Origin of the sequence: Azospirillum himalayense (assembly GCF_042657465.1) — a bacterium.
In the GTDB taxonomy this organism is placed as follows: domain Bacteria; phylum Pseudomonadota; class Alphaproteobacteria; order Azospirillales; family Azospirillaceae; genus Azospirillum; species Azospirillum himalayense.
This window is the reverse complement of record NZ_JBHSLC010000036.1, coordinates 92,283-147,117: the sequence shown is the minus strand read 5'-3', so window position 1 is coordinate 147,117 and position 54,835 is coordinate 92,283. Positions and strand designations below refer to the sequence as shown.

The following is a 54,835-nucleotide window of genomic DNA, read 5'->3' as shown; positions in this document are numbered from 1 at the left end:
AGCGCGCAATCGACCGAGCCGGTGCGCAGCGTCAGGCCGGGCAAATCCTCGACGGCGCTCAGCGACGCGGCCGACGTGCCACCCTCGCAGCGCTTCTTCATCGCGTCGACGTAGCCGGCTGACAGCTCCTCCAGCTTGGAGCCCTCTTCGACCATCCGCTCGCGGATGCCGCCGACGATCGGGCCGATGCGCCAAGCCATGTCGGCGGGGCGCTCGCCCTTCGGCACATTCTCCAGCGACACGCGCTTGACGTCGCGCACGCCGGCCGCCTTCAGCAGGTCGGCCAGCCCTTCCGGCAGCTCGTCGGGGCGGGTCGCGACCTTCTTGGTGCGGGTGTCGATGGGCGGAACGGCGCCGGCCTTGTCCACGCAGGTCTTCAGATCGGTGAGCACCTTCTTGGTGCCCTTCAACGCGAAGGCCATGCGGTCGGCGTCGGAGGCGAAGACCACCTCCTTGCCGTTCATCAGGGCGGTGTAGAGTTCCTCATCCTTGCCGTTGGGGATGACCAGCATGTCCGGCTTGGGCGCCAGCGCGCGGCGTTCGCGCGTCAGCTTGCCGTCCACCACGACCTTGACCTTCCACTGCTCGCCGTTCGGCAACTCGGCGCCTGGGATGCCCATGCCGAGATTGACCTCGCCCTTGACGTTGCGCGCGATCATCAGGACATGGCCGGTGTCGAAGCGGCCCTCGATGGCGCAATAGGCGAACTTGCCGTCCCGGTCGCGCGACGGGCCGCCTTCCCAGCCGTCCTCAAGCTCGGCCGGCCCGGTCTTCTCGGTCGGGTCGGCGGCGGCCGGAGCCGACGGCGCAACGGTGCGGGGCGCCGGCGCGGGTCCGGAGGACGGCGCCGGGTAATACATGGTCGGCGGGTTCACAGGGACCAGTTCCGCCACCTGCGTCCCATCGGCGTGGGCAACGGCGGCGCCCAGCAGAAGAAGGGAGGAGAGTGCAGCAGCGACGGCTTTGTCCAGCATGGCAGAGGTAATCCTTACGGGCAGGGCGACGCCGGAAGCTAGCCCCGCCATCCGGGATCGGCAAGCGCAAGACGAGAAAGTCACGACAAAGATCCCGGCCTGTTGCCGCAATGCCGAATTGCGTCCGGCGCCGCCCTCGGCAACCGGTTCCCCGGCCCGTCAGCCGCCCAGAAAGGCGTCGCGCAGCGCGTCGCCGGGAAGGGTTTCCACCGGTCCGTCATGAACCGCCCGGCCAAGGCGCAGCAATACGACGCGCCCGGCGGCGGACAGGGCGCGGGCGGCGCTCTGCTCGGCGACCAGAACCGCCGTTCCGGTTCCAGCGATGGCGCGGACGGCGGCGAAGACCTCTCCCGCCAGCTTGGGCGACAGGCCGAGCGAGGGCTCGTCGAGCAGCAGGACCCGCGGTCGGCCCATCAGCGCGCGGCCCACCGCCAGCATCTGCTGCTGCCCGCCGGACAGGCGCCAAGCCCGCTCCTCGGCCTTGCCCTCCAGCGCCGGGAACAGGGCGAAGACGCGCTCCAGGTCGCGGACGCGCTCGGCCCGGCCCAGCCAGCTCGCCACCTCCAGATTGTCGCGCACGCTCATGCCGGGGAAGACGCGCCGACCCTCCGGCACATAGCCCAGGCCGCGGCGCACTCGCCGTTCCGGAGCGAGGGCGCCGATCTCCTCGCCCGCCAGTCGGATACGCCCACCCATCGCCGGGACGAGGCCGAGGATGGCCTTGAGCAGCGTCGACTTGCCCGCCCCGTTGGCGCCAAGCAGGGCCACCGCCTCGCCTGCCGCCACGGACAGCGACAGGCCGTCCACGGCGACCGCCCCGCCATAGCCAGCGGTCAGCCCCTCGACCTGCAGCAGGGGAGTCCCCGTCATACCCCCTCCCCCAGGTAGGCGGCGACCACGGCGGGATCGCTGCGCACCCCCTCCGGCGGGCCGGCGTAGAGCGGGCGCCCCTGATCCAGGCACAGCACATGGCCGGCGAGCGGCAGCAGGAAGCCCATGTCGTGCTCCACCACCAGCAGCGCGGTGCCGGTGGTGACGATGGCGCGCAGGTGACCGGCCAGTTCCGCCTTCTCCCCGTCGGTCAGCCCCGCCGCCGGTTCGTCGAGCAGCAGGACGGCGGGCTGGCGGGCCAGCGCGCGGGCCAGTTCCACCCGGCGGCGCAGCGCCGCGGGCAGTCCGGCGCAGGGCTTGGCGGCGAGGTCCGCCGCGCCCAGCCGCTCCAGCGCCCACAAGGCGTGGGCCTCGGCTTCGGCGATCGAGCCGTCGCGCTCCAGCCGCGCCGCGGCCACGGCGGCCAGGACGCTGGCGCCCTCGGGCAGGCTGACCGCCTGGAAGGTGCGGGCGATCCCGGCGCGGGCGATGCGGTCGGGCCGCTGTCCCGCCAAATCCACATTGCCCATCAGCACCCGCCCGCCATCCGGACTCTCAAGGCCGGAGATCAGGTTGACCAGCGTTGTCTTGCCGGAACCGTTGGGGCCGATCAGCCCGGTGATGGTCCCGGCCTCCAGCATCAGCGACACGCCGTCCACCGCCCGCACCCCGCCGAAGCTTTTGGTCAGCCCCTCCACCCGCAACAGCGGCCCCGTCGGGATGGCCGTCTCCGGCGGAGCTTCGGGCTTCGGCTCCGGCGCCGGGCGGGTCGGGAACAGCCGGTCGAGCAGGCCGGTCAGCCCATGCGGCGCCAGCACGATGGTGGCGAGCAGCGCCACGCCGTAGACGATCAGATAGCTGCGCTCCAGGAAGCGGAACCACTCCGGCAGGTGGAGCAGCAGCACCGCACCCAGGATCGCCCCGGCCACCCGCCCCCGCCCGCCGACCACAGCGATGGTCAGGACGGAGACCATCACGGGGAACTCCAGCACCTCCGGCGAGACGACGCGCTGGGTGTGCACGGCCAAGGCGCCCGCCGCCCCGGCATAGACAGCGCTCAGCGCGAAAGCGGCCAGCCGCAGCCCGCCGACGTCCAGACCCAGCGTTCCCGCCGCCAGCGGGTCGTCGCGCACCAGCGTCAGCGCCCGCCCCCAGCGCCCGCGCGCCAGCCTCCAGGCCACCAGCCCGCCCAGCGCCACGAAGCCCCAGACCACCGCCGCCAGCGGCAGGCCGCGCGGCACCGCCCAGCCGAACAGGACGATGCCCGGCACCCCCGGCAATCCGTTGGCGCCGCCGGTCAGGCCGGGGCTGTTGACCGCCAGCAAATGGACGACCTGCGCGATGCCCAGCGTCGCCAGCGCGAAGTAATGGGATTCCAGCCGCAGCACCGGCAGCCCGACCAGCAGGGCCAGCAGCAGCGGCACCAGAAGCGACACCGGGAAGGTCGCGGCAAAGCCCCACCCCCACTGGCTGCCCAGGATGCCGGTCGCGTAGGCCCCGATCCCGAAGAAGGCGCCGTGAGCCAGCGACAGCGCCCCGCCCAGCCCGAACACGATCTGGAACCCGATGGCGGCCAGCGCGTACACCCCCGCCACGGTCAGCACGCGCAGCCCGTAAGGCGACGCGTACAGCAGCGCGTACGCCACCAGCACCGCAAGCATCATTCCTTCCCCCGCCCAGCGGGGGAGGGTCAGGGTGGGGGCCAGCGCCCGCAACTTGCGCACGCCCTTACGCACGGCGCCGCGCCGCCTCACCGAACAGCCCCTGAGGGCGGGCGAGCAGGATGACCAGCAGCGTCGCGTAGAGCAGCCCCAGCGCCACCGGATAGGACAGCACCGACGACACCCCCACCTCGAACAGCGCGATCAGCAGCGCGCCGGCCACCGCTCCGGGGACGGAGCCCCAGCCACCGATGGTCACGGCGATGTAGGCCTTGAGGATCAGGTCGCCGCCCGCCGTCGGCGTGACGAAGTAGCGGTTGGCGAGCAGCAGCCCCGCCGCTCCGGCGAAGGCGGTGCCCAGCGCGAAGGTGATCAGGATCATCGCCGCCACCGGCACGCCGCAGGCCCGCGCCATCTCCGGGTCCTGCGCCGTGGCGCGCAGGCGGCGGCCGAGCTGGGTCCGCCCGAACAGCCACTGCTGCCCGGCGATCAGCAGCGCCGCTACGGCGATGATCGCCAGCGACTGCTCCGCCACCACCAGCCCGCCGAGGTCCAGCGTCCCCCCGCTCAGCAGCGGCGGGGCCGCCCGCGGCTCCGGCCCGAACAGGACGGAGGCGCCGTTCTGCAGGATGATGCCCGCCGCGATGGTGCTGATGAAGACCGCCACCGGCGGGCGGCGGCGCAGCGGCAGATAGGCCGCCGCCGCCAGCAGCAGCCCCAGCCCGGCCATCAGCACCAGCACCACCGGCAGCAGAAGCAGTCCGGGCAGCGGCAGATACCCCGGCAGATAGGGCGCCAGCGCCACGCCGAGCAGCCCGCCGGCCATCACGAGATCGCCCTGCGCGAAATTCACCGCCGCGGTGGCGTTCAGCACCAGCACGAAGCCCAGCGCGACGAGCGCGTAGGCGGCGCCCAGGGCCAGGCCGTTGACGAGAAGTTGCAGGGTGATCAAGGCTTGCTCACTTCACCGCCCCGGTCACCACGCCTGTGACGTTGTCGTACCGCTTGGCGATCGCCGGCACACGCGAGGCACCGTCGTAGCAGACGATCACGGCGGAATGCGCCATGTTGCCCTTGCCGTCCGACTTGTAGGTCATGGCGAGGCCCCGGTGGGTCCCGATGGACAGGGCCTTCCGCACCGCTTCCGCGCTGTCCGCACCGCCCTGCACCGCCGCAAGCACCATGCGGATGCCGTCATACTGGCCGAGCGCGAAGGCATCCGGCTCCGCGTTGAAGGCGGCGCGGTAGGCGGCGGTGAAGGCCTCCACCTCCGGGCTGCCGCCGGAGACCGGCGAGGCCGCCGTCTCGGCGCAGACGCCCTTCAGCTCGGCCGGCTCCAGAAGCGCCGCCGTGCTCGGCTGGTGCATGGCGGAGCCGGCGACGATCGGCACCGCCACCCCGTTGGCCGCCGCCTGCCGGATGAACAGGGCGGTCGGGCCGGAATGCAGATGCAGCACCAGCACGTCGGGCTTGGCGGCCAGCGCCTTGGTCAGGACCGGCAGCAGATCCTTGGCGGCGGGGTCCACCCCCTCCTCGAACACCGGCTCGACGCCGAGCTTTTTGAAGGCCTGCTCCAGATGGGCCTTGCCGCTCTGCCCGTAGGCCGTCGTCTGGTAGATTACCGCCGGGCGCTTCTTGCCCAACTCCTCCGTCACGTAGCGGGCGTGGGCCTCCTTGGTCACGGCGTCGCCGGGAAAGAAGCGGAAGACCCAGGGGTTGCCCTGCTCGGTGATGCTCGCCGTGCCCGACACGGTGATCAGCGGGATGCCGTAATCCTGGGCCAGCGGCAGCATCGCCAGCATCTGCGTGCCCAGCATGCTGGCCGCCACCGCGGTGACCTTGCCGCCCGCCGCCCGCTCCAGCGCCGTGACCGCGGCCTCCGGCGAGGTGCCGGTGTCGATCACCTCCGACCGCACCGCCACACCCGCGGGCGCGTCCTTCAGCGCCAGGACGGCGCCGTTGCGCTGGCTCGTCCCCTCCAGCGACAGGAAGCCGGTCAGCGGCACCAGCACGGGGACCGAGGCCTCGCCCGCCAGCGCCGCACCGGACAGGAGGGACGCCGAAAAGGCCGCCGTAAAAGCCGTTGCCGAGAGGATGGAAAGGAAGCGCCGCATGGATGTGTCTCCTCCTGCCCGGCGAAGAACCGCGCGAGGACGAGGAGGCCAGGGGTGTAGCGGCGGCACAGCCTCGAACGCTTGGCTCCCTTCGCTGGCATGACCCAGATCAGGTTCGATGGGTGTGGTCTCAGCCCGCCTTGCGGCAGGCACCCCAGCCGTTCGTGTGCACAGTGTGAGCCCGGCGCGCGGCTGTCAAGCGGCGGCCCGGCGCCTTTTCACAATTTCGCAACGCAACAGACACCGGGGAGTCGCGCTTCCCGTGGTTCCTTCCGCCGCTCCCGGCCCGCGCTGGACCGTCGCCCCAACCGGAAAGTCGTCACGAAGCATGCGGGCCACCCCGTCGCACAGCACCGTCGTCCTGCACCCCTTCGCCACGGCGCAGGGCGGATGCGGGCTGCGCGCTGTCCTGTCGGGGCGGATCGACCACGCAGCCCTGCCCGGCCTGACGCCCCTGCTCCGCCGCGCCGCGGACGCGCAGGCCCTGACCCTGCGCGTCGATCTGGGACGGGTGGAGTTCCTCGATTCCTGCGGCATCGGCATTCTGCTGGCGCTCCGCAACGCGGTGCTCGACCGCGGCGGCGCCATTGCCTTCGAGAATCACCCGCCGCGAATCCGGCGCGTGCTGGAGCGCAGCCGGATCATCGCCTTGACGGACTCCCCGCTCGTCATCGACGGCGGGGTGGCGCTTCCCGCCGCCGCCTGACCCGTCAGCCGCCGCGGCGCAGCGTTTCCCGATACAGGATATAGAGCCCGCTGGCGATGATGATCCCCGCCCCGGCCAACACGGTGGGGGTCGGCACGTCGCCGAAGACCAGGAAGCCGAGCAGGGTCGCCCAGATCATCCCCGTATACTCGAAGGGCGCCACCACCGCGGCGCGGCCCAGGCGGAAGGCCTGGGTCATCAGCACCTGCGCCGCGCCGCCCAGCGTGCCGACCAGAAGCATCAGCCCGAGGTCGAACCCGCCCGGCTGCACCCAGTCGGGGATCGCCGCCACGCCGCTCACCACCGTGGTGGTCAGCAGCAGATAGACGACGATGGCCGTGTTGCTCTCCGTCCGCGACAGGCCGCGCACCGCGATCATCGCCAGCGCGTAGAAGAAGGCCGCGGCCACACCGACGAGGATCGGCAGAAGCGGCGCGTCGGCCTCCGGGCGTGCCATCACCACCACGCCGCCGAACCCGACCAGCACCGCCGCCCAGCGCCGCCATCCCACCGGCTCGCCAAGCAGCGGCATGGACAGCGCCGTAATGAACAGCGGCCCGGCGAAGCTCAGCACATAGACCTCGGCCAGCGGCAGGTGCTTGAAGGCGTAGAAGAAGCAGCCCATCGACAGCAACCCGGCCAGCGAACGGAAGACGTGGGCGATCGGGCGCCGCGTGCGCATCCCGCCCCAGCCGCCGCGCGCCACCGAGATGCCGCCGACCAGCACCACCGCCACCACCGACCGCGCGAACATGAGCTGCGCCACCGGATAGCCGCCGCTCAGATATTTGATGAGCGTGTCCATGCCCGCGAACAGGAAGATGGCCAGCAGGAAGCAGCCGATGGCGCGGCGGGTGTCGTCGCTGGCGGTGGCAGCGGGAAGAGCGGCGGCTTGGGTCATGTTTGCACAGTATATGAGCAACCTGAACCCTGCCCAATGCCGCAACCGCAGGTCTGGCCCGCGCAGTTGCGCCCGCGGGACGCCGGCGTTTCACGCTTCGTGAATCGACGTTCGGGCGTTTGGCGAAGCGAAGCCGGCCTTTCGCGGATCGGCGCTGGCCCCGGCCGATGCGTTGGACAGTCTGGCGGGCGTCACCACCGCAAGGGTCCGCCATGCTCCCGTCAAAGCCTATGCTCCAATCGATCCGCATCCTCGTCGGCGTCTCGCCCTGGATCGCCTTCGGCGTCCTCCAGCCGGCGGGCCATCCGGCGTCCGCGCTGGCGGCCCTGCTGCTCAGCCTGACGCTCTGCGCCCATGACCGGCGGCGGGGTTCGCTGAAGGCGCCGGAACTGGTGGCGGTCGCTTTCTTCGCCGCGCTGCTGCTCACCGGGCCGCTGGAGCACATGGGTCTGGTCATCCATCTCGCCCTGGCCGGCATGGCTTTCGCCTCGCTCGCGCTGGGCCGTCCCTTCACCCTGCCCTATGCCCGCGAGACGACACCGCCCGGTCTGTGGCACCTGCCGCAGTTCGTCGCCGTCAACAAGGCGGTCACCGCGCTGTGGGGCGTGGTCTTCCTGGCCGGCGCCGCCGGCTTCGCCGTCGCGGCGGAGGTCGGCGTCTTCACCTCCGCCCTCGCCACGCTGGCCGGCCTGCTGGGGAGCCGCCGATTGCCGGACTGGCTGGTCAACCGGGCCGTCGCCCGCCGGCTGGCCGAGCGGGAGCCTCACCCCTGGCCCGCGCCCGCCGTCCTCGGACAAAAGAATGGTGTCGTCGTTGTCGGCGCCGGCATCGGCGGGCTGACCGCGGCGGCCCTGCTGGCGGAGGCCGGGGTTCGCGTCACCGTTCTGGAGGCGCACGACCGCCCTGGCGGCTATTGCTCCTCCTGGGACCGCAAGGTCCGGCTGCGCGACGGGACGACGGGCCGCTTCATCTTCGACGCCGGCGTGCACGACGTCAGCGGCACCCGTGCGGACGGTCCGGTCGGGCATCTGCTGCGCACGGTCGGCGTGGCGGAGCGGGTGCGTTGGCAGCCGGTGAGCCGCGGCATCGTCCGAAGCGGTGTCCTTGAGCCGCTGCCCAACGACGCCGCGGCGCTGGCCGCCCTGATCGCGCGGGAGCATCCCGGCAGCGCCGCCGGGGCCGCCGCCTTCCTGGAGGAGATGCGCGGGGTTTACCGCGACCTCTACCGCGGCTGCGCCGAGACCGGCCTCCCCCACATCCCGCGCGACGTCGCGGCGATGCGCGCCTATCCGCTGGAGTGCCCACAGGCCTTCCGTTGGCAGGACCGCAGCTTTCTGGAGATGCTGGAGCATTATGTGCCCAACGCCGGAGCCCGCGCCTTGTTGTCCAGCCTGACCGGCTACCTGTCGGATCGGCCGGAGCGGCTGGGCGCCACCCAGATGGCGCCGATCTTCGGCTATGTCTTCAACGGCGGCGCCTATCCGGAGGGTGGATCGCAGCGGCTGGCCGATGCGCTGGTCGAGGCGATCCGCGCCAAAGGCGGCGAGGTGCGGCTGCGCACCCCCGTCCGCCGCATCCTGGTCGAGGACGGCCGGGCCGCGGGGGTCGAAACCATGGACGGGGAGCGCATCGCCGCCGCCGCGGTGATTTCCAACGCCGACGCCCGGCGGACCCTGCTGGAGTTGGTGGGGGAGGTGCATCTGCCCGCCGGGAGCGCGGACCAATATTGCGCGCTGCGCCCCTCGACCTCCGCCTTCCTGGTCACGCTGGCGCTGGACATCCGTCCCGACCTGCCGGCCATGACCTTTCTGAAGGATGCCGGGATGGCGCTGGCCCTGCCCTCCGCTCATGACGCCGCCCTGGCGCCGCCGGGCTGCGCCTCGCTGACGCTGATGCGGCTCGACCCGGCGGGCGGCACCTGGGACCGCTCCGCCCCCGACTACCGCGCGCGGAAGACGCTGGAGGGCGACGCGATGATCGCCGCGGCCGCCACGATGATCCCGGATCTGGAGCGCCATATCCTGCACCGGCAGGACGCCAGCGCCGCCACCTTCGCCCGCTACGTCCACACGACGGAGGGGGCGATCTACGGCACCGATCCGGCGCTTCCCGCCAAATCGCCGGTGCCCGGCCTGCTGCTGGCCGGCGGCGGGGTCTTTCCCGGCCCGGGGGTAGAGGCCTGTGTCATCTCGGGCCGCCTCGCCGCGGAGGCGCTGGTCGGGTCGGCGCGGGCGCGGCGGTCCGAGGACGAGCGCCGCGCCGCCTGACGCCGGCCTTTAAAGCCGAATGCGGTCGGCGATCAGCGGCCCGGCCGGCGGAGCGCTGTCGGCCACGGTGAAAGCGCGGCGGAGCAGCGCCGCCGCGTCCTCCGCCTGCGCCGCGTTGCGGGCGTGGACCACGGCGAGCGGGCGCTCCGCCGGCCCCACCGAAGCGCCCAGCCCGGCAAGGTCCGCCAGCCCGACCGCGAAATCGATGGGATCGGTCGTCTTGGTCCGCCCACCGCCCAGGGCCACCACGGCGATGCCGACCGCCCGCACGTCGATGGCCGCCACCACGCCCGCCCGCTCGGCGAAGACCGGCTGGACGACGGGGGCGGCGTCCAGATAGCGGTCCGGCGCGTCCAGCAGGTCCGCCGGGCCGCCCAGCGCGTGGACCATCCGGGCGAAGCGCTCGGCGGCCTGCCCGCTCGCCATCGCCTCGTCGAAGCGGGTGCGCCCTTCGGCCGCGTCGGGGACCAGCCCGGCCAGAACCAGCAGTTCGGCGGCCTGGGCCGCGGTAACCTCGTAGAGCCGGGAGTCGGGCTTGCCGCCGCGCAGGATGTCGATGCACTCCCGCATCTCCAACGCGTTGCCGGCGGTCAGGCCCAGCACCTCGTTCATGTCGGTCAGCAGCGCGACGGTGGGCAGCCCGGCGCCCTCGGCCACGGTGACGAGGCTGTCGGCCAGTTCCCGCGCCTTGGCGATGTCGGGCAGGAAGGCGCCGGAGCCGAACTTCACGTCCATCACCAGCGCGTCCAGACCCGCCGCCAGCTTCTTCGACAGGATCGAGGAGGTCAGCAGGTCGATGGTCTCCACCGTCGCCGTCACGTCGCGGATGGCGTAGAGGCGGCGGTCGGCGGGGGCGATATCGTCGGTGGCGCCGATCACCGCGCAGCCGACCTCCTTCACCACCCGCTCCAGCGTCGCCCGGTCGGGCTTGGCGCGGTAGCCGGGGATGCTCTCGAACTTGTCGAGCGTGCCGCCGGTGTGGCCCAGCCCGCGCCCCGACACCATCGGCACGAAGCCGCCACAGGCGGCCAGCGCCGGGGCGAGGATCAGGCTGACCTTGTCGCCGACGCCGCCGGTCGAATGCTTGTCGACCACCGGACCGGGCAGGTCGAGATGGTCCCAGCGCATCACCGTGCCGGAATCCCGCATGGCCAGCGTCAGGGCCACCCGCTCCTCCAGCGTCATGCCGCGGAAGAAGACGGCCATGGCGAAGGCCGCCGCCTGCCCTTCGGTGACGGAGCCGTCGGTGATGCCGCGCACGAAGGCGCCGATCTCCGCCGCGTCCAGGCGTGCGCCGTCGCGCTTCTTGCGAATCAGTTCCTGGGGAAGCATCCGTGCGTCCGTTTCGTGGTCTGGTCTGTCGCGCGGATCAATAGCCGGCGGTGGCCGGCTGGGCAACCGCCCCACCGCCCTTGCCGTCACCCTTGCCGTCTTTGGCGTCCTTGTCCTTGCCCTCGCCCTTTCCCTCACCCTTGCCGCCGCCATGGCCGGCGGTGGCGAGCAGCGAGTCCAGCAGCGCCGACGCGCCGAAGCGGAAGGTGTCCGGCTTGGCCCAGCCCTTGCCCTGGATCGCGGTGGCGAGCGCCAGGAAGGCCGCCGCCCCATCGGCGTCGCGGATGCCGCCCGCCGCCTTGAAGCCCACCGGCTTGCCCGACTCGTGGATGACGTGCAGCAGCAGCGCAGCCGCCTCCAGCGTCGCGGCCGGCTGCACCTTGCCGGTGGAGGTCTTCAGGAAATCCGCCCCGGCGGCGATGGAGTCGCGGGCGGCCCAGGCCAGCAGCTCCGGATCGGGGAAGCAGCCGGACTCCAGGATCACCTTCATCGTCACGTCGGTCCCGCAGGCCTCGCGGCAGGCGCGGATCACGTTCATCGGCTGGGTGCGGGCGCCGTCGATGAAGGCGCGGTAGGGCAGCACCACGTCGATCTCGTTCGCGCCGTCCTTGATAGCCGCCTTGGTCTCCGCCGCCACCGTCGCCGCGTCGGCCTCGCCCGAGGGGAAGTTGACGACGGTGGCGATCTTTACGCCGCTGCCCTTCAGCGCCTTGCGCGCGGTCTTGACGAAGCGCGGCCAGACGCACACCGCGGCGACCTTGCCGGCGGGGGTGACGGCGCGCTTGCACAGCGCCTCCACCGTCTGGTCGGTATCGTCGTCGTTCAGGCTGGTCAGGTCGAGCAGGCCGATGGCCCGGCCGGCCCCCTTGGCGTCGGCCTTGACGGCGGTCGCGGTGTCGAGCGCCCGTTGCAGATCGGCGGGAAGTTTCATGACCGGCGTCCTTCGTCTATGTTCAGCCCGTCGAGAAAGCCGGTCAGCAGCCGCTCCAGGTCGGAGGCGGCGGCCGAGGCGGCGCGCAGGGTCTGGTCATGGTCCACCGGCCCGTCGCCGAGTCCCACCCCCAGGTTGGTGATGACCGCGCAGCCCACGACCCGCAGGCCGCAATGCCGCGCGACGATGCATTCGGGCACCGTGGACATGCCGACCGCGTCCGCCCCCAGCACCTTCAACATCCGGACCTCGGCCGGCGTCTCGAAGGAGGGGCCGGGATAGGCGGCGTACACGCCCTCGACCAGATCGATGTTCAGCTCCAGCGCCCGGCGCCGCATCAGCGCGCGCAGGGCGGGGTCCCAGGCGTCGGTCATGCTGGGGAAGCGCGGGCCGAAGCTGTCCTCGTTGGGGCCGGTCAGCGGGTTGGCGCCCAGCATGTTGATGTGGTCGGAAATCGCCATCAGCCGCCCCGGCCCGACCTCCACCCGCAGCGAGCCGGCGGCGCAGGTCAGCACCAGCGTGTCGCAGCCGGCCAGCTTCAGCGCGCGGACCGCCGTCTTCAGCGCATCGAAGCCGTTGCCCTCATAGGCGTGGACGCGCCCCTGCATGCAGGCGACGGGCTGGCCGCCGAGATGGCCCAGCACCAACCGACCCATGTGTCCCTCCACGCTGGGCAGCGGGAAGCCGGGCAGGTCACCGTAGGGCATGACGGTCGCCCCCTCGATCCGGTCGGCGACCCCGCCCAGGCCGGAGCCGAGCACGATCCCCACCCGCGGGCGGAAGCCGGGGACCCGGTGCAGGATTTCCGCGGCGGCGCGTGCGGCGGTCATGGCGGTCAGTTCCCCTCAGAAGCCGAGATTGTCAGGGCCGAAGGAGTGCGGCAGCAACTCGTCCAACCGAAACGTTTGCCGAAGCCCTTCCGGTCCACAGACATGAATCGGCGTGTCGGGTTTGGCGAACTCGCGCAGCCGCTGGCGGCAGCCGCCGCAGGGCGTGCACAGCCGGCCGTCGCCGGTCTGGCCGCCCATCACGACGATCGCCCGAACGCTGCGGTCCCCGGCCAGGATCATCGCCCCGATGGCCGAGGCCTCGGCGCACTGACCCTGCGGATAGGCCGCGTTCTCCACATTCGCTCCGGCGTGGATGCGCCCGGATTCGCCCAAAATGGCCGCACCGACCGAAAAATGAGAATAGGGCGCGTAGGCCTGCGCCATCGCGTCGCGGGCAGCAGCAATCAGGGAGTCGGCGATCAGGGAATCCTGCGGGTCGCTCATCACCGTTCCTTCACGTAGGGGACGCCGCTGGCCCTGGGCGCCACCGCCCTGCCGACGAAACCGGCGAGCAGGAGCACGGTCAGCACATAGGGCAGCATCTGGATGAACTGCACCGGGATCACCCCCACCACCGGCAGCGGCACGCCCTGCAGGCGGACCTGCACCGCGTCGGTGAAGGCGAACAGCAGGCAGGCGAACAGCGTCGGCCAGGGCCGCCATTTCCCGAAGATCAGCGCGGCCAGCGCCAGATAGCCCTTGCCCGCCGTCATGTCGCGCACGAAGCCGGCGCCGTGGGCGGTGGACAGATAGGCGCCGGCGATCCCCGTCAGCACCCCGGTGATGATCACCGCCTGATAGCGCAGCCGCGTGACCGACAGGCCCGCCGTGTCCACCGCCGACGGGTTCTCCCCCACCGCGCGCAGCCGCAGCCCGAAGCGCGAGCGGGTGAACACCCAGTGGGTCGCCACCACCAGAAGAACGGTCAGCCAGATCAGCACGTTGGCGTCGTCGATCAGTTCCCGGTAGACGGGGCCGAGGACCGGGATGGCAGACAGCGCCTCCACCCCCGGCAGACGGACCTGCGGCAGCCGCGCCTCCCCCGGCAGCAGCGGGGTCTGGCCGCCCTGGCGGAACCAGGCGTAGGCCAGTGTCGGCGCCAGCCCGGCGACCAGGATGTTGATCGCCATGCCCGACACCACCTGGTTGCCCTTGTGGGTGATGCAGGCGAAGCCGTGGACCAGCGCCAGCGCCACCGAGGCCGCGACGGCGGCGCCCAGCCCCAACCAGGGGTTTCCGGTGGACGACGCGACGGCAGCGGCGAAGAAGGCGCCGGCCAGCATCTTGCCCTCCAGCCCGATGTCCACCACCCCGGCCCGCTCGCTGTAGAGCGCCGCGAAGGCCGCCAGCACCAGCGGAGTCGCCACGCGGATGGTGGCGTCGGCCAGCAGCAGGACGACGAGCAGGGCGTCATCCATGCGCTGTTCCCCCGTCATGGCCCCCGCCGCGCCCCTCGCTACGACGGCGGAACAGCGCCTCGACCCGCGGCTTGAACAGGTTCTCCAGCGCCCCGGCGAACAGGATGACGAGTCCCTGGATGACCATCACCAGCTCCCGGTTCACGGTGGGGTATTCGAAGGACACCTGCCCGCCCCCCTGCACCAGAACGCCGAACAGCAGCGCCGCCAGGATGATCCCCACCGGATGGTTGCGCCCCATCAACGCCACGGCGATGCCGACGAAGCCCACCCCGCCAGTGAAGTTCAGCAGGATGCGGTGCTGCACCCCCATGATCTCGTTCACCCCGACGAAGCCGGCAAGCGCCCCGGAGATCGCCATGGCGAGGATGATGTTCCGCGCCGGGGAGATGCCGGCATAGACCGCCGCCCGCTCGTTCCGCCCGACCGTGCGGATCTCGTAGCCCCAGCGAGTCCGCCACAGGAACAGGTAAAACAGCGTGCAGCAGGCCAGCGCCCACAGGAAGGACAGGTTCAACGGCGAGGCCGGGATGGCGACGCCGATCCAGCCGAGCGCCCGGTCCATGGTCGGCAGCCAGACGCCGGGATCGAACTCCCGCGTTTCCGGCGACTGCGATCCGGGGCGGATCAGCACGTCGACCAGCAGGTAGGTCATGATCGCGGCGGCGATGAAGTTGAACATGATCGTCGTGATGACGATGTGGCTGCCGCGCTTTGCCTGGAGCCAGCCGGGAACCGCCGCCCAGGCCGCCCCGAACAGCGCCGACAGGGCCACCGCCCCCAGCGCCGCCACCGGCCAGGGCCAGCCGGTCAGCGCCAGCCCGACCAGCCCGGCCCCCAGCCCGCCGAGATAGGCCTGCCCTTCCCCGCCGATGTTGAACAGCCCGCAATGGAAGGCGATGGCGACCGCCAGCCCGGTGAAGATGTAGCTGGTCGTGTAGTAGAGGGTGTAGCCGATCGCCTCGGGATAACCGACCGCCTCGGTCACCAGCAGCGCCAGCACGTCCAGCGGGTTCTCGCCGATCACCAGGATGACCAGCCCGGACAGGACGAGGGCGGCCAGCAGGTTCAGCAGCGGCAGAAGCGCGTAGCCGACCCAGCCGGGCACCTCGCCCGGCCGGCCGAAGCCCCGGCCCGTCACCCCTTGCGCCGCGTCCTGCGCCATCCCGGCTCCATCCGTGGTCACGCCCGTTCACAAGCCGGACGGCTCGAACGTCCCTGCCCACTGGAAAGTGCCCCGCGCACGGGACCAGCGCAAGCGGGAGCGTTCGGGGTCAACCTTACGCTGCCTCCGCCACCCCGGCCATCATCAGGCCGAGACGCCGCTCGTCCGCCTCGTCCGGGGCGACCTCGCCGACCAGACGGCCGTCGAACATGACCAGGATGCGGTCGGCCAGGGCGCGGATCTCGTCCAGTTCCACCGACACCAGCAGAATCGCCTTGCCTTGGTCGCGCAGCGCCACCAGACGGCGATGGATGAACTCGATGGCGCCGATGTCCACGCCGCGGGTGGGCTGGCCGACCAGCAGCAGGTCGGGATTCCGCTCCATCTCGCGGGCCAGCACGATCTTCTGCTGGTTGCCGCCGGAGAAGTTGGCGGCGGGCAGGCGCGGGTCGCGCGGGCGCACGTCGTAGGCGTCCATCTCCGCCGCACAGCGGTCGAACAAAGCGCGGCGGTCCATCAGGAGCCGCCCGTTGAAGGCCGGATCGCCCTGATGGCCAAGAATCGCGCATTCCTGCGCCTCGAAGCTCGTTACGAGGCCAACGCGCTGCCGATCCTCCGGCACATGGCCGACCCCGAGCGCGCGCAGCCCCCGCGCGGTGAAACGGTCAAGCTGGTTCGCCAGTTCCTCCCCGCGCAGGCGGACGGAGCCCCCCGCCGGCGGGCGCATGCCGGCCAGCGCCTCCAGCAGTTCGGACTGGCCGTTGCCCGACACGCCGGCGATGCCGACGATCTCCCCGGCGCGCACGGTCAGGCCGACGCCCTTCACCCGCTCCACCCCGGCGCCGTCGCGCACGCGCAGGCCGGAGACCTCCAGCACCGCCGGGCCGGGCGTGGCCGGTGCCTTCTCCACCCGCAGCAGCACCTTGCGCCCGACCATCAGCTCGGCCAGTTCCTCGCGGCTGGTCCGGGCGGTGGCGACGTTCGCCACCACCTGCCCGCGGCGCATGACCGTCACGTTGTCGGTCAGCTCCATGATCTCGCGCAGCTTGTGGGTGATGATGACGACCGTCTTCCCCTGCTCGCGCAGCGCGCGGAGGATGCGGAAGAGGTGGTCGGTCTCCTGCGGGGTGAGGACGCCCGTGGGCTCGTCGAGGATCAGGATGTCGGCGCCGCGGTAGAGCGCCTTCAGGATCTCCACCCGCTGCTGCGCCCCCACCGGCAGTTCGCCGACCGGGCGGTCGAGGTCCACCTCCAGACCGTAGTCGCGGGCGAGCCGGGTCAGCTCCGCCCGCGCCCGCGCCATCCCGGCGGCCAGGGTGACGCCGCCCTCCGCGCCGAGCAGCACGTTCTCCAGCACCGTGAAGGGATCGACGAGCATGAAATGCTGGTGGACCATGCCGATCCCGGCGGCCAGGGCGTCGCGCGGGCTGCGCACCGCCACCGGGCGGCCATCCACCAGGATCGTCCCGCCGTCGGCGGGCAGATAGCCGTAGACGATGCTCATGATCGTCGACTTGCCGGCGCCGTTCTCACCGATCACGCCGTGGATGGTGCCCTTCGGCACGGCCAGCGACACGTCGCGGTTGGCGTGGTTGGCGCCGAACCACTTGTCGACGCCGCGGGTTTCCAGGGCGGGAGGGTGTTGGGGCATGGGGACTTTCAAAATTGGAAGGTCCGTGCCCCCACCCTTCCCACGGCTTCGCCGCGGGCCCCTCCCTCCCCCGCTTCGCAGGAGAGGGAGCTTAATCCCCTCCCCTGCGTCAGCGGGGGAGGGTCAGGGAGGGGGCAATGCTCGGCGACACAGAAGCTCAGCTCACGGCTGATACGGCGTCACCGCCAGCTCGCCCGCGATGATCTTGCGCTTGGCGTCCTCGATGGCCTTTTCCATCTCCGCCGTGACGAGCTTGCGGTTGTTCTCGTCGAGCGCGTAGCCGACGCCCTCCTCCTTCAGCCCGACGACGCGGTGGCCCGCCGTCCAGCTGCCGTCCTTGGCCGACTTCATGCAATCGTAGACGGTCACGTCCACCCGCTTGACCATCGAGGTCAGGATCTTGCCCGGGTGGATCCAGTTCTGGTTGCTGTCGACCCCGACGCCCAGCTTCCCCGCGTCCGCCGCGGCCTGGAGCACACCCAGCCCGGTCGCCCCGGCCGCCGCGAAGACCACGTCGGCGCCGCGTCCGAACTGGCTCTTGGCCAGCTCCGCCCCGCGGGTGGGGTCGTTCCAGGCGGCGGGGGTGGTGCCGGTCATGTTGGTAAAGACCTCCCCGTCCGCCTTCACATGTTTCACGCCCTGCTCGTAGCCGGTCAGGAAGTTGCGGATCAGCGGGATGTCCATGCCCCCGATGAAGCCGACCTTGCCGCTCTGCGAGGCCAGCGCCGCCAACATGCCGACGAGGAAGGAGCCCTCATGCTCCTTGAAGGTCACCGACTGGACGTTGGGCAGGTCCAGCTTGTCGTCAATCAGGCAGAATTTCGTGTTGGGATACTCCCGCGACACCTTGTCCACGGCGGCGGACTGGGAGAAGCCGACCGCCGTGATGACGGTGGCGCCGCGCCGCGCCATGTTCCGCAGCGCCTGCTCGCGCTGGCTCTCGCTGGTGACCTCGAACTCGCGGTAGACGATGCCGGTCTCCTTCTTGAAGCGCTCCGCCCCGTTGTAGGCCGCCTCGTTGAAGGACTTGTCGAACTTGCCGCCCTGGTCGAACACCACCGCCGGCATGAACTCGTCCGCCGCCAGGGCGGAACCCGCGGCGGGAACGGTCGCCGCCGTCAGCGACAGGGCCAGGATGGTCAGAATGCGCGTCATCGTCATCGTTCGCTTCCCCGTTCCGGTTTGCCCGCTTGCCGGGTCGTGGCGGCCAGGATAACCGCTCCTCCCGCCCGGTGACAGGGGGCGCATGGCGTGGGGAATTCCGCCGCAGGCCACGGCCCGTGTGGGACCTCCTCCCGCGACGCCGGTTGACGGAAAGGCGGTGGCCCGCTATCACGCCCGCCATTGCCCGGAGGAGGGGCCCGGAGGAGGGAATCGCAGATTGGACGAGGTGATCGGCGTGCATGGTCTGGTGGTGCTGCTGCAGGGCCTCATCCTAGGAATCGCCATCGCCGCCCCCGTCGGTCCCATCGGGCTGCTCTGCATCCGCCGCACGCTGCAGCACGGGCCGCTGATGGGATTCTTCACCGGCTTCGGCGCGGCCGTGGCCGACACCATCTACGGCGCCATCGCCGCCTTCGGCGTGTCCGCCGCGCTGGATTTCCTTCAAGGGCATGAGATCGCCTTCCAGCTCGTCGGCGGCATCTTCCTGATCGTCGTCGCCATCCGCACCTTCCGCCAGAAGCCGGAGGACGAGGAGCGCGAGGCCGCCAGCGCGCCCGACACCCCGTCCTTCCTCGGCGGCTTCATGACCGGTCTGTCGCTGACCCTGACCAACCCGGCGACGATCATGGCCTTCATCGCCATCTTCGCCGGCTTCGGTCTGGGTGGCAATCTGGGTCGGGTGGACGCCTCCACGCTGGTGGCCGGCGTCTTCATCGGCGCATCCTTGTGGTGGTTCACCCTGTCCATGGGCGTCGCCGCCGTGCGCCACCGCATCTCCGACCGCGGGCTGACCCGGCTGAACCATTGCACGGGGGTGGCACTGGCGGCCTTCGGCCTCTGGGCGCTCGGCATGGCCTTCACCGGCATGGCCGGCTGGGCCATGGGGTAATCTCTTAAGGGCTGAGCGGGGCCCCCGCCACCGGCGGGTCGCCGTCCGGCCCACGCGACGACTTCTGGGCGCGGCGGATGCCGTGGAAATGGCTGACCAGCCGGTACAGGTACAGCCCGACCAGCACCACCAGCAGCCCCACGGTGAAATAGCCCACCAGACTGTGCGCGAAGGGCCAGCGGGACAGCATGTAGCCGGTCCAGGCGAGCAGCAGGGTCCACAGGATCGACCCGACCCCGGAATAGAGGCAGTAGAGCGGGATCGACATCCGGCAGGCCCCCGCCGGGATCGAGATCAGCGTCCGCACCCCCGGCACCGGCTGGGTCAGGAAGACGGCGATCCCGCCATGCTTTCCAAACCACTCCGTGCTTCGTCGGACCTTCCTGGGGTGGATCGTCAGCCAGTGGCCGTAGCGTTTTAGAAAGGCTTCCAGCCGGTCGCGGCCCATCAGCCGGCTGGGCAGAAACCAGACCAGCTGCCCGGCCAGCGAGCCCAACCCACCGGCCAAGGCAACGCCGAACAGATTGTACTCGCCCTGCGCCGCCGCGATGCCGGCCAATGGAATGACCGATTCCGCGGGAACCGGCGGGATGACCCGCGCCAGGACCAGCAGCAGGAAGATGCCCACGTAATTCATCGTGTGCATCACATCGACCAGCCAATTGGTCAGTCCGCCAGCCATTTCTGCCCACCCAGATTTTAATCCGTCAAAAAACAAGCCGGCGGGCCATCGGTTCCTGAACGATATCGCGGCGCAAAACCGCATGTCACATTCAGACAATAAATGTTTAGATATAAAATAGGTAAGAGACTTACACACCTCTGTATGCAGTCGAGCGTCTCCGTTCGATACCTGCCATGGCGCATCCAATCCGCCATGTCAAAAAAGAGAGAACCGCCATGCTTCTAAGCAACCTCAAGATATCCACGAAAATCTTGTCCATCATCATCTTGCTGGGAGCCATCTGCGCGGGCATCACGGCGACGTCGGTCTCCGGATTGGACGCGCTGAGCCGCGCCACCGACGAGATCAAGGCTTCCGGCGATGACATGAGGGTCGGCGCGCGGCTGAATCGCTTGGTGGCTGAACTGCTCCGCGACGAATACCGCCTTGCCGCCAACCCAGGCGACCTGCCGGAGGTCCTGCCCTCCATCACGACGAGCCGCGAAACGCTGTCCACGAACCTCACGAGGGTCAAGGAAACCGCCGACCCCGAGCAGAAGCGCTTGCTGGCAGACTTCGAAACGGCGTTGTCGCTCTACAAGACCCAATTGGAACAGACTCTGGCCGTCGCCCGTCAGATCAACGCGAAGGGCGCCGTCGGATTCCATAAGGACATTCTCTCTTCGGTCGAGAACAGCGCCGTCGCCGCGCGGAAGCTCCAGGATCTGAGCGTCAAGTACACCGCCTACACCGACGACAAGGCGGCACGGCTGTCCGACGACGCCTCCCGACTGGCGGAGCGGCGGGCCGTCCAGCTCATCGCGGCGGCCGCGGTCGGCATTCTCGTCGGGCTGCTGCTGGGCTGGCTCATGTCGCAGTTCGGCATCGTCCGCCCGGTGACCGCCATCGTCGCCTGCCTGCGCGGGCTGGCCGACGGCAAGCTGGACACCGAGGTGTACGGCACCGACCGCAAGGATGAAGTCGGCGCGATCGCCGCCACCGCGGACGTGTTCAAGCGCAACCTCCTCCACAGCCGCGCGATGGAGCGCGAGGCCAAGGAGGCGGAGGCCCGGTCCCAGGCGGAGAAGCGCGCGTCGATGCTCGCGCTGGCCGGCCGCTTCGAATCGCAGGTGGGCGTCATCGTCAACGACGTCGGCGGTGCCGCGACGGAGCTTCAGGCCACGGCCGCGCAGCTCGCCTCCGCGGTCGAGGAGGTCGGCGCCCAATGCAACGCCGTGGCCGGCGCGTCGGAGGAGGCCAGCGCCAACGTGCAGACTGTCGCCGCGGCGTCGGAAGAGATGTCCGCCTCCATCCATGAACTGGCCGAGCGCGTGACCCGCGCCGCCGCCCGCTCCAAGGCCGCGGCAGAGGGGGCCAATCTGGCCCAGGCCCAGCTCGATTCCCTGTCCGCCGCCATCGAGCAGGTCGACCAGATCGTCGCTTCCATCAACGCCGTCGCCGCCCAGACCAATTTGCTGGCGCTGAACGCGACCATCGAGGCCGCCCGCGCCGGAGAGGCCGGCAAGGGCTTCGCGGTGGTGGCGAGCGAAGTGAAGAATCTCGCCAACCAGACCCACGCGATGACCGAGCAGATCGGCAACCAGATCGCCGCGGTGAAGAACGCCTCCGACCGGACGGTGGACGCCATGCGCGCCATCATCACCCAGGTCGAGGACATCGACCGCTCCACCGCGGAGATGGCCGCTTCCGTCGAGCAGCAGAGCGCGGCAACCGGCGAGATCAGCCGCAACGCCCAGCAGGCCGCCAACGGCACCGCGGAAGTGTCCAGCAACGTCGCCGGCATCCAGCAGGCGGAGTCGGAAACCAGCGCCGCCACGCACAGCGTGAAGGACGCGGCCGACCAACTGGCAGAACGCGCATCGAGCCTGAAGCGCGAGGTGGATCAGTTCCTATCCGAGGTGCGCGCGGCCTGATCAGCCGCGCGTCTCCAAAGCCCCTAGCCCCGGGTGCCGCCCGGCGGCGGGGGCGGCGGGGCGCTTTCCGCCACGGCGGCGCGGCCCGGATCGCGCTTCTGGCACTCCAGCAGGATGTCGCGCGCGATCGGCGCCGCCGCGGTGGACCCGCCGCCGCCATGCTCCACGAACACCGCGCAAGCGTAGCGCGGGGAACTGACCGGCGCGTAGGAGATGAACAGCGCGTGGTCGCGCTCCCGCCAGGGCAGATCCTCGTTCTTCTTCACCCCGGTGCTGCGCTCCGCCATGGTGATCCGGCGGACCTGGGCGGAGCCGGTCTTGCCGGCCATCTCATAGCCGGGTTCGGTGATGCGCGACTTGTAGGCGGTGCCGTTCGGCGCGTTCGTCACCTCGTAGAGGCCGCGCAGGACGAGGTCGAGATTTTCCTTCTTCACCCCGATCGGCGGCCAGCTCGTCTGCTCGCCCGACAGCGCCTTGATCTGCTTGGTCAGGTGGGGCTTCACCGCGAAGCCGCCGTTGGCCAGCCGCGCCGTCATGGCGACGAGTTGCATGGGCGTGGACAGCACGTAGCCCTGCCCGATCGCCGCGATCAGCGTCTCGCCCTGCGCCCAGGGCTTTCCCAGGGCGCCCTTCTTCCAGTCGATGGATGGGATCAGGCCGGGCCGCTCGTGCGGCAGGTCCAGCCCGGTCAGCTGCCCCATGTCGAAGCGGTTGGCCATCTCGGCGATGCGGTCGATGCCGATGCGCCGCGACACGTCGTAGAACCAGACGTCGCAGGAATGGCGCAGCGCGCCGACCACATCCACCGTGCCATGCCCGCCCTTCTTCCAGCAATGGAAGCGGTGGTCGCCGAGGTCCATGTGGCCCGGGCAGAAGACCGAGTGGTTGCGGCTGATCAATCCGGACTCCAGCGCCGCCAGGGCCACCACCGGCTTGAAGGTCGAGCCCGGCGGGTATTGCCCGGCCACCGCCTTGTTGTTCAGCGGGGTCGCCTGGTTGGACAGCAGCTCCTCCCACAGCTCGGCGCTGATGCCCATGGTGAACTGGTTGGGGTCGTAGCTGGGGTGGGAGCACAGGGCGTAGATGCCGCCGGTGTGCACGTCCATCACCACACAGGAGGCGCTGACCTCCTGCGCCAGCCGCTGCTGCACGAATTTCTGCAGACCGATGTCGATGGTCAGCTGGACCTCGCGACCCGGCTGCCCTTCGTCGCGCGACAGCTCGCGGATGACGCGCCCGACCGCGTTGACCTCGAGCTGGCTGGTGCCGGCGGTGCCCCGCAGCGCCTTCTCGTGATACTTCTCCATCCCGGCCTTGCCGATGCGGAAGCCGGGCAGCGACAGCACGGGGTCGCCGTTCAGCTCCGCCTCCGACACGGCACCGACATAGCCCAAGATGTGGGCGGTCGCCTCCGCCTCCGGGTAGTGGCGGATCTCGCCAACCTCGATGGCAACGCCGGGCAGGTCCGGCGTGTTCATCTCGATCGTGGCGACCTGTTCCCAGGTCAGGTTCTCACGCACGGTGACCGGCACGAAGCGGCGCTTGCGGTGCAGCTCGCGCATCACGCGGCGACGGTCGCCGTCGGTCAGCGGGACGATCTTGGAAATCTTGTCCAGCGTGTCCTGGATGTTGCGCGTCCGCTCCGACACCACGACGACGCGGTAGTTCTGCTGGTTCACGGCCAGCGGCGCGCCGAACCGGTCGACGATGGTGCCGCGCGACGGGGCGACCAGCCGCAGGCTGATGCGGTTTTCCTCTGCCAGCATGGTGAAGCGCGCGGATTCCACCACCTGCAGGTAATAGAGCCGCCCGACCAGAGCGGACAGACCGGCGAGCTTCAACCCACCCAGCACGGCGGCGCGGCGGGTCAGCAGGCGGTAGCGGTCGGTGTCGCGGTCCATCGCAGTCAAAGGCTCACATCCCCTGCCAGATCATCCCTGCCGGCTATCCCTGTCCGTCACCCCGGCCCATCATCCCTGAAGAAACGCGCGGTGCACGCGGATCAGCATCCAGGCGATGGCCGGAAAGAAGGCCATGGTCAGCAGCGCCTGGAACAGCGCCGGCCGGAACGGCAGCACCGTCGCCAGCAGCGCCGAAAAGGCCAGCCACTGGATGCAGGCCACGCCCATCATGACCAGCCCGAAGCCGAACCACATCAGGGCAAAGGTGCTGGACACCAGCACGCGCCGCTGGCTGGACACCGCCCAATGGACCACGACCAGCACCAGCGCGTTCACCCCCAGCGGTCCGCCGGTCAGCAGGTCCTGCAGCAACCCGATCAGGAAGGCGGTGCCCGGCCCCATCAGGTCGGGCCTGTGGATCGCCCAATAATAGACGGCGACGGCGGTCAGGAAAGGTGCCACCGACGCATAGCCGGGCAGCGGCACCGGAACCATCCCGGCCAGCGCCAGCATGACCGTCACCGCGAACGGGGCGAGATTCCGCCCCGTCTTGTCCAGCCGCTGCCACAAGGTCAGCGTCATTTCGACTCGGACGACGGTTCCGCCTCGCTTCCCGGCAGGCTGAACTCGACCAGTTGCAGGTGCTCGACCCGCGACAGATCGACGTTCGGCTGCACCCGGACGCCACGTTCACCGGCCGAGGACACCACGCCCACCGGCAGGCCCGGCGGGAACTGTCCGCCATGACCGGAGGTCACCACCCGCTCGCCCACCTGGACCGGCGCTTCCGGCGGCAGGTAAAGCAGACGCGTCTGGTCGGAGTTGTCGCCCGCCATCACCGCGCGCTGGCGCGAGCGCTCCAGCACGACGGGGATGCGCGTGTTGATGTCGGTCAGCAGCAGGACGCGGGCCGACCATTCCCCGACCTCGATCACCCGGCCGACCAGCCCGCTGCCGGCGATGGCCGCCTGCCCCTTGCGCACCCCGTCGCGACGGCCGGCGGTGACCACCAAGGTCCGTAGGAAGGAACTGCCCGGAGCGGCGATGACCCGCGCCGTGATAAAGGAGGAGGACGGCTCCGGCGTCGCCTTGAGAAGGGAGCGCAGGCTGATGTTCTCCGCCTCCAACCGCAGCGCCGCCTGCTTCCACTGCAGCAGCCGCGCGTTCTCCGCCTTCAGCCGCTGATTCTCCTCGAAGGCGTTCTGCACCTCGACCACCGACTCCACGACATGGGCGGCGGTGGCGGCGGGGCGCGAGATCGCGTCGAGGATCGGGGCGAAGGCGTCGGTCACCCGGGCGCGCGCGCTGTCCACCGACAGCGCGTCGATCCGGCCCACCATCATCAGGGCGACAGAGGCGAGCACCAGCAACAGGAAGGAGAAGCGCTGGGCGAGCGCCCGCAGGGGAGCGGCAAGGCGCAAGACGGAACCGGAATTGCGAGGCTTCACAGGATCATCCCGTCCAGGTACGCGATCCGCCCCCGGCTACGCCGGCGAATGGACGAACCACCGGGGGAACCCAACCGAGCAATACACCAATCAGTAGGCGCTGACCAAGACGTTTCGCAGCGTCTTCATCTCCTCCAGCGCCCGGCCGGTGCCCAGCGCGACGCAGGACAGCGGATCGTCGGCGATCGACACCGGCAGGCCGGTGGCGTGGCGCAGGACGAAGTCCAGGTTGCCCAGCAGGGCGCCGCCGCCGGTCAGCACGATGCCCTTGTCCACGATGTCCGCGGCCAGTTCCGGCGCCGTGTGCTCCAGCGCGACCTTCACCGCCTCGACGATGGCCGACACCGGCTCCGCCAGGGACTCGGCGATCTGCCGCTCGGAGATGATGAGTTCCTTGGGCACGCCGTTCATCAGGTCGCGGCCCTTGATCTCCAGGATGCGGCCCTCGCCGTCTTCCGGCGGGCAGGCCGAACCGATTTCCTTCTTGATCCGCTCCGCCGAGCCTTCGCCGACCAGCAGGTTGTGGGTGCGGCGGATGTAGCCGATGATGGCCTCGTCCATCTTGTCGCCGCCCACGCGGACCGAGCGGGAATAGACGATGCCGCCCAGCGACAGCACGGCCACCTCGGTAGTGCCGCCGCCGATGTCCACGACCATGGAACCGGTCGGCTCCGTCACCGGAAGCCCGGCGCCGATCGCGGCGGCCATCGGCTCCTCGATCAGGAAGACGCGGCGGGCGCCGGCGGCCTCGGCCGATTCCTGGATCGCGCGGCGCTCCACGGCGGTGGAGCCCGACGGCACGCAGATGATGACCTGCGGGCTGGCGAAGCTGCGCCGGTTGTGCACCTTGCGGATGAAGTGCTTGATCATCTCCTCGGCGACTTCGAAATCGGCGATGACGCCGTCGCGGAGGGGGCGGATGGCCTGGATGTTGCCGGGCGTGCGGCCCAGCATCATCTTCGCCTCGTCGCCGACGGCCAGCACCTGCTTCTTGCCGCGGACGTTGGCAATCGCCACGACCGAGGGTTCGTTCAGAACGATGCCGCGGCCCTTGACATAGACCAGGGTGTTGGCCGTCCCCAAATCGATCGCCATGTCGGCGGAAAGCACGCCGAGGAGTTTGGAAAGCATGGACCCGACTAACTCTTCAATGCGGTTGAGACGGCCTTGCCGGCGATGTGCCCGCTCCGGTGCGGAGGGCCACGCCCGCCAACGGTTCCATAGACGAATGCCCCTTCGCGCTCAAGCGGAGAGTGCAACCGGCACGCCTTGCCGAACCCTGTTTCCGGCGCCCGTGGGGCGGACGCCGGCGCCGGTCCGGCGCTCTGGTCGATGGGAGGCGGTCCTTGAGGCAAGGCCGGTCCCGGCGGAATGTCCAGTTCCCGAAGTCCTGGCGGAACGCCGTCCTCCGGTGCCCGCCACACTGCCGTGTCAGGGTTAATTTTCCGTCAACAGGAGGCGGAAACCTCCGGCGTCCGGCCAAACCGCCCCGCTCGCGGCGGGGGTATCCTTAGGCTGATTCCCAACCCGCCGCAACGGCTTTGTGTCGGGTTTGAAACCGCTCCGGCGGCCTCAGTGATGATCGGATTTCGCGGCGGCCCCGGCCTTGCCGTGCGCTCCGTGATGGCTCCCCTCCAGCCGGTCCATCAGGGCCAGCAGGACGCCCGACACCACGAAGGTCATGTGGACGATGACCATCCACATCAGGTTCTCCTTGCTGGTGTTGTCGATGTTCATGAAGCTCTTCAGCAGGTGGATGCCGGAGATCGCCACGATGGAGGCGATCAGCTTCAGCTTCAGCCCGCCGAAATCGACCTTGCCCATCCATTCCGGGCGGTCCTTATGATCGGCCACGTCGATCTTGGACACGAAGTTCTCGTATCCCGAAAAGATCACCATCAGCAGCAGGTTGCCGGCCAGCGACAGGTCGATCAGGGTCAGCACGGCCAGCAGCACGTCCTTTTCCTGCATCTCCAGCACATGCGGGACGATGTGGAAGATCTCCTGGGTGAACTTCGCCAGCAGGAGCACCAGCGACACGACGAGCCCCAGATAGAAGGGGGCGAGCAGCCAGCGGCTGGCGAAGATGATCTGTTCGAAACGGCGTTCGATCATGACGGTCGGCGTCCGCGCTTGGTCATAAGGGGTAGGAGGGCTGGACTCTTGCCATTTCGCACATGCGAAATCAACCATTCCCATGCCGCGCCCGCCGCATCGCCCTGTGGCAAGAGCACTGGCCTGCGGGGTCGCGAAACGGTAACGTTCCCGGCCGTCCGCCGCACCGATAAGGCTCAGCCCCCATGAAGCACCCCGCCCCGCACATCGTCACCGCGTTCGAAGACGCCATGAAGCGGCTGAAGGCCGGCATCGTGCAGATGGCCGGGGCGGCGGAAACCCAGCTCGACGGCGCGCTGACCTGCCTGACCCAGCGCAACCCGGAGCAGGCCCGCGCCATCATCGAGTCCGACGCGCGCCTCGACAGCTACGAGCACGAGATCGAGGCCAACTGCATGCGCATGCTGGTGCTTCGCCAGCCGGTGGCCGACGACCTGCGCGAGGTGATCGCCGCCCTGAAGATCGCCGGCAATCTGGAGCGCGTCGGCGACCACGCCGCCAACACCGCCCGCCGCGCCGTCGCCGTGGCGGAGTTCCCCGAGTCCCCGGCGATGAGCACCCTGCCCAACCTGGGCCGTCTGGTGCGCCAGCGCCTCACCACCGCGGTGGACGCCTATGTGGACGGCGACGTCGAGCTGGCGCTGCGCGTCTGGCGCACCGACGACGAGGTGGACGCGCTCTACACCAGCCTGTGCGAGAGCATCAACCAGTCGGCGGCCCGCCTGCCGGAGATGTTCACCGCCCACATGCACCTGCTGTTCATCGCCAAGAGCCTGGAGCGCATCGGCGACCACGCGACCAACATCGCCGAGGTGGTGCATTTCGTGCACACCGGCCGGCCGTTGCTCGACGAGCGGCCGAAGGCGGACCGGTCGCGGGGGGATGTGTGAGGCTTCCCAGGCGGTTGCACTTGCCCCCACCCTAGCCCTCCCCCGCTCTCGGCGGACCAAAGGTCCGCCTGCCGCGTCAGCGCAAACCTCTGGTTTGCGCGAGAGCTGACGCAGGGGAGGGAATTTTCTCCTCCCCCTGCGCAGCGGGGGGAGGTCGGGAGGGGGGCAAACCAATGCAGAACTCTCCAAAAACGAAAAAGCGCGCCTCGCGGCGCGCTCTCCCGTTCTCGATCCAGGAACCGGTCAGTTCTTGGACTTGTCGACCAGGCGGCGCTCGGCGATCCAGGGCATCATGGCGCGCAGCTTCTCGCCGACCTGTTCGATCGAATGCTCGGCGTTGCGGCGGCGGGTCGCCTTGAAGGACGGCTGGCCGGCCTTGCACTCCAACATCCAGTCGCGGACGAAGCGGCCGGTCTGGATGTCCTCCAGAACGCGCTTCATCTCGGCCTTGGTCTCCGGGGTGATGATGCGCGGGCCGGTCTTGTAGTCGCCGTATTCGGCGGTGTTGGAGATCGAGTAGCGCATGTTGGCCATGCCGCCCTCATACATGAGGTCGACGATCAGCTTCACCTCGTGCAGGCACTCGAAATAGGCCATCTCCGGGGCGTAGCCGGCCTCGGTCAGCGTCTCGTAGCCGGCCTTGATCAGCTCGGTCAGGCCGCCGCAGAGCACGGCCTGCTCGCCGAACAGGTCGGTCTCGCACTCTTCCTTGAAAGTCGTCTCGATGATGCCGGCGCGGCCGCCGCCGATGGCCGAGGCGTAGGACAGGGCGATGTCCAGCCCGTTGCCCGAGGCGTTCTGGTGCACGGCCACGAGGCAGGGCACGCCGCCGCCGCGCTGGTATTCGCCGCGGACGGTGTGGCCGGGGCCCTTCGGCGCGATCATGAACACGTCGAGGTCGGCGCGCGGCTCGATCAGGTTGAAGTGCACGTTCAAGCCGTGCGCGAAGGCCAGGGCGGCGCCTTCCTTCAGGTTCTTGGCGAGGTCGTCGCGGTACAGGTCGGCCTGCAGCTCGTCCGGGGTGAGGATCATCACCACGTCGGCCCAGGCGGCGGCCTCGCCCGGAGCCATGACCGTGAAGCCGGCGGCCTCAGCCTTCTTGATGGTGGCCGAACCCGGGCGGAGGGCGATGCGCACGTCCTTCACACCGCTGTCACGCAGGTTGTTGGCGTGGGCGTGGCCCTGGCTGCCGTAGCCGACGATGACGACCTTCTTCCCCTTGATCAGGTTCACGTCGGCATCACGATCATAATAGACGCGCATGGTGGTCTTCCTTGGATTTTTCGATCTGGTGGTGCGAGTTTTGCGCAGCGGAATTACTCCACCGGCGAAAGGGCCGCGTCAAGCAGAACACTGTTCGATGGACTGATAAAGGACGGCGGGCTGGGTTGTCCCCCCATCATCCCTGGCCGTCATGAGGTCGGGATCAGAACCCGGTGGCTCCCTTCGACATGGCGACGACGCCGGTGCGGCTGGCCTCGACGAGGCCGAGCTGGGCCATCAGCCCGACGAAGTCGTCGACCTCCGCCGTCGTGCCGGTCAGTTCGAACACGAAGGAGGTCAGGGTGGCGTCCACGACCTTCGCCTTGAAGATGTCGGCGAGGCGCAGCGCCTCGATGCGGCGCTCCCCGGTGCCGGCGACCTTGACCAGCGCCAGCTCGCGCTCCACCGACGGCCCCTCGTCCGTCAGGTCGTGCACCTTGTGCACCGGCACGAGCCGGTCGAGCTGGGCCTTGATCTGCTCCACCACCATGCGGGTGCCGGAGGTGACCAGGGTGATGCGCGACAGGTGGTCGGCGTTGTTCACCTCCGCCACCGTCAGGCTTTCGATGTTGTAGCCGCGGCCCGAGAACAGGCCGATGACGCGGGCCAGCACGCCCGGCTCGTTGTCCACCAGCACGGCGATGGTGTGCTTCTCGATCTTCTCTTCCACGATCCGTACTCCGCCAGAGGGCCTTCAACCGTTCGTCTTGGTCGCCGCGATCAGACCAGCACCATGCCGTCTTCCGGCGTGGCGTCGGACGGGCTGTCCTCCGGACCGAACAGGATTTCGTTGTGGGCCTTGCCGCCGGGGATCATCGGGAAGCAGTTCTCCTTCGGGTCCACGGCGATGTCGATGATGCAGGGGCGGTCGGTGACGGCCAGCATCTTCTCGATGACCTCGTCCACCTCGGCCACCGTGGTCGCGCGCAGGCCGACGCAGCCCCAGCTTTCCGCCAGCTTCACGAAGTCCGGCAGCGCCTCGGAGTAGCTGTTGGAATAGCGGGAGCCGTGCAGCAGCTCCTGCCACTGGCGCACCATGCCCATGTACTTGTTGTTCAGGATGAAGATCTTGACCGGGGCGCGGTACTGCACCGCCGTGCCGATCTCCTGCATGTTCATCAGGAAGGACGCCTCGCCCGACACGTCCACCACGATGGCGTCGGGGTGGGCGAGCTGCGCCCCGATGGCCGCCGGCAGGCCGTAGCCCATGGTGCCCAGGCCGCCGGAGGTCATCCAGCGGTTCGGCTCGTCGAAGGGCAGGAACTGGGCGGCCCACATCTGGTGCTGGCCGACCTCGGTCGTCACGTAATGGTTCTTGCCGCGCAGCGCCTCGCGCAGCCGCTCCAGCGCGTACTGCGGCTTGATGACCGCCTCGGTGCGGTTGTAGTTCAGGCAGTTGCGGGCGCGCCAGCCCTCGACCTGACCCCACCACTCCTTCAGGGCGGTCTGGTCGGCGCGCTTCTGGCGGGCCTTCCAGATGCGGATCATGTCCTCCAGAACGGCGCCGGCGTCACCGACGATGGGGATGTCCACCGCGACGTTCTTGTTGATCGAGCTGGGGTCGATGTCGACGTGGATCTTCTTCGAGCCCGGCGCGAACTCCGACAGCTTGCCGGTCACGCGGTCGTCGAAGCGGGCGCCGATATTGATCATGACGTCGCAGTTGTACATGGCGAGGTTCGCCTCGTACGTGCCGTGCATGCCCAGCATGCCTAGCCACTGCGGATCCGACGCCGGGAAGGCGCCCAGCCCCATCAGGGTCGAGGTGATCGGGAAGCCGGTCATCTTCACGAACTGGGTCAGCAGCTTGGCCGCGATCGGGCCGGCGTTCACCACGCCGCCGCCGGTGTAGAAGATCGGACGCTTGGCGGTGGCGATCAGCTCGATGGCCTCCTCCACGCGGGCAATCTCGGGCTTCACCTGCGGGCGGTAGGTCTTGTGCTTGACCTCGGTCGGCGGGATGTAGGTGCCGTCGGCGAACTGCACGTCCTTCGGGATGTCGACCAGCACCGGGCCGGGACGGCCGCTGCGCGCCACGTAGAAGGCCTCGTGCATGGTGCGGGCCAGCTGGTTGACGTCCTTCACCAGGTAATTGTGCTTGGTGCAGGGGCGCGTGATGCCGGTGGTGTCGGCCTCCTGGAAGGCGTCGTTGCCGATCAGGTGGGTCGGCACCTGCCCGGACAGGCAGACCAGCGGAATGCTGTCGCACAGGGCGTCGAGCAGGCCCGTCACGGCGTTGGTGGCGCCGGGGCCGGAGGTCACCAGCACGCAACCCACCTTGCCGGTGGAGCGGGCGTAGCCTTCCGCGGCGTGCACGGCGGCCTGCTCATGCCGGACGAGGATGTGCTTGATGTCGTTCTGCTGGAAGATGGCGTCGTAGATCGGAAGTACCGCGCCGCCCGGATAACCGAAGATGATGTCTACGCCCTGATCCTTCAGGGCCTTGATGACGATCTGCGCGCCGGTCAGCTTCTGTTCGGGCATAGCTCACGACCTTCCAATGGGGGCCCCTCTTTTCACGGGCGGCCCTGTTCCTTCTCAAACCCCGGCGATGGCCTGCTGGGAAAACAAGGGGTTATCCCCAAAGGCGAAGGCCGGGACCGGCAAACTAGACAATCCGTCCGTCTTCGGTCAACCCATTTTGCGAATGATCGAAAAGATTTTTTGCCGCAGTTTTTCCAAATATTTCGCAAGCTGGAAAGACCGCTCTCCCCGCAAAGCCGCCCGCAAACGCGAACGGCCTGCCCCGCGGGTGCGAGGCAGGCCGTTGCGCAAGGACTGACGGAGGTTACGCCGCGACGGTTTGAAGCAGGCCGCAGAGGCGGCGGATGCCTTCGCGGATGCGCTCCGGGTTGTTGTTGGAGAAGCTGAGGCGCAGCGTGTTCTTGCCCGAGCGGTCGGCGTGGAAGGCCGAGCCGGGAACGAAGGCGACGTTGGCGTCCTTGATGGCGCGGGCCAGCAGTTCCACCCCGTCGGTGCCCTCCGGCAGTTCGATCCAGACGAACATGCCGCCTTCCGGCTTGGTCCAGGTCACCCCGGCCGGAGCGAAGTCGTCCAGCGCGGTCAGCATGGCGTCGCGGCGCTCCTTGTAGGCGGCGCGCAGGCGGCGGATGTGGCTGTCGAAGTTCTGCGACACCACGTCGTGCAGCACGATCTGGTTGATGGTGCTGGTGTGCAGGTCGCCGGCCTGCTTCATCAGGACCAGCCGGTTGATGACCTCGGCCGGGCCGTTGATCCAGCCCACGCGCAGCGCCGGCACCATCGTCTTGGAGAAGGAGCCGCAGAAGAGCACGTTGGTGATCTTGCCGCCGTTGCGGGCGGCGTCCAGCGCGACGATGGACGGGATCGCCTCGCCCTCGTAGCGCAGCTCGGTGTAGGCGGCATCCTCGACGATCGGCACGCCGTGCTTGGCGCAGAGGTCGAGCAGCGCTTCGCGGCGGGCCAGCGAGATCGTCGTGCCGTTGGGGTTCTGAAAATCAGGGACGAGGTAGAAGAACTTCGGCTTCTGCTCCAGCGCCGCCTCAACGGCGGCGAGGTCCGGCCCCTCGGCGTCGCCGGGAACGGAGAGATACTGCGGCTCGTAGGGCGAAAAGGCCTGGAGCGCGCCGAGATAGGTCGGGCGGGTGACCAGGATCTTCTCGCCCGGCCCGATCAGCAGCTTGCCGACGAACTCCAGCGCCTGCTGCGACCCGCTGGTCACCAGCACCTCGTCCAGCCCGGCCTGGATGCCGCGGCGGCCCATGTAGGCGCAGATCCACTCGCGCAGCGGCGTGAAGCCCTCGCTGATGGTGTACTGAAGCGCGCCGCCGGCCCCACTGTTGGACTGGAAGATCTTCTCATAGGCGCGGGCGATGGCCGCGGTCGGGAAGAAATCGGGGTCCGGGATGCCCCCGGCGAAGGAGATGATTTCCGGCCGTTCGAGCAGCTTCAGCAGCTCCCGGATTTCCGAGGCTCCCATACCGGCGACGCGACCGGCAAACACGTTTCCCCAATCGACCGTCACTTTCAATCCTCCTGAGGGTCAACGACGCAACGTCGTTTCAAGATAGGTCAGTATTGCTTCACTAAGTGGTCTTGTGTAGAGCGAATTGATCGTATGGCAGCCATGCAGAGCGGAGGCCGGAGGCCGCGCCGCGAGCTGGTGGCGGAACCATGTGACCTGCCGCTTCGCGTAGCGGCGTGTCGATTGCTGAGCCAGCGCAATGGCTTCATCGAGCGTCAGCGCGCCGCGCAGATGGTCGCGCAGTTCCGGCACGCCCAACGCCTTCATCGCCGGCAGGTCGGGATCGAGGCCGAGCGCGTCAAGCCGCCGCACCTCCTCCAGCGCCCCCTGCCCCATCATCACGCGGAAGCGGCGGTCGCAGTTGGCGTAGAGCGCGTCGCGCGGCGGGTCGATCACGAGCACGGAGAACACCAACCCCTCCGGCGCGCCCTCGGCGCGCTGGGTCTGCCAGTGGGACAGCGGATGGCCGGTGGTCTCCAGCACTTCCCAGGCGCGGGTCAGGCGGGTGGTGTCGCCGGGATTCAGCTTGGCCGAGGCCGGGTCGCGGCGCAGCAGCTCCGCGCGGAAGGCTTCGCCGCCCAGGTCCCGCAGGCGGGCGTGGGCGGCCTTGCGAACCTCGTCCGGGACGGCGGGGACGGCGCTCAAGCCCTCCATCAGCGTGCGCAGGTAGAGACCGGTGCCGCCGACGACGATGGGCAGGCGCCCCGCAGCGTGCGCCTCGGCGATCTCGGCCAGCGCCATGTCGCGCCAGCGCGCCGCGGAGCCGCGCTCCGCCGCCGGCAACACGCCGTAGAGCCGGTGCGGCGCCTGCGCCAGATCCTCCGCCCCCGGGCGGGCGGTCAGCACGTCCAGCTCGGCGTAGAGCTGCATACTGTCGGCGTTGATGACCGTGCCGTTGCGCGCCAGGGCGATGTCGAGCGCCATCCCCGACTTGCCCGAGGCCGTCGGGCCGCCGATCACCACCACATGCCGGTGCTGCACATCCCGGTTGCGCGGGCTGTCCTCTGCCATGTCGCCTTGCCTGACGTTCCTCCGGCTACAGCGTATGGCAGGGGAAGGCTCGGCTTGGCAAGGGCGACCGGTGCGGCGCCTCAGCGAACCGTAATGGCCCCGGTCATGCCGAAGCTGCTGTGCAGCGGTTCGTGGCAGGCCAGATCGTAGGTGCCGGCCTCGACCGGAACGAATTCCACCACATCGGTCTGACCGGCGGGAATTTCCAGATTCACCAGGGCCGGCGTCTCGACGGCCCCTTGCCCGGTGGTGACCCGCCGCACCGCGATGGCCTTGAAGAAGCCTTCGGAGGTGAAGGTGTGGGCGACGGTCCCGCGGTTCTCCAGCGTCAGCCGGTAGGGTGTTCCCCGCTCGAAGGCCAGACGGTCGGGCTGGAACTGGAACTCGTCCAACCGCACGGTCACAGGGCGGGCCTGCGCCCAGTCCACCGCCGAGACGCGTGCCGCCACGTCGCCGACATAGCCGGGCGGCGGACGCTGCGCCAGATCGGTTCCGGCTCCACATCCGGCCAGGAAAAGGGTGAAAGCGAGAATGGACGGGGTAAGAAGGGTGGCAGGCCGCTGGATCATGGACGAGCCCTCCGGCGATTTGAGCGGAAACGCGGCGGGAGACTTCCGGGTCCCCGGCGCGGAATGTCTACGACGCTTGGCGGAGTGGGTTGGCGCAAACTCCCGGCTGTGCTAGGGAGCGCGCGCGCCCTTTCCCCCACGGCTCTTCCAGGATCGCCCGCCATGAGCGCTGTCGTTACGCTGATCGCCGCCGCCTCCGCCGTTCTCGACGAGCAGGCCGTGCAGGCCGCCCGCGCGTCCCTGACCGCGCTGGGGGCCGACACCGCCAAGCCGGACTGGCTGGCGCCGGACCGCGCCTGCGACATCGCCGAGGAAGGGCTGGTGCCCGAGCAGGCCGAAGCCGCCGTGCGCCGCGCTCTGGCCAATCTTGCGCTGGATGGCCTCGCCGTGGACGTCATCGCTCAGAAGCCGGGCAACCGGAAGAAGCGCCTGCTGGTCGCCGACATGGAATCGACGATCATCGAGCAGGAGATGCTGGACGAGCTGGGCGATTGCGTCGGTCTGAAGGACCACATCGCCGCGATCACCGCCCGCGCCATGAACGGCGAGATCGACTTCAAGGGCGCGGTGCGCGAACGGGTCGCCCTGCTCAAGGGCCTGAACGAGAGCGTCGTCGACGAGGTGTGGCAGCGCGCCACCCTGATGCCGGGCGCCAAGACTTTGGTTTCCACCATGCGCGCCAACGGGGCGACCTGCGTGCTGGTCTCCGGCGGCTTCCGCTGCTTCACGGAGCGGGTGCGCCAGTGGGTCGGCTTCGACGACGACCGCGGCAACGTGCTGGAGGTGGTGGACGGCGTCATGACCGGCGCTGTGGTCGAGCCGATCCTCGACAAGGACAGCAAGCTGGAGGCCCTGCTCGCCTACGCCGGGGAGCGCCACGTCCCGACCGTCGAGACGATGGCCGTCGGCGACGGCGCCAACGACCTGCCGATGCTGCTGGCCGCCGGTCTGGGCGTCGCCTTCCACGCCAAGCCGACGGTGGCCGCCCAGGCCCGCGCCCGCGTGGACCATGGCGACCTCACCGCCCTGCTGTTCGCCCAGGGCTACCGGATCGGGGAGTTCGTGGAGGGCTGACGGACCGCCTCCGCAACGCCACAAAGCGAAAGGGCACCGGCGGTCTCCCGCCGGTGCCCTTTTCGTTTGGGAATGGCTCCCGGATCAGCCCTGGCTGAGCGGGATGGCGACGAAGCGCAGGTCGCCGTGACGGTCCACCAGCAGCAGGATGGACTTCTTGCCCTGCTCCTTGGCCTTCTGGATCTTGGCGGTCACGTCCTCCGGCTTGCGGACCTCCTCCTGGCCAACCTCGATGATGACGTCGCCGGCGCGGATGCCCTTCTCCGACGCGGTGGAGTTGCCCGCCACCTCGGTCACCACCACGCCCTTCAGCTCGGGCTTGATCTCGAACTGCTGGCGCAGCTCCGGCGTGATGTTGGTCAGCTTCAGGCCCAGCGTCTCGGTCGGCTTCTGGGCCGGGGCCTGCTGCGGCTGGCGGCGCTGCTCGTCGGGAGCGGCGGCGAGGAGGCCCGACTCCTCGGCGGCCTCAAGCTCGCCCACCTTCACCTGGAGCTGCTGCGACTTGCCCTTGCGCCACACCTCGACCGGGACGGCCTTGTCGATCGGCGTCTCGGCGACAACGCGCGGCAGGCGGCGCATCTCGTTGATTTCCTTGCCGTCGAACTTGGTCACCACGTCGCCCGCCTGGATGCCGGCCTTGGCCGCCGGGCCGTTCGGGGTGATCGAGGCGACCAGTGCGCCCTTGTGGCCCTGCAGGCCCAGGCTCTCGGCGATCTCCGGGGTCACGCCCTGGATGCGCACGCCCAGCCAGCCGCGGCGGGTCTTGCCGTACTCGCGGAGCTGCGCGACCACCTGCTTGGCGAGGTTGGACGGGATGGCGAAGCCGATGCCGACCGAACCGCCCGACGGCGAGAAGATCGCCGTGTTGATGCCGATAACCTCGCCGTTCAGGTTGAACATCGGGCCGCCCGAGTTGCCGCGGTTGATCGAGGCGTCGGTCTGCAGGAAGTCGTCGTAGGGGCCGGCGTTGATGTCGCGCTGGCGGGCCGAGATGATGCCGGCGGTGACCGAGCCGCCCAGGCCGAACGGGTTGCCGATGGCCAGCACCCAGTCGCCCACGCGCATCGCGTCCGAATCGCCGAAGGGAACGGCGACCAGCGGGTGGCTGGTGTTGATCTTCAGCAGGGCGACGTCGGTCTTCGGGTCCTTGCCGATCAACTCCGCCTTGATGTTGGTGTCGTCCTGCAGGATGACGGTGATCTCGTCGGCGTCCTGGATGACGTGGTTGTTGGTGACCACGTAGCCGTTCTTGGCGTCGATGATGAAGCCGGAGCCGAGCGAGGTCGACTTGCGCGGCTGCTGCGGCTGGTCCTGCTGCTGGCGGTCGAAGAAGTCGCGGAAGAACTCCTCGAACGGCGAGCCCGGCGGGAACTGCGGCATCTCGGGACGCGCGCCCTGCTGGCGCTGCGGCACCGCCTGGCTGGTCGAGATGTTGACCACGGCGGGCAGCAGCTTTTCCGACAGGTCGGCGAAGCTGGTCGGCGCCGGGCGCGACTGGGCCATGGCGGGGGTGCCGACGGCGGCGGACAGCCCCAACAGGAGAGCGGCGATCAGCGGCACGACGCGCAGCCGGCGGCCGGTTTCGGCGCGGTGGATGGGGTGGTTCGGGTTCAACTCAGCTCTCCCTGCCGGACATCCGGCACCTTCTTGTTCCAATCGGCCATCTGTTCCAATCGGCCCGCGGCTTCATGCGAATCGCGGTCCGAGGGGGCGCTTCACCGATCCGTGTGCCGGATGTAATCCCCGTGCGTCACCGCTTCAAGCAAAGGCGCACGGGTCCCATCCGCCACGGAGGACGCGCGAGTATAGAAGCCGGAGTATGGCCGGAAAATGGCGGCGCGGTCCAGCGACGCGCGCGGCAAAAGGGTGTCAGGCGCCCCGCAAAAGCCAGACGAATCCGACGCCGGCCATCGCCGTCACCAGCCCGACGGTGCGCAGCCGGTTCTCCGGCATCGTCAGCGCTTCGACGATCAGACGCCGCATCGCGGACGGGAACAGCGCGTAGAGCACGCCCTCGATCACCAGGACCAGGGCCAGCGCGGTGAGGAAATCCGTCATCGGTCGGGCGGTACTTCGGAGAAGGAGTTCAGGGCGGGAAGACAAAATTGGGGTGGGAGAACGGGAGCCCCCACCCCACCCCCTCCCCCGGGACGAGGGGGAAGGGGAATCGAGCGCGACGTCTTACTGCTGCTGGGCGGTTGCCGGGGCCGGAGCCCGCGGCGCCGGGGCGCTGCCCGAGGCCGGGGCCGGCTGGCCGTTGCCGCCGCCGGTGATGTCGCCGAAGTAGCGGAAGAACTCGCCGGTCGGGGACAGCACCATGGTGGTGTCGTCCTTGTTCAGCGACTTCCGGTAGGCTTCGAGCGTCCGGTAGAAGCTGTAGAACTGCGGGTCCTGCGACGTCGCCTCGGCGATCATCTTCAGCGCCTGGTTGTCGCCTTCACCGCGCAGGATCTGCGAATCGCGCTGCGCTTCGGCCAGGATGACGGTGCGTTCGCGGTCCGCGCGGGAGCGGATCTGCTGCGACTGCTCCTGACCCTGGGCGCGGGCCTCGGCGGCTTCGCGCTCACGTTCCGACCGCATGCGGGCGAAGATCGACTGGCTGGTCTCCTCCGGCAGGTCGGCGCGGCGGATGCGGACGTCGACGATCTCGATGCCGAAGCGCTTCGCCTCGTCGTTCACCTGCCCGCGGATGTCGTTCATCACGCGCGGACGCTCGTCCGACAGGATGGCGAGCAGCGTCACGCTGCCGAGAACGCGGCGGAGCGCCGAGTTCACGATGGCGTTCATCCGCGTCTCGGCCACCGCCTCGTTGCCGGCGGTCTGGTAGAAGCGCAGCGGGTCCAGGATGCGGTAGCGCGCGAAGGCGTCCACGTCCAGGCGCTTCTGGTCGGCCAGGATGACCTGCTCCACCGGCGGGTCGAGGTCGAGCACGCGGCGGTCGAGGATGCGGACTTCCTGGATGAAGGGAACCTTGGCCTTCAGGCCGGGTTCGCGGATGACGCGCATCGGCTCGCCGAACTGGAGGACGAGGGCCTGCTGCGCCTCGTTCACCGTGAACAGGGAGGCCGAGGCGAGCACGCCCGCGGCGAGGATGCCGATGCCGGCGACCAACAATGTGCGGTTCATGGCATCCCTCCTCAACGGGCCGGCGGCTGGCCGGCGGGCCGCGCCGCGCCGTTGGGCTGCGCGCCAGCCGGAGCCGGCTGAAGCTGGTTGAGCGGCAGATAGGGAACCACGCCCTGGGCACCCTGCGCGTTGCCGTCGATGATGACCTTGTTGGCGCCGCTCAGGATCTCTTCCATGGTCTCCAGATACATGCGCTTGGCGGTCACGTCCTTGGCGGTCGAGTAGGCGTCGAACACCTTGCGGAAGCGGTCGGCGTCACCCTGGGCCAGGTTCACGACCTGCTCGCGGTAGGCGGAGGCTTCCTGGATCAGCCGTTCCGCGTCGCCTCGGGCACGCGGGATCACGTCGTTCCGGTAGGCCTCGGCCTCGTTGCGGGCGCGCTCGCGGTCGGCGCGGGCGCGCTGCACGTCGTTGAAGGCGTCGATGACGGGCGACGGCGGGTCGGCCTTCTGCAGCTGCACCTGCGTCACTTCGATGCCGCCCTCATAGTCGTCCAGCATGGCCTGGAGGAGCTGGCGGGTGGAGGTTTCGATCTGCTGGCGGGCCTCGGTCAGGGCCGGCTGCAGGTCGGTGCGGCCGATGACCTCGCGCATCGCGCTTTCCGCCGCCTTCTTCACGGTGGCCTCGGGATCACGGATCTTGAACAGATACTCGCCCGCGTCCTTGATGACCCAGAAGACGGTGAAGTCGATGTCGATGATGTTCTCGTCGCCGGTCAGCATCAGCGACTCGTCGGGAACGTCACGGTCGCCGCGACGCCCGTCGCCGGCCGAGCGGTAGCCGACCTCGATCCGGTTGACGCGCGTCACCTTCGGCATGAGCACCGTTTCGATGGGCGACGGCAGGTGGTAGCGCAGACCGGGCTGCTCGGTGCGCACCCACTGGCCGAAGCGCAGCACGACGCCCTGCTCGTCCGCCTCGACGCGGTAGATGCCGCTGGCCAGCCAGACCACGGCCAGCAGGCCGACGACGAGCGCGATGCCCCGGCCGCTGCCGACGCCGCCCGGCATCACCCGTTTCAGGCGGTCCTGGCCGCGGCGCAGCAGATCCTCCAGGTCCGGCGGCTGCGGCCCTCCGCCGCCGCCGCCGCCGCCACCGCCACCACCCGGCGGACGGCCCCACGGATTCTGACCGCCACCACCCGGCGGAGGACCCCAGGGGCCGCCACCGCCGCCCCCTCCCTGATTGCTCCACGGCATTCCGTTCGTTCCCCTTCGCGCTCTCTCAATTCTTGGGACGGAAATTCCGGAAAACAAATCGTTTCCGGACCGTCCGATCCCTTTACCATTATTGTCCGCCGGCCCTATAGTGCCCATCCCATTCGGGGAAGGATTTCACCGACGGATATCCGCCAATATCGGGAAGGAAGCGGAGTTTTCAACCATGGCGCAGGTCAGCGAAGCTCAAGTCCTTGAAGCTCTGAGGACGGTTGTCGATCCGGAACGGGGCAAGGACGTCGTCAGCCTCGGCATGTTGTCCGGACTTGTCGTGCGTGACGGGCACGTCGCCTTTTCGATCGAAGTGGACCCCAAGCGTGGCGCCCAGGCCGAGCCGGTACGCCACGCCGCCGAGAAAGCGGTGGAAGCCCTGTCGGGCGTCCTGTCGGTCACCGCGGTCCTGACGGCGCACCGCCCCGCCGGGCAGGGTGCGGCCCCGCAGCAGGGTCACGGGCACGATCACGGCCATTCCCATGGCGGGCATGGTCACTCCCATGGCGGCCATTCCCATGGGCAGCCGGCGGAGCAGAAGCCGCTGGTTCCGGGCGTGAAGGCCATCGTCGCCGTCGCGTCGGGCAAGGGCGGCGTCGGCAAATCCACCACGGCCAGCAACCTCGCGCTCGCCATGGCGGCGAACGGGTTGAAGGTCGGTCTTCTGGACGCCGACATCTACGGCCCGTCCATGCCGCGCATGCTGGGCATCTCCGGCCGGCCGACCAGCCGCGACGGCAAGATCCTGGAGCCGATGGAGAACTACGGCATCAAGGTGATGTCGATGGGCTTCCTGGTCGCCGAGGACACGCCGATGATCTGGCGCGGCCCGATGGTGATGAGCGCGCTTCAGCAGATGCTGCGCGACGTGAACTGGGGCACGCTCGACGTTCTGGTGGTGGACATGCCGCCGGGCACCGGCGACGCCCAGCTCACCATGGCGCAGCAGGTGCCGCTGGCCGGGGCGATCATCGTCTCGACCCCGCAGGACATCGCCCTGCTCGACGCCCGCAAGGGGCTGAACATGTTCCGCCGCGTGGACGTGCCCGTCCTCGGCATCATCGAGAACATGAGCTACTTCTGCTGCCCGAACTGCGGTCACCGCACGGACATCTTCAGCCACGGCGGCGCCCGCAAGGAGGCCACGGATCTGGGCATGGAGTTCCTCGGCGAGGTCCCGCTGCACCTCGACATCCGCGAAACCTCCGACCAGGGCCAGCCCATCGTGGTGTCGCAGCCCGAATCGGAGCACGCGAAGGTGTACCGCGGAATTGCCAAGCGCGTGTGGGAGAAGATCGCCGGCGAGCAGGGTCCGGCGCGGGCGGCGCCGCGGATCGTGGTGTCGTAAGGGGCGTACTTGCCCCCACCCTTCCCACTTCGTGGGTCCCCTCCCTCCCCCGCTAACGCAGGGGAGGGCCTAAGTTCCCTCCCCTGCGTTAGCGGGGGAGGGTTAGGGTGGGGGCAAAGCCTTTAGAGGGTGGGCCCGATGCCGGATTTCGTGACGTTGGTGGTGCTGCTGGCCGCCGTGGTCCTGGCGGTGCCGGTGGCCAAGCGGATCGGCTTCGGCGGGCCGCTCGGCTATCTCGCGGCGGGGCTGGCCATCGGGCCGGGCGGGCTCGGGCTGGTGACGGACGTCGAGGCGATCCGGCACGTCTCGGAACTCGGCGTCATCATGCTGCTGTTCCTGATCGGGCTGGAGCTGCGCCCCGCCCGCCTGTGGGTGATGCGACGATCGGTCCTGGGGCTCGGCGGCGCGCAGGTCGCGGTGACCACCGTCCTGATCGCCGCCGCCATTGTCCTGCTCGGCTTCACCCCAGCCGCCGCCGCGGTGACCGGATTCGGTCTCTCGCTGTCCTCCACCGCCATGGTGCTGCCCATGCTGGCGGAGCGGGAGCTGCTGACCACCAACGCCGGACGCAGTGCCTTCTCGATCCTGCTCTTCCAGGACCTCGCCATCATCCCGGCGGTGGCGCTGCTGCCCCTGCTCGGCCATGGCGCCGGGGAAGTGCCGGACGCGGGAACCGCGTGGCTGGCCGTGCTGAAGGCCGGCGGAGCGATCGCGGTGATCCTGGCCGGCGGGCGCTACCTGCTGCGCCCGGTGCTGCGCGCCGTGGACGGCGCCCGGACGCCGGAGATCTTCACCGCCACTGCCCTGCTGATCGTGCTGGGCACCGCCCTGTTCGCCGCCTGGGCGGGGCTGTCCATGTCGCTCGGCGCCTTCATGGCCGGGGTGCTGCTGTCCGATTCGGAGTACCGGCACGAGGTGCAGGCGGACATCGCGCCGTTTGAGGGGCTGCTGCTCGGCCTGTTCTTCGTGTCGGTGGGCATGGGGGCCGACGTGGCGGCGCTGATGGCGGAACCGGTGCGCTACCTGTCGCTGGCGCTCGGGCTGATGGCGTTGAAGGCGGCGGCGCTGTTCGGCTTGGCCCGCCTGTCCGGTCTGCGTCCGGGCGGGTCGGTGCGGCTGTCCACCGTGCTGAGCCAGGGCGGCGAGTTCGGCTTCGTGCTGTTCGGGCTGGCCGTCGGCGTCGGGGCGATGAGCGGGGGGCAGGCGGCGACGGCCATGCTGGTGGTCACGTTGTCGATGATCGCCACCCCCTTCGTGTTCGCGGCGGAGGAGCGCTGGCTGGCGCCGCGGCTGATCGTGAAGCCCGTCCGCCCCTACGACACCATCGCCCCGGACGGGGAGCCGCCGGTGCTGATCTGCGGCTTCGGCCGGGTCGGGCAGATCGTCGGCCGCGTGCTGCGGCTGCGCGGCATCCCCTTCACGGCGCTGGAGCAGAGCGCCGAGCAGGTCGACGTCGTGCGGCGCTTCGGCAACAAGGTCTATTACGGCGACCCGTCGCGGCTCGACCTGCTGCGCGCCGCCGGTGCCGACAAGGCCAAGGTGCTGGTGGTGGCGCTGGAGGACATGGAGCAGTCGCTGCGCGTGGTGGAGCTGGCGACGCGCCATTTCCCTCACCTCGTCATCCACGCCCGCGCCCGCAACCGCCGCCACGCGCATTTCCTGATGGACCGCGGGGTCACGCATTTCGTGCGCGAGACCTACGATTCCAGCCTGCGGCTGACCGGCGGCGTTCTGGAATCGCTGGGCCTGCCGCCGGAAGAGACCCGCCACACGTTGGACACCTTCCGCGAGCATGACGAGCGCACGCTGATTCGGCAGCACGCCGTCCATCACGACGAGAACCGCCTGATCCAGACCTCCCGCCAGGCCGCCGCCGAGCTTCAGGCCCTGTTCGAGGCCGACCGCGAGGAACCGGTGAAGGAGCGCGACCGCAAGACCGTCTGACGCCCCCCTCCCAAGCTCAGCCGATCAGCAGACTGTCGTCGGTGATGTCCTCGCCGCCGCGCTGCTTGGCGAACAGCGCCAGCAGATGCGGCACGTCCAGCCCGGCGCGCTGTTCCCCCGACACGTCGAGCACGATCCGGCCCTCGTGCAGCATCACCGTGCGGTCGCCGTAGTCCAATGCCTGCCGCATGGAATGGGTGACCATCAGCGTGGTCAGCCGGTTCTCCTCGACGATGCGGCGGGTCAGGCCCAGCACGAACTCCGCCGTTCCGGGGTCGAGCGCCGCCGTGTGCTCGTCGAGCAGCAGGATCTTCGACCCGGCGAGCGTCGCCATCAGCAGGCTGACCGCCTGCCGCTGCCCGCCGGACAGCAGGCCCATGCGGTCGTGCAGCCGGTTCTCCAGCCCCAGCCCCAGCTCCGCGATGCGCTCGCGGAAATGCCGGCGGCGGTCGCCGCGCAGGGCGAAGCCCAGGCCGCGGCGGCGCCCGCGGGCGGCGGCCAGCGCCATGTTCTCCTCAATGGTCAGCGCGGTGCAGCTTCCGACCATCGGGTCCTGGAAGACACGGGCGACCAGCGAGGCGCGCTTCGGCGTCGCCCAGCGGGTGACGTCCACCCCGTCGATGGCGATGCGGCCCTCCTCGGCGATCACGTCGCCGGCCAGCGCGCCCAGGAAGGTCGACTTGCCGGCGCCGTTGGAGCCGATGACGGTGACGAACTGCCCTTCCGGAATCGTCAGGTCGACGCCGCGCAGGGCGTGCTTTTCCAGCGGGGTTCCGCGCCCGAAGGTGACGTGGATGCCGTTGACCGTGATCATCGGACGGCCTCCCTCTTCTTCGACGCGGCTTTCAGCCGCATCCGCGGCAGGATCAGCGCCACCGCGACCAGGACGGCGGTGACGAGGTTGAGGTCGGAGGCCTGGAGCCCGATGGCGTCCGCCGACAGGGCCAGCTGGACCGCCAGCCGGTACAGGATGGAGCCGACGACGCAGCCGACCAGCGCCCACAGCATCGCGCGGGCTGGAAGCACCGTCTCGCCGACGATCACCGCGGCCAGACCGACCACGATGGTGCCGATGCCGGTGGTCACGTCGGCGAAGCCGTTGGTCTGGGCGAACAGCGCGCCGGCCAGGGCGCACAGCCCGTTCGACAGGGCCATGCCGGCGTAGATGTGGAAGTCCGTCTGCACCCCCTGGGCGCGGGCCATCCGGGCGTTGACTCCGGTCGCCCGCATGGCGAGGCCGAACTCGCTGTTCAGGAAGCGGGACAGCAGCAGGACGATCACGACGACGACGACCAGCACGACGAGCGGCCGCACCACATGGTCAGGCAGCCCCAGCCCGTAGAAGGGGGTCAGCACGGTGTCCTGCATCAGCAGCGCCACGTTCGGACGGCCCATCACGCGCAGGTTCACCGAGAACAGCGCGATCATCGTCAGGATGCTGGCCAGCAGGTGCAGGATCTTGAAGCGGACGTTCAGCGTCGCCGTGACCAGCCCGGCCATCGAGCCGGCCAGCGCCGCGACGAGGCTGGCGATCCACGGGTTGACCCCGGCGACCAGCAGCGTGGCGCAGACCGCGGCCCCCAGCGGGAAGCTGCCGTCCACCGTCAGGTCCGGGAAATCGAGCACCCGGAAGGACAGGTACACGCCAAGGGCGACCAGCGCGTACACCAGCCCGATCTCGACGGCCCCGAAGAAGGCGATTTCACTCATGATCGGTCCTTGGGGAGTGTCGCGTCGGGCCCCCACCCAAACCCTCCCCCGCTCCGCAGGGGAGGGCTTTCTCCTCCCCCTGCGAAGCGGGGGGAGGTCGGGAGGGGGGCCCGTCTCAACCACTTCCCCTCAAAGAAACAACTTACTGCGAAACAACTTACTGCCCGACCACCTTGGTCGCGCGCTTGGTCACCGCCTCGGGGATGGTCACGCCCATCGCCGCCGCGGATTTCGGGTTCACGAACAGGTCGGTGCCCTTGGCGAAGGTCACCGGAACGTCGCCCGGCTTCTCACCCTTCAGGATGCGGACCACGGCCTCGCCGGTCTGGCGGCCGACCTGCCGGTAGTCGAAGCCGATCGACGCCACCGTGCCGCGCGCCACGCTGTCGGTGTCGGCGGAGAAGACCGGCAGCTTGGCCTGCTGGCCCACCGCGACGACGCTCTCCAGCGCCGAGACGACCGTGTTGTCCAGCGGCACGTAGAGCGCGTCGGCCTTGCCGACGAGGCTGCGGGCGGCGGGCTGGGCGTCGGCGGACTTGGTGGCGGTCGCCTCGACCACGGTCAGCCCGGCCTTCTGCGCCTCGTCCTTCAGCGCCTTGACCAGCGAGACGGAGTTCGGCTCGCCGGCGTTGTAGAGGACGCCCAGACGCTTGACCGACGGCACGATCTCGCGGATCAGCGCGACATGCTCGGCCACCGGAGCCATGTCCGACACGCCGGTGACGTTGGCGCCCGGCTTGTCCAGGCTGCGGACGAGCTGCGCGCCGACCGGGTCGGTCACCGCGGTGAAGACCACCGGAATCTCGCGGGTCGAGGCGACGACGGCTTGGGCGGAGGGGGTGGAGATCGGAACGATCACGTCCGGACGAGCGCCGGCGAACTGGCGGGCGATCTGCGCGGCGGTTGCGGGGTTGCCCTGGGCGCTCTGATACTCGACCTTCAGGGTGTCACCCGGCGTGTAGCCCGCGGCCTTCAGCGCCTCGATCACGCCGTCGCGCGTGGCGTCCAGCGCCGGATGCTCGACGATGGCGGTGATCGCGACGGTCTTGGTCTGGGCGAAGGCGGCGGCGCTGGTCAGCGCGACCGCCGCCGTGGCGGCGGCGAGAAACAGGCGGGTGATCGTCATGGCTCCAGGCTCCCGGAGGGGGTTTGTGCATCCCGTAGACGCCCAGGGGCCGGTCCGTCAACTGCCGGAGCAGGAATCCGATGAGCGAAGACCCGCGCGACGCCCGACTCCAAGCCCGACTCAATGCCCTCGAATCCGCCATTGCGGACATCGAAGCGGAGGCCCGCGCCGCCGCGCACGCGCTGTGCGCCCATGAGCTTCAGATGCGGCTGGAGAACATCGCCCGCCGCGTGGAGGCCCTGCGCGCGGCGCAACCCCGAAGTGCGGACGATGTAACGGCGTGACGATCGGTCGCTCCCTCCCCATATGAGGCCCTTCGGGGAGCGGATCGCAAGGGTACGGTCATGACGGCGGAAGACAGGACGGTGGAAGACGGCACTCAGGACAGCGCGCGGTCCAAGACGACGGCGGCGTTGCGCGGGCTGATGGGGCAGTGCCCAGCCTGCGGACGCGGGCGCCTGCTGCGGAACTACCTGAAGCCGGTGGACCACTGCACCCATTGCGGCGAGGCGTTCGGCCACCTGCGCGCCGACGACGCCCCGCCCTGGATGACCATCCTGATCGTCGGCCACATCATCATCCCGGCGGTCCTGTCGGTCGAGCAGAGCTACGAGCCGGCGACCTGGGTGCATCTCACCATCTGGCCGTTGCTGACCCTGTTGCTGACCGGCCTGCTGCTGCCGCGCTGCAAGGGCGTGGTGCTGGGCCTGCTGTGGAGCACCGGCGCGCCGGGGTCGGAGCGCGCCTGAGACTCAATCGAAACTGAGCGCGAAGCTCGCCCGCCCCTGCCCGGCCTGGAAGCGCTGCCACATCACGCCGAAGGCGGCCTCCAGCGCGCGGGTGAAGCGCATGCCGTTCAGCGCCGGGGATGCCGCCAGCCGGTCCCGCAGACCGCCGCGCAGGGCCACCAAAGCCGCCGAGTCGGCCACCAGCGCCGCCGCCTTGGCGATGTAGCCGTCCGGTCCGTCGGCCACCAGATCGGACAACCCCGCCGAGGCGAGGTGCGTCACCGAATGGCGGGCGCAGAAGCGGTCGCCGCCCAGCGTCACCACCGGCACGCCCATCCACAGCGCCTCCAGCGTCGTCAGCCCACCCGAATAAGGGGAGGGGTCGAGCGCCACGTCGACCTCGCCGTAACCGGCCAGGAACTCCCGGTGCGGCGCCCCGCCCCGCAGGTCGACCCGCGCCGGGTCCAGCCCAGCCCGCTCGAACAACGCCAGCGTGCGCGCCGCGGTGCCGGTGTCGTCCAGACCCGGCGTGCGCAGCAGCAAGCGGGAGCCGGGGACGGCGTCCAGCACGCGCGCCCACAGTGCCGCGACCTCCGCGTTCAGCTTGGGCAGAGCGTTGAAGGACCCGAAGGTGGCGTGACCGCGCGTCGCCAGCGGCAGCGGAGCCACGGCCGGCGCGTCCTCGGGCGGCGCCCAGGGAACGTAGGCATCGGGCATGCGCACCACGCCCTCGATGCACCAGCCGTCCGACCCCGGCGGGCTCTGCCGCGAATCGGAAATCAGATAGTCCATGGCCGGCAGGCCGGTGGTGCCGACATAGCCCGCCCAGGTCGCCTGCACCGGCGCCGCGCGCCGTGCGAAGACCGGCAGGCGGTTGCCGAAGGTCTGGCCCGCCAGATCGACCAGGATGTGGATGCCGTCCGCCTGGATGCGCTGGGCCAGGGCCTCGTCGTCCATGCCGGCGGTCCAGACCCAGTGGTCGGCGTGGGCCATCAACCGCTCCGTCTTCCAGTCCGGGTTGGCGGTGTTGGCGTAGCAGACGACCTCGAAGGCCGTGCGGTCGTGATTCGCCAGCACCGGCTCGAGGAAGAAGCCCACGGGATGGGCGCGGAAGTCCGGCGAGACATAGCCGATGCGGATCTTCGGCGCCGGGGCGGCCACCGCGGGCGCCGGACGGTCGGGGTAACGGGCGCCCCAGTCCGCGTGGGCCTGGGCGATGGCCGGCATGGTCAGCCCCGGCACGAACTGCATCAGATAAAGACGCGAGGCGTGCAGCGAATCGACGTTGCCGTGCTGCTCCACCACGGCGTCGATCTCCGCAAGGGCCTCCGCCGCCCGTCCCTGCATGGCGAGCACGCGGGTGGCACGGTTCGCCCGCACCTCCGCCCGGCCCGGCGCCAGGGCGAGCGCCGCCCCATAGGCGTCGTCGGCCTCGCCCAGCCGGTTCATCTCGGCCAGCGCGTTGCCGAGGTTGTAGGGGTGCGCCCAGTTGGCCGGGTCGAGCCGCCCGGCCCTCTCATAGAGCGTCACAGCCTCCGCCCGCCGCCCCTGGGCGCGCAGCAGCACGCCCAGATTGGCGACGGCCGCCAGAGTCTTCGGGTTCAGCGCGATGGCGCGGCGGAAGAAGGCCTCCGCGCGCGCCGAATCGCCGGCCCGGCGCACCGCCTCCGCCATGGTGAGCAGCCCGTCCATCGCCATCTCCAGCGACGGATCGAGGTTCAGCGCCCCGGCATAGGCGTTGGCCGCCCCGGCGACGTCGCCCAGGCTTTCCATCACCAGCCCGTAGTTGGCCCACCAGACGGGGACCGAAGGATAGGCGGCGATGGCCCGCCCGATCCGGTCCAGTGCCTCGTCGAACCGCCCGGCCTGCGCCGCGACGAGGCCCTGGCGGTGAAGTCCATCGGCCTCGTGCGGAGTCATCGGGGGCGGCGTCATGACAATGATCCTTCGGAGATTGGAGCGGGCGTTACTCGGCGCGGCCGAGCTGGTCCATCAGTTCCCGCCACTCGCGCTTGGACAGGCCGCTGGCCTCCTGGGTCACCGCCTCGCCGGAGAGCAGGCGCTTCACGACCTCCAGCCCGGTCTTCGACATGTGGGTGCCGCCCAGCCGGTACTCGCTGAAGGCGTCGAACACGGCGGGGACCCAACGCTTCACCACGTCCAGCATGGCCTCCGCGTAGACGCGGATCTCGTACTGGGCGTGCGGGTCGGCGCGCAGGCTGAGGAAATGCAGGAGGTTGTGGAGATCGACCTTCCAATACCACTGCGTGTAATAGTTCAGCGTCAGGTTCATGCGCGCCAACTCGCGCGCCAGCCCCTGGCGGCCCTCCTCGATGGTGGTGCCGTCCTCGCGCTGGTTCAGCATCTCCTCGTAATGAGCGTAGACCGCCTCCGAATCGTCGCGCAGCAGCTTCATCACCGCCGCCGCCTCGTCGCCCTGGAGCACGTCGCCGCGGCCCTGCCGGTTGACGACGGCCTGGGCGCCCAGGTTCTCGGGCGTCGGGATGTAGAACTCGCGGTCGAGGATGGAGTAGCGCGCGGAGTATTCGTTGACGTTCGCCGTGCGGTGGCGAATCCACTGGCGGGCGACGAAGATCGGCAGCTTGACGTGGAACTTGATCTCGCACATCTCGAACGGGGTCGAGTGGCGGTGGCGCATCAGATACTTGATGAGGCCGGCGTCCTCGGTGACCTTCTTGGTGCCCTTGCCGTAGGACACGCGCGCCGCCTGGACGACGGCCGAATCGTCGCCCATGTAATCGACGACGCGCACGAAGCCGTGGTCCAGGACCTCGAGCGGCTCGTAGAGGATCTCCTCCAGGGCCGGAACGGTGGCGCGGCGGGTGGTGGCGGTGACGGCGCGCAGGCGGTCGATCTCGGCGCGCTGCTCGGGCGTGATCGGCATGGGTACTCCGGGGACTGAATTCGGGCGGCACTCTACGTCCGCGAACCGGGACAGTCACCCCCTTCGCAAGGGCGTCGGGTCAGAATCCGCGGCACCCCCTTTCCATATCCGGGCGAAGGGCCTATATTGGGTCCGTCGGCAGCAGCCGACTATGGCGATAAACGCCTTGCGGAATAAGCGTTGTGGACCCGGGGGCGGTACCCGGCGCCTCCACCAAACAAACCACCGGTCTCTCGGGCGTTGCCGTAGGGAGCGGGTTCGTTGGGGGCGAAATAGGATCGACACGCGTGGTAAAGGCATGGTCTTCGCCCGGCATGGTTCCGCCGTTATCGGGCCATTGCAATAGTTGCCAACGACAACGTTGCTCCGGTCGCCGTTGCCGCCTAACAGCGGTAACTGACCGAAATCAATCCCCGATGGGTAGCACCTGAGGGTGGGGCCGTGGGCCGCCTAGCAACAGAAGGCCCACACTTACATGTCTGGCGTTAAGGACCCGCCCAAGAATGCCGAGAGAGCAGTTGCGTTATGACCGCATGGTCGAGGCCGCCCTGCGCGGTGTCGTCCGTGACGCGCTCCGCCAGGTGACGGACCGCGGGCTCCCCGGCGATCATCACTTCTATCTGACCTTCCGGACGGGCTACCCGGGCGTCGACATCCCCGAATATCTGTCGTCCCAGTATCCCAACGAGATGACCATCGTCATCCAGTACCAGTTCTACGGGCTGGAGGCGCTGGACGATCATTTCGAGGTGACGCTGAGCTTCAACAACGTGCATGAGCGGCTGGTGATTCCCTACGCCGCCATCACCACCTTCGCCGATCCGTCGGAGAATTTCGCCCTCCAGTTCCAGCCGGTGGAGCCCGCCGAATCGGCGGAGATCGCCACCATCCCCGCGCGCGAGACGCCGGAGAAGAAGGCTGCGGACGGCAAGGATGGGGCGAAGCCGTCCATCGCGAAGCTCGCCAAGTCGGATATCGGCAAGGCCGAATCCGGCAAGCCCGACTCCGACCGTTCCGGCGAGGAGCCGAAGCGCGGCGAGGTCGTGGCGCTCGACGCTTTCCGCAAAAAATAGGCTTCCACCAACAGGCTCCCCAGCATGGCCACGGTCAGCGAACTCGTCCGTTTCCTGTGCGAGTCGCTGACGCCGTTGGGGGCCATCACCGCCCGCCGCATGTTCGGCGGGTACGCGGTCTATTGCGACGGCGTCGTCTTCGCGCTGGTCGCCCGCAACATCCTGTATTTCAAGACCGACGACGGCAACCGGCCGGAGTACGAGGCGCTGGGCCTGCGCCCCTTCAAGCCCTTCGACGACAAGCCGACGGTCCTGCCCTATTTTCCGCCGCCCGACTCGGCGCTGGACGACCCGGACGAGCTTCTGTTCTGGGCCCGCCCGGCCCTGGCGGCGGCGATCCGCACCGCCGCCGTCAAGAAACCGTCCCGCAAGAAGACCACCCTTAAAAAAGCCGAGACGTGAGCCGTCAGATGTTCTCCGCCATATGGGCGGAGGCTGTGTCCACCGGAGCATTTCCCGTACGCTGGCGAATCTGACGGGCGAAGCGCGCGGGACTCGGCAGATGGCTGAGCAGGCGCCCGGCGCGGCCCATGGCGGACATCGCCTTGCCCATGCTCATCACGTCGTCCAGCCGACGGTCCACGAAGGCCCAGGTTTCCGCATGGCCCTCCGACCGGTCGTCCAGCCAGTAGAAAGTCGCGGAGCTGAGCACCGCGGCCAGCGTGGCGCGCTTGGTGTAGTGGTTGAAGTCGGTGGCCGTGTCGCCCGCCGCGAACCACATGGCGTCCACCGTGCGGTAGAGCATGCGCAGCCCCATGGCGATGTTTTGCGGCATGGCGAGGTGGGCGAGCAGCCGTCGCTTGGCCTCCATGTGCGGTTCCAGCACCTCGAAATGGGTGCGGATGGCGAGCGCGATCTTCTCGCGCACCTTCATCTCGTCGAGCGGGTGCTTGTCCAGCTCGGCCAGCATGCGGCGGTCGGTCCAGGCGCCGAAATGCTCGACCAGCTCCGGCACGCCGCCCGGGAAGGCGCGGTGCATGGTCGCCGTGTCGTAGCCGGCCATCTGCGCGCCGTCGCGCAGCGCCTGAAGGCTCCAGCCGTCGAACACGATGTTGGGAAGCGTGGACAGCAGGATGTCGTCCCTCACCGCGTCCATGTCCAGGGCTGCATCCATGTCAGTCTCTCCCCTCCTGCTGTTCCAGCGCCTCGGTCACGTGATGCGCCTCGTCGGTGAAGGCCAGATAGCGCAGATCGGTCATCCGGTCGATGTAAAGCACGCCGTCCAGGTGATCGCACTCGTGCTGGATGACGCGGGCGTGGAAACCCGATGCCTCGCGCTCGATGGGTTCGCCGTCCAGCCCGACTCCGCGGTAGCGGATGCGGGCGAATCGCGGAACGACGCCGCGCAGTTCGGGAATCGACAGGCAGCCCTCCATCCCGTGCTCCATCCCATCGTCCAGCGGCTCGATCACCGGGTTGATGAGCACGGTCGGTTCCACCGACTCGCCGCCGGAACGCATGGCGGGAACGCGGAACACGATCATGCGCAGCGATTCGTGCACCTGCGGGGCCGCCAGCCCGACTCCGGGCGCGTCCAGCATGGTGTCGATCATGTCGGAAGCCAGCCGCCGGATCTCCGGGGCCGTCGGGTCGGGCACGGGGTCTGCGACCTTGCGCAGCACCGGGTGCCCCATGCGGGCGATCTTCAACAGGGCCATGCCCTATTATCTGGGCGGCGCGGGCCGCCGGGCAACCGTTTTGCCCGCGCATTGTCGCAGCGGAACACGCAGGGTTGGAAGACTCCGCTTCACAGGCGGCCCCGTCCGTGCTACATAAAGGTCCACACAAGGGGTGCGCCCGAAAGCGCATGCCTGTCGCATGCCTGTTTGTTGCTTCATGGCAACTCGGCTCACTTGATAAAGGTGACGGTTAACGTGCAAGTTCTGGTCCGAGACAACAACGTCGATCAGGCCCTCCGCGCGCTGAAGAAGAAGATGCAGCGCGAGGGCATTTTCCGGGAAATGAAGCTGCGCCGGAACTACGAGAAGCCCTCGGAGAAGCGCGCGCGTGAGAAGGCTGAGGCGGTGCGTCGCACCCGCAAGCTGCTCCGCAAGCGTATGGAGCGCGAGGGCTATTAATCCTCAGGCGCGTTTCGCGCCGGATTGACAGGCGCGCTCCGGCGCGCCGGGCATCCAAGCGCGTTCGCGCGCTTGCCCCTCTTGTGTCTTGCACCTGCCGCCCCGCGTCTGCGCGTGGGCGGTTTTGGTGCATCTGCGGTCCGCTTCGCCGCACAAGAACGCCTGCCAAGAAAATATATGGGGAGGGTCGCCAATGAGCGCATCCAAGGACACTCCGCGCGTCTCCGTGCCGGCGCTGCGCGCGCGCAAGGGCGGAGAGCCGATCGTCTGCCTGACCGCCTACACGACTCCGGTCGCCCGCCTGCTTGACCCGCATGTCGACCTGCTGCTGGTCGGCGACTCGCTGGGCATGGTGATTTACGGCTTCGACAGCACCCTTCCTGTCACGCTCGACATGATGATCGCCCACGGCGCCGCGGTGGTGCGCGGCTCGCGCCACGCCTGCGTGGTGGTGGACCTGCCCTTCGGCAGCTACCAGGAGAGCCCCCAGGTGGCCTTCCGCAACGCCGCCCGCGTCATGGCGGAGAGCGGTGCCCAGGCGGTGAAGGTGGAAGGCGGGCTGGAGATGGCCGAGACGGTGGCCTATCTGACCACCCGCGGCATCCCGGTGATGGGCCATGTCGGGCTGCTGCCGCAGTCGGTCAACGCGCTCGGCGGCTACAAGGCGGTGGGCCGCGACCCGGAAGCGGCGGAGCGTATCCGCGCCGACGCCCGCGCCATCGCCGAGGCCGGCGCCTTCTCCCTGGTCATCGAAGGCACGATGGAGTCGCTGGCCCGCCAGATCACCGAGGATGTGACCATCCCGACCATCGGCATCGGCGCCTCCCCCGCCTGCGACGGACAGGTCCTGGTGTCCGACGACATGTTCGGCCTGTTCGGCGAGTTCCAGCCCAAGTTCGTGAAGCGCTACGCCCAGCTCGGCACCGCCATCGGCGAGGCCGCCGCGACCTACGCCGCCGAGGTGAAGGCCCGCAGCTTCCCCGGTCCGGAGCATTGTTTCGGCATCAAGAAGGCGTAGGGGAAATGTTTTGCATCCCCTCTCCCGCCCCGGGAGAGGGTGCCCGCGAAGCGGCCTCTCGCGCTGGCTAAAAGCCAGCGCTGACGGCGACAGGCGGATGCCATTGGCATCCGCCGAGAGCGGGGTGAGGGTCGCACGAAGGTCGAGCACTGATCCTTGGCGGCACCCTCACCCTTCCCACGCTGACGCGTGGGCCCCTTCCCTCTCCCGGGTCGGGAGAGGGACCCTCAGGCGCCGTCCACCACGATCATGCGGAAGTCAGCGGCGGCCTTCCGGGCCTCGCGCGCTTCACGGTATTCGGGGCTGTCGTAGAAGGCCTTGGCGGTGGCGTAGTCCGGGAATTCCAGGATGACCACGCGGTTGGGCTGCCAGCCGCCTTCCAGCTCCTCCGCCTGCCCGCCGCGGGCGATGAAGCGCCCGCCATTCTTGGCGACCGCGTTCGGGGTCAGCTTCTTGTAGTTTTCATAGGCCGCGGGATTCGTCACGTTCACGTCGGCGATGATGTAGGCGGGCATGGCGTCCTCTCTCCGTTTCTTGTGATGGCAAAAAAAGAACCCCCAGGGCGAGCCGGCCCCGGGGGTTCATCCTAACCCACAGCCGTGACGGTGCGGGTCACTCCATCGACTTCACGACCTCTTCGGTGACCTTCTTGGCGTCACCGAAGAGCATCATGGTGTTGGGGCGGAAGAACAGCTCGTTCTCGACGCCGGCGTAGCCGGCGGCCATGCCGCGCTTGATGAAGAACACCGTCTTGGCCTTCTCGACGTCGAGGATCGGCATGCCGTAGATCGGCGACTGCGGATCGGTCTTGGCCGCCGGGTTGGTC

The 54,835-nt window shown here is 69.4% G+C and carries 53 protein-coding genes, 1 other RNA gene and 1 riboswitch (1 of these 55 running past the window's edge); of the genes, 15 read left to right on the top strand and 39 right to left on the bottom strand.

Annotated elements, in window-relative coordinates; all coding sequences use genetic code 11:
* The 5 genes from ACFPMG_RS18375 to ACFPMG_RS18355 form a co-directional block, all read right to left on the bottom strand.
* Positions 1-974 carry the 5' portion of a hypothetical protein gene (locus tag ACFPMG_RS18375; RefSeq protein ID WP_376996538.1) on the bottom strand. The gene continues 214 nt to the left of window position 1, outside the view, so only the first 974 of its 1,188 coding nucleotides appear in the window; the start codon lies at positions 972-974; its stop codon lies beyond the left edge, outside the window.
* A gap of 159 nt (positions 975-1,133) precedes the next feature.
* A complete protein-coding gene (locus ACFPMG_RS18370) occupies positions 1,134-1,844 on the bottom strand; it encodes an ABC transporter ATP-binding protein (protein WP_376996537.1) in 711 nt (236 codons plus the stop codon).
* Entirely contained in the window at positions 1,841-3,580 is a 1,740-nt protein-coding gene (locus tag ACFPMG_RS18365) for a branched-chain amino acid ABC transporter ATP-binding protein/permease (RefSeq protein ID WP_376996536.1), read from the bottom strand. The genes ACFPMG_RS18370 and ACFPMG_RS18365 overlap by 4 nt, the downstream gene beginning before the upstream one ends.
* Positions 3,573-4,457 (bottom strand): branched-chain amino acid ABC transporter permease, encoded by an 885-nt coding sequence (locus ACFPMG_RS18360; protein WP_376996535.1) that lies wholly within the window; start codon positions 4,455-4,457, stop codon positions 3,573-3,575. Before ACFPMG_RS18360 ends, ACFPMG_RS18365 begins: the two co-directional genes overlap by 8 nt.
* Positions 4,458-4,464: 7 nt before the next feature.
* Positions 4,465-5,619: an ABC transporter substrate-binding protein gene (locus tag ACFPMG_RS18355; protein WP_376996534.1), complete on the bottom strand. Its 1,155-nt coding sequence runs from the start codon at positions 5,617-5,619 to the stop codon at positions 4,465-4,467.
* 69 nt (positions 5,620-5,688) lie between these two features.
* A riboswitch (TPP riboswitch) is annotated at positions 5,689-5,786 on the bottom strand.
* Between the two features lie 161 nt (positions 5,787-5,947).
* Here ACFPMG_RS18355 and ACFPMG_RS18350 point away from each other — a divergent pair.
* A complete protein-coding gene (locus ACFPMG_RS18350) occupies positions 5,948-6,325 on the top strand; it encodes an STAS domain-containing protein (RefSeq protein ID WP_376996533.1) in 378 nt (125 codons plus the stop codon).
* Between the two features lie 4 nt (positions 6,326-6,329).
* Here ACFPMG_RS18350 and ACFPMG_RS18345 read toward each other — a convergent pair whose 3' ends face one another.
* Positions 6,330-7,226 carry a DMT family transporter gene (locus ACFPMG_RS18345; RefSeq protein ID WP_376996532.1) on the bottom strand — a complete coding sequence of 299 codons (897 nt, stop codon included), beginning with the start codon at positions 7,224-7,226 and terminating at the stop codon, positions 6,330-6,332.
* Positions 7,227-7,456: 230 nt separating this feature from the next.
* On the opposite strand from ACFPMG_RS18345, the gene ACFPMG_RS18340 reads away from it, so the two are divergent.
* Positions 7,457-9,493: a phytoene desaturase family protein gene (locus ACFPMG_RS18340; RefSeq protein ID WP_376996531.1), complete on the top strand. Its 2,037-nt coding sequence runs from the start codon at positions 7,457-7,459 to the stop codon at positions 9,491-9,493.
* A 9-nt stretch (positions 9,494-9,502) separates the two neighbouring features.
* Here the strand turns inward: ACFPMG_RS18340 and deoA are convergent, their stop codons facing one another.
* The 8 genes from deoA to ACFPMG_RS18300 form a co-directional block, all read right to left on the bottom strand.
* Positions 9,503-10,825 (bottom strand): thymidine phosphorylase, encoded by a 1,323-nt coding sequence (deoA, locus tag ACFPMG_RS18335; RefSeq protein WP_376996530.1) that lies wholly within the window; start codon positions 10,823-10,825, stop codon positions 9,503-9,505.
* 37 nt (positions 10,826-10,862) lie between these two features.
* The gene (gene deoC / locus ACFPMG_RS18330; protein ID WP_376996529.1) at positions 10,863-11,756 is read right to left on the bottom strand and encodes a deoxyribose-phosphate aldolase; all 894 of its coding nucleotides are present in this window, start codon (positions 11,754-11,756) and stop codon (positions 10,863-10,865) included.
* Positions 11,753-12,586 (bottom strand): purine-nucleoside phosphorylase, encoded by an 834-nt coding sequence (locus ACFPMG_RS18325; RefSeq protein WP_014240013.1) that lies wholly within the window; start codon positions 12,584-12,586, stop codon positions 11,753-11,755. The genes deoC and ACFPMG_RS18325 overlap by 4 nt, the downstream gene beginning before the upstream one ends.
* 15 nt (positions 12,587-12,601) lie before the next feature.
* Positions 12,602-13,030 (bottom strand): cytidine deaminase, encoded by a 429-nt coding sequence (gene cdd, locus ACFPMG_RS18320; protein ID WP_376996528.1) that lies wholly within the window; start codon positions 13,028-13,030, stop codon positions 12,602-12,604.
* Positions 13,030-14,004, bottom strand: a complete 975-nt coding sequence (locus tag ACFPMG_RS18315) for an ABC transporter permease (protein WP_376996527.1) — start codon at positions 14,002-14,004, stop codon at positions 13,030-13,032. Before ACFPMG_RS18315 ends, cdd begins: the two co-directional genes overlap by 1 nt.
* Positions 13,997-15,169 carry an ABC transporter permease gene (locus ACFPMG_RS18310; protein ID WP_376996602.1) on the bottom strand — a complete coding sequence of 391 codons (1,173 nt, stop codon included), beginning with the start codon at positions 15,167-15,169 and terminating at the stop codon, positions 13,997-13,999. Before ACFPMG_RS18310 ends, ACFPMG_RS18315 begins: the two co-directional genes overlap by 8 nt.
* Before the next feature lie 115 nt (positions 15,170-15,284).
* Positions 15,285-16,820 (bottom strand): ABC transporter ATP-binding protein, encoded by a 1,536-nt coding sequence (locus ACFPMG_RS18305; protein WP_376996526.1) that lies wholly within the window; start codon positions 16,818-16,820, stop codon positions 15,285-15,287.
* A 162-nt stretch (positions 16,821-16,982) separates the two neighbouring features.
* Positions 16,983-17,981, bottom strand: a complete 999-nt coding sequence (locus ACFPMG_RS18300) for a BMP family lipoprotein (RefSeq protein ID WP_376996525.1) — start codon at positions 17,979-17,981, stop codon at positions 16,983-16,985.
* Between the two features lie 229 nt (positions 17,982-18,210).
* Between ACFPMG_RS18300 and ACFPMG_RS18295 the strand changes: the two genes are divergently transcribed.
* On the top strand, positions 18,211-18,873 hold the full coding sequence (locus tag ACFPMG_RS18295) for a LysE family translocator (RefSeq protein ID WP_376996601.1): 663 nt from the start codon (positions 18,211-18,213) through the stop codon (positions 18,871-18,873).
* A gap of 4 nt (positions 18,874-18,877) precedes the next feature.
* On the opposite strand, the gene ACFPMG_RS18290 is transcribed toward ACFPMG_RS18295, so the two are convergent.
* Positions 18,878-19,555: a DedA family protein gene (locus tag ACFPMG_RS18290; protein ID WP_038528580.1), complete on the bottom strand. Its 678-nt coding sequence runs from the start codon at positions 19,553-19,555 to the stop codon at positions 18,878-18,880.
* A 254-nt stretch (positions 19,556-19,809) separates the two neighbouring features.
* Between ACFPMG_RS18290 and ACFPMG_RS18285 the strand changes: the two genes are divergently transcribed.
* Positions 19,810-21,471 carry a methyl-accepting chemotaxis protein gene (locus ACFPMG_RS18285; protein WP_376996524.1) on the top strand — a complete coding sequence of 554 codons (1,662 nt, stop codon included), beginning with the start codon at positions 19,810-19,812 and terminating at the stop codon, positions 21,469-21,471.
* Positions 21,472-21,494: 23 nt separating this feature from the next.
* On the opposite strand, the gene mrdA is transcribed toward ACFPMG_RS18285, so the two are convergent.
* From mrdA to ACFPMG_RS18260, 5 genes are all read right to left on the bottom strand, one after another.
* Positions 21,495-23,372, bottom strand: a complete 1,878-nt coding sequence (mrdA, locus tag ACFPMG_RS18280; RefSeq protein WP_014240003.1) for a penicillin-binding protein 2 — start codon at positions 23,370-23,372, stop codon at positions 21,495-21,497.
* Between the two features lie 69 nt (positions 23,373-23,441).
* Positions 23,442-23,954: a rod shape-determining protein MreD gene (mreD, locus tag ACFPMG_RS18275; RefSeq protein ID WP_376996523.1), complete on the bottom strand. Its 513-nt coding sequence runs from the start codon at positions 23,952-23,954 to the stop codon at positions 23,442-23,444.
* A complete protein-coding gene (gene mreC / locus ACFPMG_RS18270; RefSeq protein WP_376996522.1) occupies positions 23,951-24,820 on the bottom strand; it encodes a rod shape-determining protein MreC in 870 nt (289 codons plus the stop codon). The genes mreD and mreC overlap by 4 nt, the downstream gene beginning before the upstream one ends.
* A gap of 90 nt (positions 24,821-24,910) precedes the next feature.
* The gene (locus tag ACFPMG_RS18265) at positions 24,911-25,951 is read right to left on the bottom strand and encodes a rod shape-determining protein (RefSeq protein ID WP_014240000.1); all 1,041 of its coding nucleotides are present in this window, start codon (positions 25,949-25,951) and stop codon (positions 24,911-24,913) included.
* Positions 25,952-26,392: 441 nt separating this feature from the next.
* The gene (locus tag ACFPMG_RS18260) at positions 26,393-26,935 is read right to left on the bottom strand and encodes a TIGR00645 family protein (RefSeq protein WP_465252025.1); all 543 of its coding nucleotides are present in this window, start codon (positions 26,933-26,935) and stop codon (positions 26,393-26,395) included.
* A 185-nt stretch (positions 26,936-27,120) separates the two neighbouring features.
* Here ACFPMG_RS18260 and phoU point away from each other — a divergent pair, with 185 nt between their 5' ends.
* The gene (gene phoU, locus ACFPMG_RS18255) at positions 27,121-27,825 is read left to right on the top strand and encodes a phosphate signaling complex protein PhoU (RefSeq protein ID WP_376996521.1); all 705 of its coding nucleotides are present in this window, start codon (positions 27,121-27,123) and stop codon (positions 27,823-27,825) included.
* A 243-nt stretch (positions 27,826-28,068) separates the two neighbouring features.
* On the opposite strand, the gene ilvC is transcribed toward phoU, so the two are convergent.
* From ilvC to ACFPMG_RS18225, 6 genes are all read right to left on the bottom strand, one after another.
* Positions 28,069-29,088 (bottom strand): ketol-acid reductoisomerase, encoded by a 1,020-nt coding sequence (ilvC, locus tag ACFPMG_RS18250; RefSeq protein WP_014239996.1) that lies wholly within the window; start codon positions 29,086-29,088, stop codon positions 28,069-28,071.
* 163 nt (positions 29,089-29,251) lie between these two features.
* Complete coding sequence (ilvN, locus tag ACFPMG_RS18245; RefSeq protein WP_014239995.1) at positions 29,252-29,758, bottom strand: acetolactate synthase small subunit; 507 nt, start codon at positions 29,756-29,758, stop codon at positions 29,252-29,254.
* 50 nt (positions 29,759-29,808) lie between these two features.
* Positions 29,809-31,572: an acetolactate synthase 3 large subunit gene (locus ACFPMG_RS18240; protein ID WP_014239994.1), complete on the bottom strand. Its 1,764-nt coding sequence runs from the start codon at positions 31,570-31,572 to the stop codon at positions 29,809-29,811.
* Positions 31,573-31,876: 304 nt separating this feature from the next.
* Positions 31,877-33,091, bottom strand: a complete 1,215-nt coding sequence (locus ACFPMG_RS18235; protein ID WP_376996520.1) for an aminotransferase-like domain-containing protein — start codon at positions 33,089-33,091, stop codon at positions 31,877-31,879.
* Between the two features lie 18 nt (positions 33,092-33,109).
* Positions 33,110-34,102 (bottom strand): tRNA (adenosine(37)-N6)-dimethylallyltransferase MiaA, encoded by a 993-nt coding sequence (gene miaA / locus ACFPMG_RS18230; protein WP_376996519.1) that lies wholly within the window; start codon positions 34,100-34,102, stop codon positions 33,110-33,112.
* Between the two features lie 80 nt (positions 34,103-34,182).
* Complete coding sequence (locus ACFPMG_RS18225; RefSeq protein WP_376996518.1) at positions 34,183-34,671, bottom strand: cupredoxin domain-containing protein; 489 nt, start codon at positions 34,669-34,671, stop codon at positions 34,183-34,185.
* 162 nt (positions 34,672-34,833) lie between these two features.
* On the opposite strand from ACFPMG_RS18225, the gene serB reads away from it, so the two are divergent.
* Positions 34,834-35,745, top strand: coding sequence for a phosphoserine phosphatase SerB (gene serB / locus ACFPMG_RS18220; protein WP_376996517.1), 912 nt, complete (start codon positions 34,834-34,836; stop codon positions 35,743-35,745).
* Between the two features lie 84 nt (positions 35,746-35,829).
* Here the strand turns inward: serB and ACFPMG_RS18215 are convergent, their stop codons facing one another.
* The 4 genes from ACFPMG_RS18215 to hflK form a co-directional block, all read right to left on the bottom strand.
* Positions 35,830-37,359, bottom strand: a complete 1,530-nt coding sequence (locus ACFPMG_RS18215) for a DegQ family serine endoprotease (protein ID WP_376996516.1) — start codon at positions 37,357-37,359, stop codon at positions 35,830-35,832.
* 255 nt (positions 37,360-37,614) lie between these two features.
* Positions 37,615-37,803 (bottom strand): DUF2065 domain-containing protein, encoded by a 189-nt coding sequence (locus tag ACFPMG_RS18210; protein ID WP_014239988.1) that lies wholly within the window; start codon positions 37,801-37,803, stop codon positions 37,615-37,617.
* A 123-nt stretch (positions 37,804-37,926) separates the two neighbouring features.
* On the bottom strand, positions 37,927-38,871 hold the full coding sequence (gene hflC / locus ACFPMG_RS18205) for a protease modulator HflC (RefSeq protein WP_376996515.1): 945 nt from the start codon (positions 38,869-38,871) through the stop codon (positions 37,927-37,929).
* Between the two features lie 11 nt (positions 38,872-38,882).
* The gene (hflK, locus tag ACFPMG_RS18200) at positions 38,883-40,070 is read right to left on the bottom strand and encodes an FtsH protease activity modulator HflK (RefSeq protein ID WP_376996514.1); all 1,188 of its coding nucleotides are present in this window, start codon (positions 40,068-40,070) and stop codon (positions 38,883-38,885) included.
* 184 nt (positions 40,071-40,254) lie between these two features.
* Between hflK and apbC the strand changes: the two genes are divergently transcribed.
* Positions 40,255-41,427 carry an iron-sulfur cluster carrier protein ApbC gene (gene apbC / locus ACFPMG_RS18195; protein WP_376996513.1) on the top strand — a complete coding sequence of 391 codons (1,173 nt, stop codon included), beginning with the start codon at positions 40,255-40,257 and terminating at the stop codon, positions 41,425-41,427.
* Positions 41,428-41,565: 138 nt separating this feature from the next.
* Entirely contained in the window at positions 41,566-43,371 is a 1,806-nt protein-coding gene (locus tag ACFPMG_RS18190; RefSeq protein ID WP_376996512.1) for a monovalent cation:proton antiporter-2 (CPA2) family protein, read from the top strand.
* A gap of 16 nt (positions 43,372-43,387) precedes the next feature.
* Here ACFPMG_RS18190 and ACFPMG_RS18185 read toward each other — a convergent pair whose 3' ends face one another.
* The 3 genes from ACFPMG_RS18185 to ACFPMG_RS18175 all read right to left on the bottom strand — a co-directional run bounded on the left by ACFPMG_RS18185 (position 43,388) and on the right by ACFPMG_RS18175 (position 46,207).
* Complete coding sequence (locus tag ACFPMG_RS18185) at positions 43,388-44,185, bottom strand: ABC transporter ATP-binding protein (protein ID WP_038528612.1); 798 nt, start codon at positions 44,183-44,185, stop codon at positions 43,388-43,390.
* Positions 44,182-45,081 carry an ABC transporter permease gene (locus ACFPMG_RS18180; RefSeq protein WP_137102687.1) on the bottom strand — a complete coding sequence of 300 codons (900 nt, stop codon included), beginning with the start codon at positions 45,079-45,081 and terminating at the stop codon, positions 44,182-44,184. The genes ACFPMG_RS18185 and ACFPMG_RS18180 overlap by 4 nt, the downstream gene beginning before the upstream one ends.
* Before the next feature lie 157 nt (positions 45,082-45,238).
* Positions 45,239-46,207, bottom strand: coding sequence for an ABC transporter substrate-binding protein (locus ACFPMG_RS18175; protein WP_376996511.1), 969 nt, complete (start codon positions 46,205-46,207; stop codon positions 45,239-45,241).
* Between the two features lie 80 nt (positions 46,208-46,287).
* On the opposite strand from ACFPMG_RS18175, the gene ACFPMG_RS18170 reads away from it, so the two are divergent.
* Together ACFPMG_RS18170 and ACFPMG_RS18165 are read left to right on the top strand one after the other, a co-directional pair.
* Complete coding sequence (locus tag ACFPMG_RS18170) at positions 46,288-46,491, top strand: hypothetical protein (protein ID WP_376996510.1); 204 nt, start codon at positions 46,288-46,290, stop codon at positions 46,489-46,491.
* Positions 46,492-46,551: 60 nt separating this feature from the next.
* Positions 46,552-46,956, top strand: a complete 405-nt coding sequence (locus ACFPMG_RS18165) for a DUF983 domain-containing protein (protein ID WP_376996509.1) — start codon at positions 46,552-46,554, stop codon at positions 46,954-46,956.
* A gap of 3 nt (positions 46,957-46,959) precedes the next feature.
* Here the strand turns inward: ACFPMG_RS18165 and ACFPMG_RS18160 are convergent, their stop codons facing one another.
* Together ACFPMG_RS18160 and thyX are read right to left on the bottom strand one after the other, a co-directional pair.
* Complete coding sequence (locus tag ACFPMG_RS18160) at positions 46,960-48,870, bottom strand: O-linked N-acetylglucosamine transferase, SPINDLY family protein (RefSeq protein WP_376996508.1); 1,911 nt, start codon at positions 48,868-48,870, stop codon at positions 46,960-46,962.
* Between the two features lie 31 nt (positions 48,871-48,901).
* Complete coding sequence (thyX, locus tag ACFPMG_RS18155) at positions 48,902-49,840, bottom strand: FAD-dependent thymidylate synthase (protein WP_145678343.1); 939 nt, start codon at positions 49,838-49,840, stop codon at positions 48,902-48,904.
* Between the two features lie 95 nt (positions 49,841-49,935).
* Between thyX and ssrA the strand changes: the two genes are divergently transcribed.
* The 3 genes from ssrA to ACFPMG_RS18140 all read left to right on the top strand — a co-directional run bounded on the left by ssrA (position 49,936) and on the right by ACFPMG_RS18140 (position 51,315).
* Positions 49,936-50,312: a transfer-messenger RNA gene (gene ssrA, locus ACFPMG_RS18150) on the top strand.
* A gap of 31 nt (positions 50,313-50,343) precedes the next feature.
* Positions 50,344-50,913, top strand: coding sequence for an SspB family protein (locus ACFPMG_RS18145; RefSeq protein WP_376996507.1), 570 nt, complete (start codon positions 50,344-50,346; stop codon positions 50,911-50,913).
* A 24-nt stretch (positions 50,914-50,937) separates the two neighbouring features.
* Complete coding sequence (locus tag ACFPMG_RS18140) at positions 50,938-51,315, top strand: TfoX/Sxy family protein (protein WP_376996506.1); 378 nt, start codon at positions 50,938-50,940, stop codon at positions 51,313-51,315.
* Between the two features lie 4 nt (positions 51,316-51,319).
* On the opposite strand, the gene ACFPMG_RS18135 is transcribed toward ACFPMG_RS18140, so the two are convergent.
* Positions 51,320-52,027 carry a COQ9 family protein gene (locus tag ACFPMG_RS18135; RefSeq protein ID WP_376996505.1) on the bottom strand — a complete coding sequence of 236 codons (708 nt, stop codon included), beginning with the start codon at positions 52,025-52,027 and terminating at the stop codon, positions 51,320-51,322.
* Between the two features lies 1 nt (position 52,028).
* Positions 52,029-52,571, bottom strand: a complete 543-nt coding sequence (def, locus tag ACFPMG_RS18130) for a peptide deformylase (RefSeq protein ID WP_376996504.1) — start codon at positions 52,569-52,571, stop codon at positions 52,029-52,031.
* 216 nt (positions 52,572-52,787) lie between these two features.
* Between def and rpsU the strand changes: the two genes are divergently transcribed.
* Positions 52,788-52,991, top strand: coding sequence for a 30S ribosomal protein S21 (gene rpsU, locus ACFPMG_RS18125; protein WP_012974546.1), 204 nt, complete (start codon positions 52,788-52,790; stop codon positions 52,989-52,991).
* A 193-nt stretch (positions 52,992-53,184) separates the two neighbouring features.
* Complete coding sequence (gene panB / locus ACFPMG_RS18120; RefSeq protein ID WP_376996503.1) at positions 53,185-54,009, top strand: 3-methyl-2-oxobutanoate hydroxymethyltransferase; 825 nt, start codon at positions 53,185-53,187, stop codon at positions 54,007-54,009.
* A gap of 227 nt (positions 54,010-54,236) precedes the next feature.
* Here panB and ACFPMG_RS18115 read toward each other — a convergent pair whose 3' ends face one another.
* Positions 54,237-54,524: a DUF1330 domain-containing protein gene (locus ACFPMG_RS18115; RefSeq protein WP_376996502.1), complete on the bottom strand. Its 288-nt coding sequence runs from the start codon at positions 54,522-54,524 to the stop codon at positions 54,237-54,239.
* Positions 54,525-54,621: 97 nt separating this feature from the next.
* Positions 54,622-54,835, bottom strand: a 214-nt coding sequence (locus tag ACFPMG_RS18110) for an NAD(P)(+) transhydrogenase (Re/Si-specific) subunit beta (protein ID WP_376996501.1), incomplete at its 5' end; no start/stop codon positions are given.

What these genes read in the sequence shown, in the direction of transcription:
- miaA (WP_376996519.1), bottom strand. Translation starts at nt 34,102, where the DNA reads ATGGCAGAGGACAGCCCGCGCAACCGGGATGTGCAGCACCGGCATGTG.
- ACFPMG_RS18300 (WP_376996525.1), bottom strand. Translation starts at nt 17,981, where the DNA reads ATGACGATGACGCGCATTCTGACCATCCTGGCCCTGTCGCTGACGGCG.
- hflK (WP_376996514.1), bottom strand. Translation starts at nt 40,070, where the DNA reads ATGCCGTGGAGCAATCAGGGAGGGGGCGGCGGTGGCGGCCCCTGGGGT.
- ilvC (WP_014239996.1), bottom strand. Translation starts at nt 29,088, where the DNA reads ATGCGCGTCTATTATGATCGTGATGCCGACGTGAACCTGATCAAGGGG.
- ACFPMG_RS18340 (WP_376996531.1), top strand. Translation starts at nt 7,457, where the DNA reads ATGCTCCAATCGATCCGCATCCTCGTCGGCGTCTCGCCCTGGATCGCC.
- ACFPMG_RS18225 (WP_376996518.1), bottom strand. Translation starts at nt 34,671, where the DNA reads ATGATCCAGCGGCCTGCCACCCTTCTTACCCCGTCCATTCTCGCTTTC.
- ACFPMG_RS18355 (WP_376996534.1), bottom strand. Translation starts at nt 5,619, where the DNA reads ATGCGGCGCTTCCTTTCCATCCTCTCGGCAACGGCTTTTACGGCGGCC.
- serB (WP_376996517.1), top strand. Translation starts at nt 34,834, where the DNA reads ATGAGCGCTGTCGTTACGCTGATCGCCGCCGCCTCCGCCGTTCTCGAC.
- ACFPMG_RS18140 (WP_376996506.1), top strand. Translation starts at nt 50,938, where the DNA reads ATGGCCACGGTCAGCGAACTCGTCCGTTTCCTGTGCGAGTCGCTGACG.
- ACFPMG_RS18370 (WP_376996537.1), bottom strand. Translation starts at nt 1,844, where the DNA reads ATGACGGGGACTCCCCTGCTGCAGGTCGAGGGGCTGACCGCTGGCTAT.
- ACFPMG_RS18190 (WP_376996512.1), top strand. Translation starts at nt 41,566, where the DNA reads ATGCCGGATTTCGTGACGTTGGTGGTGCTGCTGGCCGCCGTGGTCCTG.
- ACFPMG_RS18265 (WP_014240000.1), bottom strand. Translation starts at nt 25,951, where the DNA reads ATGCTTTCCAAACTCCTCGGCGTGCTTTCCGCCGACATGGCGATCGAT.
- deoA (WP_376996530.1), bottom strand. Translation starts at nt 10,825, where the DNA reads ATGCTTCCCCAGGAACTGATTCGCAAGAAGCGCGACGGCGCACGCCTG.
- hflC (WP_376996515.1), bottom strand. Translation starts at nt 38,871, where the DNA reads ATGAACCGCACATTGTTGGTCGCCGGCATCGGCATCCTCGCCGCGGGC.
- ACFPMG_RS18290 (WP_038528580.1), bottom strand. Translation starts at nt 19,555, where the DNA reads ATGGCTGGCGGACTGACCAATTGGCTGGTCGATGTGATGCACACGATG.
- ACFPMG_RS18260 (WP_465252025.1), bottom strand. Translation starts at nt 26,935, where the DNA reads ATGATCGAACGCCGTTTCGAACAGATCATCTTCGCCAGCCGCTGGCTG.
- def (WP_376996504.1), bottom strand. Translation starts at nt 52,571, where the DNA reads ATGGCCCTGTTGAAGATCGCCCGCATGGGGCACCCGGTGCTGCGCAAG.
- ACFPMG_RS18135 (WP_376996505.1), bottom strand. Translation starts at nt 52,027, where the DNA reads ATGGATGCAGCCCTGGACATGGACGCGGTGAGGGACGACATCCTGCTG.
- ACFPMG_RS18325 (WP_014240013.1), bottom strand. Translation starts at nt 12,586, where the DNA reads ATGACCGCCGCACGCGCCGCCGCGGAAATCCTGCACCGGGTCCCCGGC.
- ACFPMG_RS18305 (WP_376996526.1), bottom strand. Translation starts at nt 16,820, where the DNA reads ATGCCCCAACACCCTCCCGCCCTGGAAACCCGCGGCGTCGACAAGTGG.
- thyX (WP_145678343.1), bottom strand. Translation starts at nt 49,840, where the DNA reads ATGCCGATCACGCCCGAGCAGCGCGCCGAGATCGACCGCCTGCGCGCC.
- ACFPMG_RS18310 (WP_376996602.1), bottom strand. Translation starts at nt 15,169, where the DNA reads ATGGCGCAGGACGCGGCGCAAGGGGTGACGGGCCGGGGCTTCGGCCGG.
- mreD (WP_376996523.1), bottom strand. Translation starts at nt 23,954, where the DNA reads ATGACGCTGACCTTGTGGCAGCGGCTGGACAAGACGGGGCGGAATCTC.
- ACFPMG_RS18145 (WP_376996507.1), top strand. Translation starts at nt 50,344, where the DNA reads ATGCCGAGAGAGCAGTTGCGTTATGACCGCATGGTCGAGGCCGCCCTG.
- ACFPMG_RS18165 (WP_376996509.1), top strand. Translation starts at nt 46,552, where the DNA reads ATGACGGCGGAAGACAGGACGGTGGAAGACGGCACTCAGGACAGCGCG.
- mrdA (WP_014240003.1), bottom strand. Translation starts at nt 23,372, where the DNA reads ATGGACCGCGACACCGACCGCTACCGCCTGCTGACCCGCCGCGCCGCC.
- ACFPMG_RS18175 (WP_376996511.1), bottom strand. Translation starts at nt 46,207, where the DNA reads ATGACGATCACCCGCCTGTTTCTCGCCGCCGCCACGGCGGCGGTCGCG.
- ACFPMG_RS18350 (WP_376996533.1), top strand. Translation starts at nt 5,948, where the DNA reads ATGCGGGCCACCCCGTCGCACAGCACCGTCGTCCTGCACCCCTTCGCC.
- panB (WP_376996503.1), top strand. Translation starts at nt 53,185, where the DNA reads ATGAGCGCATCCAAGGACACTCCGCGCGTCTCCGTGCCGGCGCTGCGC.
- phoU (WP_376996521.1), top strand. Translation starts at nt 27,121, where the DNA reads ATGAAGCACCCCGCCCCGCACATCGTCACCGCGTTCGAAGACGCCATG.
- apbC (WP_376996513.1), top strand. Translation starts at nt 40,255, where the DNA reads ATGGCGCAGGTCAGCGAAGCTCAAGTCCTTGAAGCTCTGAGGACGGTT.
- ACFPMG_RS18345 (WP_376996532.1), bottom strand. Translation starts at nt 7,226, where the DNA reads ATGACCCAAGCCGCCGCTCTTCCCGCTGCCACCGCCAGCGACGACACC.
- ACFPMG_RS18170 (WP_376996510.1), top strand. Translation starts at nt 46,288, where the DNA reads ATGAGCGAAGACCCGCGCGACGCCCGACTCCAAGCCCGACTCAATGCC.
- cdd (WP_376996528.1), bottom strand. Translation starts at nt 13,030, where the DNA reads ATGAGCGACCCGCAGGATTCCCTGATCGCCGACTCCCTGATTGCTGCT.
- ACFPMG_RS18240 (WP_014239994.1), bottom strand. Translation starts at nt 31,572, where the DNA reads ATGCCCGAACAGAAGCTGACCGGCGCGCAGATCGTCATCAAGGCCCTG.
- ACFPMG_RS18315 (WP_376996527.1), bottom strand. Translation starts at nt 14,004, where the DNA reads ATGGATGACGCCCTGCTCGTCGTCCTGCTGCTGGCCGACGCCACCATC.
- ACFPMG_RS18185 (WP_038528612.1), bottom strand. Translation starts at nt 44,185, where the DNA reads ATGATCACGGTCAACGGCATCCACGTCACCTTCGGGCGCGGAACCCCG.
- deoC (WP_376996529.1), bottom strand. Translation starts at nt 11,756, where the DNA reads ATGAAACTTCCCGCCGATCTGCAACGGGCGCTCGACACCGCGACCGCC.
- ACFPMG_RS18180 (WP_137102687.1), bottom strand. Translation starts at nt 45,081, where the DNA reads ATGAGTGAAATCGCCTTCTTCGGGGCCGTCGAGATCGGGCTGGTGTAC.
- ACFPMG_RS18160 (WP_376996508.1), bottom strand. Translation starts at nt 48,870, where the DNA reads ATGACGCCGCCCCCGATGACTCCGCACGAGGCCGATGGACTTCACCGC.
- ACFPMG_RS18115 (WP_376996502.1), bottom strand. Translation starts at nt 54,524, where the DNA reads ATGCCCGCCTACATCATCGCCGACGTGAACGTGACGAATCCCGCGGCC.
- ACFPMG_RS18210 (WP_014239988.1), bottom strand. Translation starts at nt 37,803, where the DNA reads ATGACGGATTTCCTCACCGCGCTGGCCCTGGTCCTGGTGATCGAGGGC.